Genomic DNA, 57671 nt, shown 5'->3' on the forward strand with positions numbered 1-57671 from the left:
TAATTTGATAGATAGAGTACGCATGTTTTGATATTATATTTCACATTTTTGATAATCCAAATCACTTTATAACCAATATTTTGCAACGATCTACTGCGTCTTACAATATGTGCTACCACTTCACTAGAAAATTGGATTTCAATTGCTATTGCATCATCAATAATCAAATCTGGATATTGATAACTATCAGGTATGTATGGCTCAATGCTTACTTTGTAATTTAATTTTTTCAATTTCTGAGCAATACAATATTTCAAATTATAATGTTCATGAGTTTCGCTTTTTTGACAGTATAAATGATTCCTTTTATAATGCGCGAAATGTGGCGTGATGATTTGCCCATTTTTTAATAGCACTTCACAATTACAAAATGGACAGCGGTATTGGTCTCCTTTTAGAGCAGACCCAGCCCAAACATTTTGATTTTGACTATTCCTTGCATATAACATGGCTCCTCACCTCGTTTATATACACGCAGAAGTCGACCTAATTACTACATGATTACATGATTATTAAAGTATTTATCCTATATATGGATAGTCTAAATAAAAAAGCCATAAGTTAACTGTTACCAATTAACCTATGACTTCTCTCAAAGCAATTAATTATACATTTTTGTTCATAATTGAACTTATTTTAGTTTAATGTCATTTCTCATTATTCTGCTGTATTAGAAAAATAACGACGTACTTGTGACGCAACGTTGTGACTCATAATAATTTTAGCATAATCGTTTAAATATACTTCTGATTTATCAGTAGGATATGCGAACTCAAGTAATTGACTATAACTATCGTTAATTGCATCTTGTCCAACAGTTTCATCAAAATGAACAGCATAATAATAGACATTATCAAGACTATATAATAAATCTTCAAATTCATCCGTTTTTTGGTTGTTATGATAAGCGTAATCAATTACTTCCTCTAAATCATTAAATTTAACTATTACGGTACGTATATTTTGTGGTTTACGATTGTTACGCTCTTGGTCGTGATTATTTTCTTTTTGTTCTTGACGCTGTTCAAATAAATCTTCTAAACTTTCATCTTGGTCAAATGTTTGTGATAACAAGTCATTTACTTGATGATCTAATTGATCATTATCTTCCTCAGACATATTGATAAGATCTTCATTTTTAGATTTAGAAATTGTGACTTCAACGCCTTTTTCAAAAGCATGTACTTGAATCCATAATGGACCTTCTACAACAAAATCTTCTTCTTCGTTAACCTCTTCCATCATGTTCCAAAAGAATTCTTCCCCACGCTTTCGGTTAGTCCATAAATCTTCGCGCTTGAAACCTCTAGCCTCTATATCACTATACGTTATAAATAGCTTAACTGTAGTATCGTCAACTCGCTCTATTCTCATATCATCTCACTCCTTACAGTCGATGAATAGTAATCATTATTGTATTAGAACCTAGTAAGAATTACAATTGATTTGTTTGATTAATTTTTACTATTTTCTATTTGGTCTCTTATAATAACATATACCCTTTTAGAAGCCAAAAAAACAGCACTTTATACAGCGTGCTGTTTGACTTATGTCACTAATTATTCACAATTAAATAATCGCTTTGTTTGACGCAAGTATATGGCTATCTGTTATGGTAAATACAACAAAACCACAAAGTAATATTATGTCAACATTACTTCATGGCCGTCTTCGTTCTATTTATAATTTAATCAACCATACGTTGCGCTTCTTGCAATTGGAAGGTACGTACTTTTCTAGGTAAAAAACGTCTAATTTCGTCTTCGTTGTAGCCAACTTGTAAACGCTTATCATCTAAGATAATCGGGCGTCTTAGCAAGCCTGGGTTATCTTGAATAATTGAATATAAGTCTTGAAGTGGTAAAGCATCGATATCTACATTTAATTTTTGGTACGTTTTAGAACGAGTAGATATAATTTCGTCTGTTCCATCTTCAGTCATTTTTAAAATTTGTTTGATTTCATCAATTGTTAAGTGTTCTGAAAAAATGTTACGCTCCGTATACGGAATGTCATGTTCTTGTAACCATGCTTTCGCTTTACGGCAAGATGTGCAACTTGGTGAAGTAAATAATGTTACCATACATCTCACTCTCCTATTTTTCATGAATATGAATTCATTAGATTTCAATATTTATATGATTAAGAATCTTCTAAGTGATTTTTAGCTCTCTTAACCTTACAATTAAAGTATACCCTTTCAACATTAAAATTAAATGAGAATTCTCTAATTTTTTAAAAAAATTTCAAATAGGCGTAATTCCCAATCAATTTAGTTAGAAATATTGCTATGTATATAGTTTAACATAACTTACAAATGATTGAAATACTGTTATACTAATACTAAAGTATATAAAATTAAATTATTAAAAAGGTAGGCATCAAAAAATGGAAACTTTATTTTCTGGTATCCAACCCAGCGGTATTCCAACGCTTGGTAACTATATTGGTGCGTTGAAACAATTTGGTGAAGTCCAAGACGATTACAATTGTTTCTTCTGCATCGTGGATCAACATGCAATTACGATCCCACAAGATCGCTTAAAACTACGTAAACAAACAAGACAGTTAGCAGCAATTTATCTAGCTTCAGGTATTGATCCGGAAAAATCAACGTTGTTTATACAATCTGAGGTCCCAGCGCACGTTCAAGCAAGTTGGATGTTAACAACTATCTCATCTATTGGCGAATTAGAACGTATGACACAATTTAAAGATAAAGCAGTAAAACAAACTGAAGGTATACCTGCTGGATTGCTTACATATCCACCGTTAATGGCAGCGGATATCGTTATTTATAATACAAACATCGTTCCTGTTGGAGATGACCAAAAACAACATATTGAATTAACTAGAAACTTAGTAGACCGATTTAATTCTCGTTATAACGATGTACTCATCAAGCCTGAAATACGAATGCCTAAAGTTGGCGGGCGTGTCATGAGCTTACAAGATCCAACTAAAAAAATGAGTAAAAGTGATGATAACCAAAAAAATTACATTTCATTATTAGATGAGCCTAACGTGGGCGCTAAAAAAATTAAAAGTGCAGTAACTGATTCAGATGGTATCATTAAATTTGATCGTGATAATAAACCAGGTATTTCTAATCTACTATCTATCTATTCAAGTTTAACTGATACATCAATTGAAACACTTCAAACAAAATATAAAGATTCTAATTACGGTGAATTCAAAGCTGATTTAGCAGCTATTGTTAAAGACTTTTTAACGAATTTCCAAGAAAAATATGAGTATTATTTTAACTCTGATGAACTAGATACAATTTTAGATAATGGTAGAGATAAAGCCCAAAAAGCTTCATTTAAAACATTGAAAAAAATGGAAAAAGCTATGGGATTAGGTCGTAAAAGATAAATTGTAATTAAATGAAAAGACACGCAATCACTTTTAAGATTGCGTGTCTTTATGATATCTACAGTCTATTTCTTTTTACCTGTTTCACGGTCAATTGACTTATCAATTTCCACATCTTTTAATGAAGTGTCCCCACCAATTTGATGATATACCAAACCTTTAACTTGTGGGTTAGTTAAGTGCGCTTCCCCTTTTTGGTATATTGGTGCAACTGGCGCTTCTGCTAATAGTAACTCCTCTGCTTCCTTCATAGCTGCATTACGTTCTTCCGGTTTCTTCAATAATTTGCCATTGGCATCTTTAACTAATTTATCGAATTCTTTATTACCCCATCCTGTATTATTAGATGGATTACCTGTAGTCATAATATTCAAGAATGTTAATGGATCTGGATAATCTGGCCCCCAACCAGATAATGATGCTTCAAATGTTTCAGATTGTTCTTGGTTCACTCTTTGTTTAAATGGTAATTGTTTAATTTTCATTGTAACTCCTGGCAAATTACTTTCAACTTGCGCTTTAATATACTCTGCTGCTACTTTTTTATCTGGACCATCGTCTGTATTCATAGTAAATGTTATTTCATCTTTCCCTAATTGTTCTTTTGCTTTTTCTAAATGTTGTTTAGCCACTTTTGGATTATAATTCAGTGGAGAATTTATTGACTCTGCAAAATCCTTACCGTCTGGAGTTTTAGCTGTTAGTTTAGATGTAAATGCATCTGTAATTTCAGAACCATCATTTTTAACTGAATTTACAAAACCTTCTTTATTAATAGCTTGAGAAATTGCTAATCTTAAGTCTTTGTTTTTAAATTCCGGTACATTATCTCGATTTAACTTAATATAAAATGTACTTGCTAATAAACGTTTCTTTAATCCTGGATTATCTGCATATTTATCAACTTGATCAGCAGTGATAATCGTGTCATCTACTGATTGCGTATCATACAATGAGGCCCCTGCTTGCTGGTCTTTCAACACTTTATAATTTACACGGTCTAAATTCACTGCTTTTTTATCCCAATAATCATCATTTTTAACAAGTTGTATTTTATCTTCAACTTTCCAATCTTTGACTTTAAATGGTCCATTGAATACTGTTTTATCAGCTGTAGTGCCATATTGTTGCCCGGCTTTCTTCACAGCTTTTTCATTTTGTGGCATAAACGTTGCAAAGGCCAGCATCTCGTTCATATATGGTATAGGTTTTGTTAATTCTACTTTCAATGTGTGGTCATCTACTGCTTTAACGCCTAGCTCATCTACGTCTTTTTTGCCCATATTTATTTCTTCAGCATTTTTCAAATCATACATAATATAAGCATATTCAGATGCCGTGTCTGGATTAACGACGCGTTTCCACGCAAATTCAAAATCATGCGCCGTAACTGGATCTCCATTTGACCATTTTGCATCTTTACGTAAATCAATTGTCAAAGTTTTACCGCCGTTGCTTTCTTTGGGCATAGCTTTTGCGACACCTGGTTTAGCTTTATCATTTTCGTCTAAAGTATATAGCCCTTCATATACTTGATTATATATATCAAATGAAACTGTATCAGTAGCTAATGCTGTATCTAATGAAGAAATATCTTGTGGTATCACTTTTCTAAATACCTGACCTTTATCTGAGTACACCCCTTCAGCGTTACCACAACCTGCTAACACAACTGATAGTGCTACTAAAATAATTAAGAACTTGAATTTTTTCATCATATCCCCCCCTTTCCCTGTTAAACAGAAGCTGCTTGTGATTGAGATTTTAATTCTTCAGCTTCTTCATCTGTGGTAAATACATAATGACTTGCTCTAATTTCATGTAATGATCGTTGACTATTTTTAGTGTCATCTTCTTTAAAGTGAGTTCTTTTTCTAACTCTTTCACTTTCAGGGTCAGGCTGAGGTACAGCAGAAAGTAATGATTTTGTGTATGGATGCATTGGGTGATTGTAAATTTCATCTGCACTACCTATTTCTACAATTTTACCAAAATGCATAACTGCAATTCTGTCTGAGATATATTTAACCATCGATAGATCATGGGCAATAAACAAGAATGTAATGCCACGCTCTCTTTGTAATTTCAATAATAAATTTACCACTTGAGCTTGAATTGATACATCTAATGCCGAAATAGGCTCATCGGCAATAATAAACTCCGGTTCCACTGCTAATGCTCTTGCAATTCCTATACGTTGACGTTGTCCACCTGAGAATTCATGGGGATAACGATTGGCATGCTCTTTACTTAAACCAACAGTTTCTAGCAAATCATAAACACGTCTTTTACGGTCTTTCACCCCTGTTGAAAGTTTGTGTATATCAATACCTTCTGCAACAATATCCATGACTTTTAATCTTGGGTTTAAGGAAGCATATGGATCTTGAAAAATCATTTGCATCTTTTTGTTGAATTTTAATGAATCTTTACGGTTTTTTATTTTTTGAATATCCACCCCTTCGTAAAGAATTTCTCCATCTGTTATATCATTCAACTTAATAATTGCTTTACCGGTTGTAGATTTACCACAACCCGATTCACCTACTAAGCCAAATGTTTCCCCTTTAAATATATCAAATGATATATCTTCAATTGCGCGTACTTCGTTACGTTTTTCTTCATTAAAATACTGTTTAACATTTTTTACTTGCAGGAGTATCTCTTTATTTTGCATCATCAAACGCCACCCTTTCTACCTGTTGCGGTTTATCGTAATTATTAGGCATCTTACGCAAACGTTTTTGCACCATTTCTGGTGGGTCAATATAAGGCGCGCGTTCGTCAAGTAACCATGATTTTACAAAGTGTGTATCTGACACTTTGAACCATGGTGGTGGTGTCTTAAAATCTATATCTAATGCGTATTGACTACGTTCAGCGAAAGCATCACCCTTCGGTGGATGTAATAAATCTGGCGGCGTGCCTGGAATGGCTAATAATTCTGTTTCAACACCGGTAGTCAAATCAGGCATTGATGATAATAATCCCCATGTATATGGATGTTTAGGGTCATAAAATATTTCATCTACGTCCCCTGTTTCAACCATTTGTCCACCATACATAACAGCTACTCTGTCTGCTATATTAGCAACGACACCTAAGTCGTGTGTAATGAAGATAATCGAAGTACTAATTTTGCTTTGCAATTCTCTCATCAATTCTAATATTTGTGCTTGCATTGTCACATCAAGCGCTGTTGTCGGCTCATCTGCAATTAAAACCTTTGGTTCACACGCAAGCGCAGTTGCGATAACAATTCTCTGTCTTTGTCCACCTGAGAATTGATGTGGGTACGCGTTAAAACGCTTTTCAGCATTGGGTAATCCAACTAAATTTAATATTTCTAATGCTCGTTTTTTAGCATTTGCTTTATTGTAATCTTTGTGTTTAATCAAAGGTTCCATGACTTGCTTACCTATTTTCATAGTAGGGTTGAGCGAAGTCATTGGATCTTGAAATATCATAGAAATATCTTTACCTCGTAATTTAATTAATTCTTCTTCTGATTTTTCAGCTAAATCTTCACCTAAAAAATTGATCGCGCCTTTTTTAATTCTTCCTGAATCACCTTGGAATAGTTTCGTAATAGCTTTGGTTGTCACTGATTTCCCTGAACCAGATTCACCAACGATTGCAAGCGTTTCTCCTTTATCTAGATAGAAATCCACCCCACGTACTGCCTGCACTTCCCCTGCGTCAATATCAAAGGAAACATGCAAATCGTTAACTTCTAATATTCTTTCTGACATAAATGTTGCCCCCTTTTTTATTTACGCATTTTAGGATCAAATGCATCCCGTAATCCATCACTAAATAGATAGAAAAATAAAATTAATAAACTTAAAATAACTGCCGGTATAAATAATTCATGTGGATGAATCAGTAACATTGCCCTACCTTCATTCACTAATGAACCAAGCGACGTCCCCGGCGCTGGCACCCCAATACCAATAAAACTTAAGAACGCTTCGAAGAAGATAGCATTCGGTACTGTAAACATGGATGTAACAACAATAACGCCTAAAGTATTAGGTAAGATATGTTTAAATATAAGTTTGAGCTTAGATGCTCCTAGTGTCTGTGAAGCTAATACAAATTCTTGCCCTTTTAATTTTAAGAATTCTCCACGTACTACACGACTCATGCCTATCCATCCAGTGATTGCCATCGCTAGTATGATAGTCCATATGGATGGTTCGAAGATTAACACGAATAGAATAACTACAATCAATGTTGGTATTGATGCAACGATTTCAATAATACGCTGCATGACGTTGTCAAGCCGTCCACCAAAGAATCCGGAAATCGCACCATAAATAACACCTATAAAAATATCTAGTAATGCAGCGACAACACCAATAAATAATGATACTTGTGCACCTTGCCATGTACGCGACCATAAATCTCTACCGAGTTGGTCTGTCCCAAACCAGAAATTTTCATTAACGCTCGCTTCTTTATAAGCATCTACACCCTGTGCACCTTCACCATCAAATGGTAAAAAAGGAATTTGATCTAATACAGGTATTTTAGCTGGTAGATTACGTCTATCAACATCCTGTTCCGCATAATCATGTGAACTTAATAAAGGTCCAACTAAAGCGAGTATGACAATTATAATTAAACCAATCATCCCGACCACTGCTAATTTATTTCTTTTTAATTGTGACCATGCATCCTGCCAAAAGTTTTTACTTTCTCTTTGGATTTCTGGTTCTTTTTCCATATCATTGTTGCTTCTAATAAAATCTGATGCTGGGATTGCTTCTGAGGTATGTGTCATAACTGCATTTGAATAGTCTTTGTTTACTTTTTCATTTTTATTATCAGCCATTATTTTTTACCCCCTTGTACACGTATACGTGGATCAATGACACCATATAATATATCTACAAGGAATATAGAAACGATAAATAGTGTACTGAATAAAATCGTTGTTGCCATGATAACTGGGAAGTCATTCGTGGTAATCGATCTTACGAATTGGTCCCCTAAACCTGGCACACCAAAAATATTTTCAATGGTCAAAGTCCCAGTTAATATACTTGCTAACATAGGGACAATAATTGTAATTACTGGAATCAATGCGTTTCTTAACGCATGACCAAATAATACTCTCATAGTTGAATTACCTTTCGCACGTGCTAGTAAGATATAATCTGAACTTAATACTTCTATCATTTCTGCTCTTATGTATCTTGCCACCGTTGCTAATACTGCTGCTGAAAGTGCTAAAGATGGTAATACCGCTGTAGAAATACCTTCCCACCCGGCTACAGGGAACCACTGTAATCTTACAGAAAACACATATTGTAATAACACTGCTAATACAAATGATGGTACTGACACTGCGATAACTGAAATAACTGTCGCTGTATAGTCAACCCAAGTGTTTTGCCGGACTGCGGCAATGACCCCCAAAATAAGACCTAGTATAACGCCAATTACCATCGCTGTTAATCCCATTTCTAAAGATGGTAATAGTCTTGGTTTTATTAAATCCCACACTGGTTGGTTATCGTATTGGAATGAGTTACCAAAGTCCCCCGTAACAACATTCTTCAAATAACTGGCATACTGAACAGGTACTGGATCGTTTAAACCATACTTTTCATTTAGAATTTGCTTCTGTTCTTCATTTAATTTTTCATCGTTAAATGGTGAACCTGGCATAAGCTTCATCAAGAAAAAAGTAATGGTAATAATGATGAATAACGATAGAACCATATACCCTAATCGTTTTAAGACATATTTAAGCATATCTTATCCCCCTTTAATTTCGAAATAAACATTCCCTTCACAATATTCAGAATATTTAATAACATTATACGTTTTGTTATGGTTTTAAGCAATATTCTATTGCGTTACTTTATTAAAGTTATTAAAAATGGATATTTTTTATTCATTTAATTAAATACTGTAGCTAACGAATTTATAGTTATTTTTATTCATTTTTTAGTTACTTTAAGTTACAATTAATTTAATTCTTTTTAGGAGGACACAACATGAAATATTTACAACATATCATCATATATTTACTGTTCACCCCTTTACTTTCATTTATTTTATACTTGTTCACAGCACACACTTGGATAAATTTGATTAACGTCACTTTTTATATTTCCATGATTTTAGCGATCATTTTCTTTATCATTTTAATTACACAAGAGGGCATATTAGATCCAACAAGCTTTGGCTTTAGAAGGTTGAAGTATCAACTAACTAGAAAAAAACATAGACATACCTTAGACGAAGATGAATTTTTCAAACCAACTAAAGTTAAAAAGGATGTCTATATCGTCTCACCTTGGGTTAAAATAGGATTTATCTGTAATCTTGCGTATATTGCGGTTTCAATTTTGATATCGTTTGCCATATAAAAAGACTGCATTAGATATCGTAGCGATGGCTATGATATAACTAATACAGTCTTTTAATTAGATTCAATGTTGGGATTAAAGAATAATGCATAATATAATAAGACAAAACCTATTAAAACTACACTAGCTACATAAATTGACATCATCCATGGTAATAAAAAAGCACCGAGAATAAGACCAAAGCGCGACAAAATATTCGCTCCAAAAAATGAAACCATACTAAAAGTAGCGTATGTGCTACGTTGGTCATTTGGTATCATTAAAAATCTTTGGGCATTTTGAATCGGAGAATATATTAATTCACCTAACGTAGCTATAACTGCAAAAATACATAACAATAAAAATGAGTTCGAAGCTGTAATCAAACTATAACCTACTGTATATAACAAAATCCCCAATACAAATATATATTTTTTAGAAGTGCCAGTGATTAAACGATTCACTGTAAACGTAAGTGTAACTACAACCAATGTGTTAATAATCATAATAACTGTAAACATCCTGACACCATCAATATAAAATTCTAAGAACGTGAAAGGTTCGAAATCTTTTTTTAACCTAACAATTACATAAGAATTTAGACTTAATTCTGCCATTAAGACAAACATATACCCTAAGTTAAAAATCATATAATACTTGTCTTTGATAACAGTATGGTAACTTTTCAAAAAATCTTTGAATTTAGAAGATAATTCATCTTTATGAGCATAAATTTGTTCAACGTCATAGAATTTTTCAAATAAAAACCAACTGATTAACATGGCAATAAAAAACATAATAAATAATAAATGTTTATGTTCCAAATAAAGCAAGGCACCTAGCAACATACCTAAGCCCGTGCTTATATTAAACATCCAATAATTAAATTGATACACGAACTCTCTTACTTCTTCATAAATTGCGTCCATAATTGCTGCCTCAAATATAGGTTCACTTGCAGCAAATAACATTTGAAAAATAAAGATTGTTACACAAAATACGACTAAGCCGATGCCATCCATAGTGACCGTAATACTTAAAATAATTAAGCATACAGCATAAAATGCATGTACATAATTCACTACTTTCTTTCTATTATAATTATCACCAATGTAGCCACCAACAAAGGACATAAAAAAATTCACTATAATGTTCGCAATTAAGAATGTACCTGCAAAAACTGCGCTAACTTTACTCGTTAAATATAATGCCAAAAAAGGGAGAATTGCTTGACTTGCCACAATCAAGATGAAATCTGCTATTAATCTTGTCTTTAGCGTGATTGACAATGTTAGAAATTTTTTCATCCTCATTCTCCTGACTCTTAATATGTGTTTTATTAATATAAGAATAACTTTAACATTTTAAACTTAACTGTAAACTAAGAATTTTAATATATTCAAAAAAGTTGGACGAAAACCTATTTTCTTATAAATTTTGCTGTCCACTCTGGCAGGAATGGCTAGACAAAAAGCTCAAATTTCATCAAAAATCAGTTTAGTCTTAATAATTATTATAGAGCGAACAAGCGTTTTATAAATGAATAAACTGCACCAAACGCATAGCGAATATTTTTTACAATAAAAAAACGAATGGTTTTTACTTTGTTTACGTAAAAACCATTCGTTTTATAAATATTTGAGAAGTTTATGTCCCAATTTTGTAGCAAAACTTTATATGTTTATAAATACAGAAAAAACTAATCGTTAAATTTCTTTAAAACGAGCACCGCGTTATGCCCACCAAATCCTAAACTATTACTCATCGCATAAGTAATATCTAGATCTTCAGCTTTATTAGGCACAATATCTAAGTCGCATTCTGGATCTGGTGATACGGCATGGATTGTTGGTGCAATACGTCCCTCTTTAATAGATAAAGCTGAGAATATAGCTTCTAAACCACCTGTTGCGCCTAATAAATGTCCAGTCATGGATTTGGTAGAACTGATTTTTAGTGCATTAGCTGCTTCGCCGAAAGTATTTTTAATCGCTTGAATCTCTGTTAAATCTCCGACTGGCGTACTTGTACCATGCGCATTTAAATATTGTATATCTTTAGCTTCGATACCAGCGTCGTCCATTGCAGCTTGCATTGCACGTGAACCGCCCTCACCTTCTGGTGCTGGTGCTGTAATATGGTAAGCATCGCCTGTTGAGCCATACCCTACTAATTCAGCATAAATTTCTGCGCCACGTGCTTTAGCTGACTCTAAAGATTCGAGTACAATGATACCTGCGCCTTCACCCATTACAAACCCATCACGACCTTCTTGGAATGGACGGCATGCTGTTTCTTTATCGTCATTCGTTGTTAACGCACGACTTGCGCTAAAGCCAGCTATTGCCATATGGGTGATAGGAGCTTCAGTTCCGCCTGTAATCATAGCGTCTGCATCACCACGTTGGATGATTTTAAATGCTTCTCCGATAGAATTAGTACCTGTCGCACATGCCGTTACAGTAGCACCGTTAGGTCCTTTTGCACCTAAATCAATAGAAACTTGTCCTGTTGCCATATCTGGAATTAACATTGGTACAAAGAAAGGACTTACACGTCTAGGGCCACGTTCTAACAATTGGCTATGTGACAATTCGAATGTTTCCATACCGCCAATGCCAGAACCGATCCAAACACCAATTCTATCGGCTGTGTTTGCATTAATATCTAATCTCGCATCATTTACAGCTTCTCTTGCAGCAACTACAGCATATTGAGTGAATCGGTCCATACGACGCGCTTCTTTTTTATCTATATGATCTTCTATATCGAAGTCTTTGAGTTCTCCAGCTAAATGGACTTTATATGCCGATGTATCTAAACGTGTAATTTCATCAATACCGCTTACGCCATTTAGTGCATTTTCCCATGTAGTTTTTGCATTATTACCAATTGGTGATAATGCACCCATTCCTGTTATTACAACACGTTGTTCTTTGCTCATATATTATCCTCCTATTTTCCCCATCTTATAGTTACAGCGCCCCAAGTAAGACCGCCACCAAATCCTACTAATACTAAGACATCATCGTCTTTAATTCTATCATTTTCTAACTCTTGAGCGATACTTAAGGGAATTGAAGCTGCTGAAGTATTACCAAATTTATCTACTGATACACTCATTTTCTCTTTTGGAATACCTAATCGTTCTCTTGCAGACTCCATAATTCTAATATTTGCTTGATGTGGTATGAACATATCTATATCTTCTGGTTCTAAATTCGCTTTAGCTACAGCGTTATTAGACGCTTCACCCATAATTCTAACAGCAAATTTAAATACTTCACGTCCATTCATAAATATTTTACCGTTATCTGGATTTAAATATAAGTATTCAGCGCCTGAACCATCTGAACCGAGTTCATAGCTTAAAATACCTCGTCCCTCTGACACTTCTCCAATAACGACTGCACCAGCCCCATCACCGAATAAAATAGCTGTCGAACGATCAGTAAAGTCAGTAATTTTTGATAATTTATCTGCACCTACAACTAGAACATTTTTATAATCGCCTGATTGTACAAATTGTTTCGCATTAATCATTGCATACATAAAACCACTACAAGCAGCTAATTGGTCCATAGAAGCAACTTTGCCAATACCTAGTCTGTCTTGTAATATATTGGCCACAGTTGGAAATGGAAAATCTCCTGTAGAAGTCGCAACAATAATCATATCTATATCAGTTGGTTCAATACCAGCATCTTTGATTGCTCTAACACTAGCTTGATAAGCTAAATCAGAAGTTTCTTCATCTTCATCAGCCCATCTTCTTTGTTTGATGCCTGTCATTTTTGAAATCCATTCATCTGATGTTTCTAAAAATGTTTCAAAATAGGCATTTTCTACAACTTTTTCAGGTGCATATGCACCGAAACCTTTGATACCCACGTCCATCGTTGTACACCTTCTTAATAATTTTTTAATACCAGGTATTAATTTAACATAATACACAATTCCAATACAAGAACTTCAACTGTACAATAATCAAATTACATGCTTTATTATAATTTAAAGCAAATATGAGTACAATGAAAATTCTAGCTATATGAATTACTACTATACAAATAGCGCTTTCTTATTTATAATGAAAATATATATATTAAATTGGAGGCATTACATAATGAAATACCTCGCAGTGTTAGTTTGGGCTATACTTTTATTACAAATGACAAATTTCGTACTTAACAGTCTTGCTGGTGGGGGCACACTTAACTTAATCGCCCCTATTGTAGGTGCTGTTGTATTTACAATCCTTGTAGTATTGTTTGACATGGTAATAAAATCTTCAAAACATGATACAAATGAACAGCATTAAGCATTTATAACTCAATTAATATAAAAAGCTCAGTAGCAATGAATACATTGCTACTGAGCTTTTTTCTTCTTACAATTTAAATCATTTCTGGTTCAATTTCTTCAAATGTTAATCCATCACCTGATAGATCAATTTTGATTACAGTACCTTCTGGTAAGTTTTCTCTAATCATTTTACGAGCAAGTGGTGTTTCAATTTGTCTTTGTACAAATCGTTTAAGCGGTCTTGCACCAAATTGAGGTTCGTACGCTTCTTCACCTAACCATGCTTTTGCTTTATCTGAAACATCAATAGAAATGCGTTGTTCCATCAGTCTAATATTCAACTGTGTTAAAATTTTATCAACAATCAGACTCATATCATTAATAGATAATGGTTTGAATAATACAATATCGTCCATACGGTTAATGATTTCTGGTTTGAAATATTGATTTAAACTGTTCATAACTGCTTTTTCTGTTGGTTCGGTGATTACGCCAGTATCTTTTACATTTTCTAATAAAATCTGAGAACCAATATTACTTGTCATAATGATAATGGTATTTTTAAAGTCCACTTCCCGACCTTGTGAATCAGTTAAACGCCCTTCTTCTAGTATTTGTAATAACACATTGAACACATCTGAATGTGCTTTTTCAATTTCATCTAGGAGAATAACTGAATAAGGGTTACGGCGTATTGATTCTGTCAATTGTCCGCCTTCTTCATGGCCAACATAACCTGGAGGTGCTCCAATTAAACGAGAGACAGAATGTTTTTCCATGTATTCACTCATATCTATACGAACCATATGTTTCTCTGAATCGAATAAAGTGGATGCTAATGACTTAGCTAATTCTGTTTTCCCTACTCCTGTAGGCCCCAAGAATAAGAAACTTCCAATTGGTCTATTTGGGTCTTTGATACCTGCACGAGCTCTTACCACTGCGTCTGAAACAAGGTCTACTGCTTTATCTTGACCTACTACGCGTTCGTGTAATATATCAGCTAGGTTTAAGAGTTTCTCTCTTTCCGTTTCGACTAATTTAGAAACTGGGATGCCCGTCCAAGAACTTACAATATCGCCGATTTCTTCATCAGTCACAATTTCACGAATGATACGTTCGTTATCTTCATTTTGTTCACTTTGGAAAGCATCTTCTAACTCGCGTAATTCTTTTTCTAAGGCTGGAATTTTACCATGTTGTAATTCCGCGGCTTTTTCTAAATTGTAGTTGTTTTCTGCATCTTCTAATGCTTTTCTACTTTCATCTAATTCTGAACGTTTGTCTTGTAATTTAGCTATTTTTTCTTTTTCTTCTTCCACGCGTGATTGAATAGAACTTTGTTTTTCTTTTTCATTAGCTAATTCTTCTTGAAGCTCTTGTAAACGTTGTTTACTTGCATTATCTGATTCATTTTTTAATGCAGATTCTTCGATTTCCAATTGCATCACACGACGATTGACTTGATCTAATTCTGTTGGGTTTGAACCCATTTCAGTACGTATTGTTGCACATGCTTGGTCTACTAAATCAATCGCTTTATCCGGTAAAAATCGATCAGTGATATAACGATCAGATAATTCAGCTGCCGCCACAAGTGCTCTATCTTGTATGCGAACACCATGATATACTTCATAACGTTCTTTTAAACCACGCAATATGGAAATGGTATCTTCAACATCTGGTTCAGATACATTTACTTTTTGGAAACGACGCTCTAACGCTGAATCTTTTTCAATATATTCTCTATATTCATTTAAAGTTGTCGCTCCAATACAATGTAGCTCTCCTCGAGCAAGCATTGGTTTTAACATATTTCCTGCGTCCATTGCACCTTCAGTCTTACCAGCGCCTACAAGCATATGAATTTCATCAATAAATAAAATGATTCTTCCATCTGATTCTTTCACTTCTTTAAGCACTGCTTTTAATCTTTCTTCGAATTCACCACGATATTTAGCACCTGCAACAAGGGCACTTAAATCAAGTTCAAAAATCGTTTTGTCTAATAAAGATTCTGGTACATCTTTACGCACAATACGTTGCGCTAGGCCTTCAACAATGGCGGTTTTACCGACGCCGGGCTCCCCTATTAGTACAGGGTTATTTTTTGTTTTTCTACTTAAGATTCGAATGGAGTTACGAATTTCTTCGTCACGGCCAATAACTGGATCCATGTTACCTTGACGGACTTCTTCAACTAAATCTCGACCATATTTTTCTAAAGCTTCATAGTTGGCTTCTGGATTTTGTGATGTCACACGATTGCCTCCTCTAATTTTTTTAATAATTTCTTCAACAACTTCTTGTTTGTTCCCTACAAATTGTTTAGTTGTATCGTCTATATCCATTGCAGCTAATACAATATGTTCCATAGATATATAGTCATCTTCATATTGGTTCATATAAGATTCTGCTTTGTTTAATAAGTTATTAGCGTTTTGACTAATATATTGTCCATATTGAATATTATCGCCTTGAACTGATGGATATTTTTCTAATTTTGCATTATATGTTTGGTTTAATTGTTCTGTATCAATATTTGCTCTATCAAATATACTTTTAAATAAACTATCATTTTCTGTTAATGCTGCTGATAAGACAGCTTCAATTTCAATATTTTGATTTTCATTTGTTTTTGCTAATTCAATTGCTTTTTGCAAAGCACCTTGAACAGCATAGGTCATTTGATTTATGTCCAAAATGATTCACCTCACCATTTAATGATTGATCAATAAAGTAAGTTTGACTTTGACTTTCTTTGACCTTATATACATTATATAACTTCTTATTAAATTAATCAACAATAAAGATCGCTTTTTCATATTATTTTTATGAGAATTGAAAGCTTGCTACATCGTATATTTTGCCCGTTTAACGTAAAATAAAACATGCATTTATTATAAGTAAATAAATTCAACTAGCATTTTCAAACTGCTTAACTAAGTAAATACAATGACAGTTGTTATAATTATGTTACGATTATTGTAAATAGACAATATAAGGAAGTGTGCTTACATGGAACAAGAAATTAAAAAACCAATACCACCTTTCAATAAGCAAACAGCGTTGGAAAAAGTAAAGATAGCTCAAGACGCATGGAATACAAGAAATCCAGAAAAAGTTTGTCTCGCTTATACGGAAGACTCAAAATGGAGAAACCGTACTGAATTTTTTGAAGGACGCGAAGCAATCAAGTCTTTTTTATATAGAAAATGGAATAAAGAGCTTGATTATAAATTAATGAAAGAATTATGGTGTTACACAGACAACCTTATTTCTGTCCGATTTGAATACGAATGGCGAGATGCAGAATCAAATCAATGGATGCGTACACATGGCAATGAACATTGGGAATTTAATAAAAATGGTCTCATGACTAGAAGAGATATGAGTGCAAATGATTACCCAATTAACAAAGATGATAGAAAATACTAGAATCAAATATAGATTAATGAAGCTGACTAAAATTAACTATATTTTCATAATCATAAAGGAAAACAAAAAAACATTTATACTGTTAACCAAAGGAGATAACAATATGTCCCAAAACTTAATATATAAGACTGCATTAGTGACAGGCGCGACGAGTGGTATAGGTAAAGCCATCACAAAAAAATTACATCAAATGAATATGAACGTAGTAGCTGTAGCTAGAAACCAAGATAAATTAGATAGTTTAGCTTTCGAATTAAATAACGACTCTACATTACTCACGATACAAGCAGATGTTTCTAATAAAAAAGAAATAGAATTTGTAGTTAAACAAGCCGAAACGCATTTTGAGACAGTTGATGTTCTTGTTAATAATGCTGGGAAAATGGGCTCTAGTAGAATTTTAGATGGTTCGTTATCTGATTGGGAAGATATGATTGATATAAATATTAAAGGCTTACTTTATGGTGTAAATTCGGTAATTGGAAATATGGTCAATAATCAAAAAGGTCATATCGTCAATATTTGTTCCGATTCAGGGTTTGAAGTTATTGAGCGTTTATCTGTTTATTGTGCTACAAAATTCTCTGTGCGCGCTATTTCTATTGGTTTAGAAAAAGAATTAGCTAATACAGGCGTACGGGTAACAAACATATCACCAGGTATGGTGGAAACAGAGCTCAGTTCGAAAAGCCCTTTTGAAGAAAACAGGAAAAAATTAGAACCTAAAGATATTGCCAATGCTGTATCCTATACTATTTCTCAACCAAATCATGTTAACGTTAACGAAGTCACTGTACGCCCCACTTAAAATCGTTTTTTATTTCTAAACTTTAATTTGGTTTGTAATATCATTGACATCTACATGCGATTTTTTCTACAATTTTGTTATCTTTAAATTTTAAAAGCATCATTAATGAGAACCTCACATGTTTGCCATTAGGCCTAACGCCATTAAATGGTGTACCAGTATGCTTACCTTCAAACGTTAGATATACTGCTGCGCTGTTATTGTTGCCTAAAATAATTTCTTTAACTGGCATTTTAAAATCTGGAAAAGCAGCGAAGTTTTTTCCTTCAGACACTTTTAACCCTTCTACACCATAGTATGGCGTATCAATTTGTGGATAAAATACAAAATCATCATGACAGAATGTCTTTAATTCTTCGTAATCTTCATTTTCAATAAGTTTATAAAATGCTTTTATCAATTCTTTTCTGTTTTTCATAATATGACCTCAATTAAAATTTATATTTATCTCCGTCTTCTGGGATAAGAATTTGTGAATCGAAGTTATTTGTTTTAGCAAATTGTTTTAAATCGCTTCTTGATAAATTCCAATGGTTAACAGCTCCCATATGAACAACGATTATATTTGAACCAGGCGCTTTTTCGGCAACTTTTTGAATATCAACTTCATCCTAATTAAAGAGCCGCCCATATTAAACTGGTTATCACCGCCATTAACAACGATTATTTCTGTCTTATATGACTCTAATGTTTTTTCAACTTCTCATACCACACTGTATCACCAGCAACGTATAATGTTTTTTCATTTTCGTTTTTGAATATTAATCCACATACATTACCCGCAATTTTTAGCACTTTTCCTCGCCCATGTTGGGCAGGTGTTTTAATGAGTGTTATTTCTCCGAGATAATTTGTTTTTTCCAAAATTTGAACGTTAGTAAAGCCAACATTTCTTACTTCTTCTGCATCTTCACCGTTTTTTGTATATATTTTAATATCTTTATGCAATAATCTCTGAGCAGTGGCTTAATTTCCGTATAAAATTGGTTTTTATTTAATTGTTTTGGAGTCGTTTTCCCAAAGAAATTCACATCATCTACTGAAATAGGTCTCACTAAATAATTATCATATACTTCTGTTTTAAATGACGTTTTCTTATCAGAGACCGTGTTTTTCCCCAATTTATCGAACGCTCCAACAAATACAAATAAACTAGTAATTAAATATCCTGAAATAACAAAAAAGTATCGACACCGATAAAGCCACCCGTTAGCCATTACTTATTTAAATGATAGATTATAATACTTATTACAACAATTGCTCTTAATCCATCTAAACCAGGCATATACCGAATTTGATACTTTACATGATTATTTTTTAAATTATGTCCATTTCTCCTCAAACTTTCTAAAATTTACATAAATACCCCTATATCACTTTGATTTACCTAGTTATTGTAATATAACTGCAATTATTTTAATGATTTGAACAATAAAAAATCTGAAATATTATATAGCGCGTTGTAAAAAGAGCCTCAATTACAAAAATAAAAAAACTAGCCTAAGTTAGCGATACACATAGTTATGTGTCCCAACTCAAACTAGTTTTTAATCAATATATTAACCTATACCAAGCGCAATTTTAGCATAACGTGACATCATTTCTTTACTCCATGGTGGACTCCAAACGATATTTACTTCTGTATCTGAAATCTCAGGAATTTCAGCTAACACCATTTTCACTTGGTTCATAATTTGCGGTCCAAGCGGGCATCCCATAGAAGTTAATGTCATTTCAACTGTACATAGTCCTTCATCATCAACGTCTACATTATATACTAAACCTAAGTTTACAATGTCAATGCCTAACTCAGGGTCAATTACCATCTCTAAAGCATTAAGTATGCTATCTTTTAATCCTTCGTCCATACTTCTCACCTCTCTGTATTTAATCATATTAACAATATATCAAATATCTTACAAAACGCCAATAAAATGCTATGATAATCATACATCATTTATTATATTTAAAGGAGATTTACATGAGTTCTTATTTAATTTGTTTAGACTTAGACGGAACACTATTAAACGATGACAAGGAAATTACATCTTATACGAAAAGGGTTTTAACTACATTACAAAATCAAGGTCATAAATTAATGATTGCAACAGGTAGACCTTATAGAGCAAGCCAAATTTATTACCATGAACTAAATATGAATACACCAGTTGTCAACTTCAATGGTGCTTTTGTACACCACCCTAAAAATGATCAATTCGAAATTATGCATGAAGTATTAGATTTAGGATTATCTCACGAGATTATTCAATCTCTTCAAAACTTTGGTGTTTCCAATATTATTGCTGAAGTAAGAGATTATGTCTTTTTAAATAATTTTGACCAAAAATTATTCGATGGGTTTTCAATGGGGAATCCCAAAATTGAAACTGGTGATTTACTTACCTCATTAAATGAGTCACCTACTTCACTTTTAGTTGAAGCTGAAGAATTTATGATTCCTAGAATTAAACAAATGCTCACACGTTTTTATGCTGAAAATATCGAACATCGTAGATGGGGGTCACCTTTCCCGGTGATCGAAATCGTAAGACAAGGTATTAGTAAAGCCAGAGGCATCGATTATGTAAAATCTTATTTAGATATCGATAGAAACCATATCATTGCGTTTGGTGACGAAGATAATGATTTAGAAATGATCAAATATGCTAAACACGGTATTGCTATGGAAAATGGCTTAGATGAACTTAAACATGTTGCAAACCACGTAACTTATTCAAATAACGAAGACGGCATAGGACGTTATTTAAATGATTATTTCAAATTAAATATCCCTTATGAAGAAAAAGTAGAATCACATATATAATCAATAGATTGATAGGGAGGTAATTGGTTATGGGTAAAATTTTAGTTGTTGGTGCCGTTGCAGGTGGCGCGACTGTTGCCAGCCAAATCAGAAGACTAGATAAAGATAGTGAAATTATAGTATTTGAAAAAGATAGAGACATGAGTTTTGCAAACTGTGCACTTCCTTATTATTTAGGTGAAGTAGTAGATTCAAGGGATAAAGTGCTTGAAGCAACACCAGCGTCGTTCTATAAATCCAAACAAATTGTTGTGAAACCCTATCATGAAGTAACAGCAATCAATGATCATAAACAAACAATTACCGTTTATAATAGAATAGATCATACATCGTTTGAAGAAACGTATGATACTTTAATACTAAGTCCAGGATGTAGTGCTAACACTTTAAACTTAAACAGTAATATCAGTTTCACCTTAAGAAATATGGAAGATACAGATGAAATTGAAAACTTTATCGAAAATCAAAAAGTTAAAACTGCCCTTGTTATTGGTGCAGGGTATATTGGTCTGGAAGTATTAGATAATCTTCATGTTAGAGGGATTGATACTACATTAATCCATCGTTCTATGCGTGTTAACAAATTGATGGATGAAGATATGAATCAGCCTATTTTTGAAGAAATGAAAAAAAGAAATATTAACTATCGCTTAAATGAAGAAGTAGAAAAAGTCGATGGTAATAAAGTTCATTTTAAATCTGGAAAAATAGAAACATATGACATGATTATTGAAGGCGTCGGTGTGAAACCCAATTCTGAATTCATTAAATCATCTAATGTGATGTTAGACAGTAAGGGCTACATCGCAGTAAATGAACGCTTCCAAACAAATGTTAGTAATATTTATGCTTTAGGTGATGTTATCACTTCTCATTATCGTCATGTAGATTTAAATGCACATGTGCCATTAGCTTGGGGCGCTCATAGAGGGGCAAGTGTTATAGCAGAACAACTAGCTGGAGATACATCTATACACTTTAAAGGTTATTTAGGGTCAAACATTGTAAAATGCTTCGATTATACCTTCGCTAGTGTTGGCGTGACGCCAAATGAATTATCAAATTTTGATTATCAAATAGTTGAAGCCAATCAAGGTGCACACGCAGGGTATTACCCAGGGAATACTAAATTACATTTACGTGTTTATTTTGAAAAATCAAGTAGACGTATCATACGTGCTGCAGCCGTTGGTAAAAAAGGCGTAGATAAACGCATCGACGTTTTATCTATGGCAATGATGAATAAACTAACCATTGATGAGTTGACTGAATTTGAAGTTGCTTACGCACCACCATATAGCAGACCCAAAGATATCATTAATATGATTGGCTACAAAGCTAGAAATAAATAAAAATAACCCCTTCTTGAAAAACACAAAGATATCGATGATTTCTATACGAGAACTAAGTAGAAATCATCGATTTTATTATTTATATTAGTACTTTAAGGTTTAGATTTCTATAAAACAGAATACTTTTATAAAAATTGCTTATTTTTTATAAAGGGGCTCCATATTTTCTTAACCATATGTTTTAACAACTATAATAATGATATTAAATTCTTATTTACACCTAAAAATTAATAAACATAATACAATTCAACTTTATTATATCGATTCCCTAATCAAATCATCTAAATGATTTGTTGTTAACACCGTTGGCCTATTTAATAACTTTATATCTTCGTATAAAGCATTAACTTCTGAATTTGAACCTTGAATTTGATTTATCATTTTGATATTAATAATTAATTTTAACAGCGGATAGGCAATATATTTAAATTTCTTAAAAAGTATCGACTGTAATTTTGGGATGATCTTATAGTTACTATGTTCAATTAATAAATGTAATTCATTATATGACTTAATGATGTTACTGATAAGTTGCTTTTGATTACCTTTATATTTATTTTTCAGAGATATCCCAGTATTTAGAGGCATTATCATTGCTGCATGCGACATTAACCAATCTTCGAATCTTGTTTCATAAGTTAATTTTATAGATGAATTTTTAAAAATTGTATCAAGTTTATGATGAAATGGTATTACGCCATTGAGATGGCTTACTTTTAATTCCCCTGCATTAAATCGAATAACAGTTGTTGCACTATCCCCTCTATTTCCGCCAGTCATTAAAAAACCAAAAGATATATTTTTATGTGTGATTGATTGGCGAAGTACTGTTTGACGAAGCTTATGGGGGTTAGTGTTATTACCTATAAAAATAATATTGGTACTTATATTTTGAGCTATTGAAGGTACAACTGAGTAAAAATCTGAATACTTCATTGTTACAAAGATAACATCATAGTTATCATTCTTACCTAAATGACTTATATAGTTAAAGTGATCCGTAGTTCTTTTATTTTGTAAGTAATGATTCAATACAACCCCTCTCTTATTTAAGTGTTTATAATTTTCACCTCTAGCTAATAATGTTATGTTATTATCAGTTTTGTTTAATGTATGTGCTAAATATTGCCCTTGTACTCCAGCGCCATAAATAAGAATATTCATATGCGTCCTCCTTTTTAACGAACATTTGTTCATTAACTTGAACTTATCATTATAAAAAGTTAAACTCAATAAACAAAATAAGTATATTGACGATTATTGAACAGATCTCAAAAATCGTTGATAAATGAGGAATAATTATGGATAAAAGAAAAGAAAAATCACGTCAACTTATTATCGAAAATTTTATAAAGCTAATGCAAAAAAAGGACATTGCTAAAATATCTATGAAAGATATTGCCGAAGCTTCTAATATCAATAGAGGAACGATTTATTTAAACTTTTTAGATAAATACGACATACTTAATCAATCATTAGATTTTATATTAGCTGAAGCAATTGAAAAATGCGAGCGTACGATGAACCTTCAACAAGATGGTAAAACAAATATGCGTGAAATACTCATAGCTATAGATAAACAATATGTTATCTTGAAACAATTAATACAAAAATCTGATTTAAATATATTAAGACAAGCGCTTTCTGAAAAATTTATGCAATCTATAAGGCAGAAAGATAATGAAATAACATTACAATTTTTAGGTTCAGCAATAGTAGGTGTTATTATATGGTGGGTTGAGAACGCTAGACCATGCTCTATTGATGAGTTAAGTAATGAACTATGGTATCTATTAGAACCGCATATTGATACATTTCTATAGAACATGTTAAAAATCAAAGTACGCGTTTGATACGCTATTTTAATGTTTACATATCATTGCGCCCTTCAATTTAAAATTATCTATCTACTGCCAAAATAAAAAAGATGCTACGACAATAAAGTCATAGCATCTTTTTTCACATTATAAACCAAACATTTGTGTAATTGGTCCTCGTGGTAAAATAACGCCGATAATCATAGTAATAATAAATACAACGATTGTCCCCCACAATAAACCGTGGCTTGGTTGTCCTTTTTTACGTTTAGTAACTGTAACTTCCATCAAAGCTACAACAGCTACACCGCAAATCATTTTCAATGTTAACAACATATGGCCACCTGAATTATCAGAACTAAATGCTTGAATCCAAACCCAAAATCCTGAAATTAAGACTAATACCATAAATAATCTTAATAACATATGAATAGGTTTAAAATAAGGTGTCGCGCCTTGTTTTTCAGAAAAATTAAAATATGCTGCAAAAAACAAGATAATTAGCAATACCCAACTTGCAATATGCATATGTAACATAAAAGATTACCCCCACACATTTTTACTTTATAAATATATAAAACAGAACTATACCATTCTTTTAACTATAAAATTAAAAGAATGCTTCTCTTATCATACGGAAAAAGTAACTGTATTTCAAAAAAATTCTGCACTGCTTATTTTATCCGTTATTTCATATTAAAGCAATATACTATTTTTGTTCCATTAAAAATAGGCTAACTTTTGAGCTAGCCTACTTTTAATGTTTTATTATTTTTCTGCAATAAAGTTTGTTAGTGTTCCGATATTATCAATTGTTACTTTGACTTCATCGCCTGGTTGTAAGAACTTCGGAGGATTCATACCTGCACCTACACCAGCTGGTGTGCCTGTTGCAATAATATCTCCAGGATGTAAAGCAACATATTTAGAAATCTCTTCTATCAATTCGTCAATTTTAAGAATCATTTCACCTGTATTACCATCTTGGCGTATTTCATTGTTTACTTTAGTTACAATGTTAACATCTTCAGGCGTAGGTAATTCGTCCTTGGTTACAATATATGGTCCAATTGGACAACCGCCTGTTAAACTTTTAGATAAGAATGCTTGATCTTGTGCTTTTTGAGCTTTTCGATCAGTGATGTCATTAATAATAGTATAACCATATACATAATCAAGCGCTAAACCTTTAGGAATTTTTTCACCTGATTTACCAATTACAATGCCTAATTCACCTTCGTAATCTAACTGGTCTGTGATATCTTTATGATTCGGTATTGTACTGTTATCACCAGTTAATGATGAAGCTGCTTTTGTAAAGACATACAAGCGTTGAACTTCGTGGTTCAATTCACTTGCGTGATCTTGATAATTACGTCCAAAAGCAATCACATTATTTGTTGGCGTTACTGGCGGTAAAAATTCAATATCAGTAAACGACACTTTATAGTCTTCACCTCTACCACTATCTTCTGCTGCAACTACCGCTTTGCGAACTTGTTCTTGGAAATCGACAACTTGGTTTTGTTGAAGCCCATTTAATAATGTTTTCGGGTGGAATTCGCCTTCCGCAAAATCAGCAAAAACTTTTTTTAAGTCCCATGCAGCCTCTTCACGTTTAACTTTCACACCATAAGATGTCTGTCCTTCATGTCTGAATGATAGGAATTTCATTCAATATCAGCTCCTCATCTATATCTTACTACATATTATAACTATATTTACCAACAAATCACAAATAAATACCCACTATTTTCAAAAAATTCAATACTCTCTAACATTTTATAAATGCTATTTTAAATACGTTACCTTACGCCATAACCATTCAATCGGACCGTATCTATAATATTTTAGATAGAAGTAACAGAATACAAGCTGTATGCCATAAACAACTAATACAATAATATAAGATTGATATAAAGGTAACTGATTATATAAACTTAACCCTACGTAAATAAATGTAAAAATAAAACTCTGCATTAAATAGACTGTTAGACTTAACTTACCAGGGTATTTAAAAATGGTCAAAACATTCGAAAATTGCTTCAACTGACATAAATATAAACACAATAAAATATAACCAAATCCTACCAAAGGCCCGCCAATCATAGAACTAATCATATTGAAGCCTTGATGTCCATAATCAATTACATAAGGTATTTTAATCATATAACCTATGAGTAGTAACGTAATTAAAGATATGATTGTGCGGCTATGATTATGTTTTACTTTCTCTACCAAATTAAATTTTTGTGCTGCCATACCGAATAAGATATATGGTAAAAATTCAAAATATGCAGAAAATGTTACTGTATCTACGATGCTATTTAAATATTCTTTAACATTAATACTTAAAAAATTAGAATAAGTACCACTTTGTTTTAATGCTATAATTTCAGAAACAGACAAACCACTTATACTAAAAGTGCTGTATGGATTGTCGTTCAAAGTCATTAAAAACGCTGGTAACACAAGAATAATGATTTTCACTGCAAATAAAATGATTGCTGCTTTTAAAAGTTGTCCCGCAGTTTTTTTAATAAATAATACTGCTATCATTCCTGTAAATGCATAGCTGAATAAAATATCTCCTGAAAACAATAAGAAACCATGGAGCATACCTAATACCAATAAGAAAATGAAACGCCTATATATAAAAGGATAGTAATTCATCGATTTTTTTAAACGATTGGTGTACATGATTGCTAGTCCATAACCAAATAAAAAAGTAAATATAGGATAAAATGAACTGATCACAAAAAGGGTGATGCCACGTAACAAACTTTCATCAAAACCACTTACCAAATCTGGAAGAAAAGCTTCTTCATACGGCATACTAAACACTAATATATTCATTAATAAAATGCCAAATAAACTCAATCCGCGTAAAGCATCTAACTCAAAAATCCGCCGCTGTTTCAATACCTTCAGCTCCCTTTATAAAATAATCATCTTACGATTGATCATCTATTGAAAGTTGACCAAATTTAAAGAAATATAAATAACCTTTTACGGGTACATTTAGGATTGTCTGTAATGTATTTCGGTAATATTCCATTTGAATTTTATAACGAGAACGCAATTGGTTTCCTACTTCATCATCTGACATACTCAAACGACGATTAAACGCATCTGTTTTATAGTCAACAAAATAATATTGATGATTTTTAATAAAAATCAAATCAATCATACCTTGAATAATTGATGCATCCGTTTCAGCATCTTTCAACTGATCTACTTTAGTTTGGTTAACAACAAAAGGTAACTCACGGTAGATATGTTCACTTGTTGCAATGGTTAGATATAAATCGCTTTCCACAAATCTATAAATATCTTCAAATTGAATATCCATTTTTGCATCTTCAGGAATAATAGATTGAGTGATTAATTGATTCACAAACACTTCAATTTCTTCTGGTGTAAGACGTTCTTGTTTAAATGGCAAATGCTGCATTACGGTATGCATTAAAGTCCCTATCTCATTCGCTTTTCTCTTAGTTTGGTGACTTAAAAATGCGGGTCTCTCATAAGAAGAAGTACCGATACGATATTGGCGTACTCTGTCATAATTTGTGTCAGCCTGTTCTGTTTCTAATTGTCGTTTCAATTCTGATACTGACTGTTTCGATGGTTTTACAACAGCTTGTTTGTAAGGGTACTCATAATTTAATTGCTGGCGTATTTTTGCTTTCACTGGGGTATTGCCAGTATTTGATTGTTCAATATCCGCCACTGTTCGTTGTTCATTTTCTGATACAACTTCTTCTGAAGCAATATCTTCATAAAAATCCGTATTCAATTGGACATGTGGTTTCATTGTTGCATCAATCTCTTCGATCGATTGTTCAAAGCGCATTTCTCTTGGTAAAGATAAAGATTGATATTTTGAAAGTATTGGATATATCAAATCAATCGGTCTTTGCGCTGTAATGCGGTAACTTACTGGTAAATGTGTGTCCGAAACTGAAATTTGCTCGAATTGGGCTAATTCTTTCTCTTCTTTAACGCGCCCCACTAAAAACAACTGTTCCTTAGCACGTGTCAAGGCCACGTAAATCAATCTCATTTCTTCTGAAACCATCTCTTTTTCTGCTATAGCTTTATACGTCACTGATGATAACGAAGGATAAGTTAAATTCGTTTCAACATCAAAGTATGTCATTCCCAATCCATAATTTTGGTTTAAAATGACTGGTTTATGCAATTCATCTCTTCTAAATTTCCTAGATAATCCTGAGTAAATGACATAAGGAAATTCAAGTCCTTTACTGCTATGAATTGTCATCATTCTCACAACATCATCATTAGGACCGATAATGTTTTCTTCTCCAAAATCTTTACCTCGTTCTATGAGCTCATCAATAAATCGAATGAATTGATATAAACCACGAAAACTAGAATTCTCAAATTCAACTGCCTTATTAAACAAACCGTATAAGTTCGCTCGACGGCCTTTACCACCGATAAGACCACTAAAATATTGAATAACATAGTGATCATTGTAAAACTTATCAATAAGCTGATATACAGGGTGGCTCTGACTGTATTCTTGATACATCGCAATATCATTTAAAAATGCTTGTAGTTTTTTCACTAATTTCTTATTAGCAACATCGTGTGCCATATAATGTTGTATAGATTGATAAAAGTAATCATCATTAGGGCTAAACACTCTAATGTTTGATAGTTCATCTTCAGTGAATTGATAAATAACAGAGCGCATTAAACCTACTAAATAGATATCCTGTAACGGATTATCTACAGTTCTTAAAAATGATAATATTAACTGTACTTCTGTTTGTTCAAAATAACCTTCTTTACTATTTACATGAAAAGGAATGTTATGGTCTTTAAACGCTTGTTGAATTTTTCGTGCTTGGCCATATGATCTTTCTAAAATAACAATATCTTTATATGTCGGTTTGCGATATTGTTGTGTTTTTACGTCGTAAATTTCACGTTCATCCATAATTTTTTCAACTTGTTGCACAACATACTCTGCTTCCTGTTCAGAGCCTTTTAAATCTGAAGCGCCATCTTCTATGAGCATATTCAACTGCACATCATGCGGTTCATTGTCAAACGGCGCACCATAATAAAGTTGAGCCGCGTCATCGTAGACGATTTCTCCGACTGCTTCATCCATCATGTGTTTAAATAAATAATTGGTAGTTGTCAGCACTTCGAATCTTGAACGGAAATTTTGGGATAAATCAATGCGCAGACCATACTCTGAACCATCTAAAGTAAAACGGTTATATTTTCCAATAAATAGACTAGGATCTGCTTGACGGAATTTATAGATAGATTGTTTTACATCACCTACCATAAATAAATTTCCGTCAGCCTCTTCCCCGCGCTTAATACATGATAAAATCTTTTCTTGTACTCTATTGGTATCTTGATATTCATCCACTAATATCTCTTCGAATTGTTCACGGTAAGCTTTTGCAATTGTAGATGGTGAACCATCCTCATTCGTTAATATGCGTAAAGCAAAGTGTTCATAATCAGAAAAATCCAACACATTTCGTCCACGTTTTTTTTGGTTAAATCGTTCTATCACGTCGTGCGTTATTTGCGCAAGGTACGAAACTCTTGGTGCTAAGCGTTTCATATCTGATTTTAAATCTTCAGAAGCTCTTGAAAAATAATCGTTTTTTACTTTTGATACTAACTTTTTATAATCATCATAATAAGCTTTGCCATCATCATATGCATCTATCATCATTTCATTAGCTTCTTTAATCTTTTTATCTTTTCTCGGAAACGTTTTTTCAAATTCATGTTGGGTTACGATTTCAGAGTTTATATATCCATCTTCCATCGCTTGCTTTAAAAATTGTTGTTCTCTTTCTATAACTGCAACTTGCTTATCCACTTCTTCAAGCATCATAAATAAATCGTAACTTTTATTTAAAGACTCTAGCGCAGATGTCAAAAAAATCATAGCCAATTCGTTTAGCAGCTGTAACAGTGCTTCTTGCTGTTGTTCATTTTCATATGGAACTGAAAGGTTTTGTAACCAATTGACAGGATTAGGATTAGCGACACTAAAGAAATACATTTTTTTGACAATAGCCCTAAGTTGGTCATCATTTCGATCAGAAGACAATTGTTCTGTTAAATCAACAAAATTAGGGTCTAAAATATCATAATGTTGTTCTAACACTTCATCAATCGTTTGCTCAAGTAGTAAAATATTTTCTGCTTCCCCACTTGTTTTAAAGTTTGGATCTATGTCTAATACATCGTAGTGCTGTTGGATTAACTTCAAGCAAAAACTATGCAATGTAGAAATTTGTGCTTGATGAATTTTAATGCGTTGATTTTTCAAATGGGTATTGTCAGGCGATTCAGAATAAGCTTCTTGAATACGTTGATCTACACGTTGTTTCATCTCTCTTGCACTTGCATTTGTAAATGTCACAACGAGTAAACGATCTACGTCAATCTTATCTCTAAGGATACGTTGAATAATACGTTCAACTAAGACAGCTGTTTTACCTGAACCAGCAGCAGCAGCTACGAGTATATCTTGATCTTTAGCGAAGATACTTTTCCACTGATTATCAGTCCATCTGGTATCAGCTGGTTTTACAGGAATCTCACTCATCATTCTTCTTCCTCACTTTCTAATTCCAAATCTTGAACTGCTTCTAGCGGGTTGATTGCTTCATCTACAGTTCGATATCTTTTACTGTCAATCATGCCATCTACATGACACACAGGTTTATAATTACAGAAATCGCATGGTAACGTTTGATTATATTTCATTGGTGCAACTTCTGTGTGACCATCCATAATATTAGATGCTGTTTCAATAAAATTCCGTTTATTGTGTTGGATTAATTTATATATAGTCTTTTCATCAGCAACTTTACTATTACGCTTGATGCCGCCATCTTTTTTCAAACCAAGTGGCACAATATCTGAATTATAATTCGGCTCTAACCTTGTATCGAAAGCTTCTAATACAGCATCATCACTGTTCAACAAACCACTTAATTTAAATGATTGAATAAATTCTGTATCACGTTTAGTCTCATTTAATTCATTCCAAGCCAATTTAATACGTGGTTCATGTACATGAAAATACAATAAGCCACCAGGTTTTGTCATATTTGTTAGCCCAAGTCTAGATTTATTCTGCAGTACAATATCCATATACGTCATCATTTGCATTTGCATACCATAATAAACTTTCGTCAGATCGAGCGTACCACTGTATTTAGAAGATTTATAATCAATAATGTTTACAAAACTTTCTTCTCCATGATTATACGTATCGATACGGTCAATTTGACCACGAATATTAATAGGGATGCCTTGTTTTGTTTGTAACGGTTGGGCATATAATTCCTCGTTGTCTCTAGGTTTTCTTCTGAAGCCCGCTTCAAATCGTTGAGGTATAAATTTGCTATAACTGCCTTGATATTTTAATGCAGTTAATGTCGTTTCAACAATAGAACCTATACGTTGTGATAAATATCGATAATAAGCCGTGGAATTTAATAAATTAAATTGTATCTCTGGTAGTATTTCAGATAATGCTTCACTTGTTAATTTATGAATTTGGTTTACATTTAAATTTTTGAAATCACCATTCACTTTTTCTGAAATAAATTTTAACACTTGATGGAAAATATCTCCTAAATCAAAATTTTCTAATTTATATTTTGTACGCTCATTAAGTCTTAATCCATGTGAAGCGAAATGTTTAAAAGGACATGATTGATAACCTTCAAAACGTGACACGCTTGCATTGATAGTCGTACCGTATAAATCTTTTGATAACGATTCGCTAAGTTGTACCGTTTCGTTATCATAAGTTAATGCTGATAATAGATAAGTCAATCCTTCATTGAGTTGAGCATCGTCTCTCATGACTTGATATGTATCTAGCCATGTATCAGCAACAATCTCATCATCAAGCCAAGCTTTCAGTGATTCGAATAAAGCAATCTTTGTTTGATGAGGATGCTCCATTAATGTAAGTGGGTTTGCTTGATGTTGGTGATGGATATTTTGTATGTCTAGGTTAGTGAATAGTTGTTGAATTTGATTTAAGAATGGACTAGGTTCTTTTTCATCGCCTTTAGTACCCATCAACGAATATGAAAAGGTAACATCTGAACATCCTCGAGTCATAGCAATATAACATACAAATGCTTCATCCATTTGTAATATATCAGCTGTAGGGCTGAGCTCAATAGCTGATTGTTCCTGGAAATATTTCTTTTCCTCATCTGTAATCAGTCCAGATGAACTTACAGTTTGTGGTAGTACACCATCATTCACTCCAACAAGATATATGTGTTGTTTATTATCGACTTTAGCTAAATCCATTGTACCAATACTCACTTGGTCAAGTGTCTGAGGAATCATAACAAACTCTAACTGATCCAATCCAATATCTAACAGTTCTAAAAATCTATTTTGTGTCATCGTTTGAGTACCAAATACAGTAACTAAATCATCTAGCGTTTGGATAAAACCATGCCATAGTTGATCTATTTCTTCAGCTTTACGATGTTCACCCTCCGTATCCAACGTATCACGTTCAGTCATTAATTGACTCGGTAAATCAAATGTTTCTATTGCTTCATAAAATGCCGTAGCAAATTCTACAGCAGTCGAAGCATCAGCCATTTGATTTTCAAAACGCATAATTTTATCTATAACATCCGTTTTTAATTGAATCACTCTTTCAAACGTATGACGTTCTTCATCTGTTAATGGTTGTCGTTTTAAGCCCATTTTTCTAAATTGCTCAACTTGGAAATACTGGTCATCGATCCACCGTTTCCCGTAAACCCCTCGTTCTAATACAAAGTTCTCCAAAATATCAATAAGATATTGGCTATCTTTATATTTTTTTGTTAATACATTGGTTTTAAACAAACGCATTAAGGGATCAAAGTTCCAATTTGTTTGTAGGACTTCAATTAATGATCGGAGCATCTCCATAATAGGATGATGTGTCATTGAAGCTTTAATATCAATGTTATATGGAATATCATACTGGGGTAAAATGGATTCCATTAAATAAGCATACGTTTCATCTCTATATAAAATAGCAATATCTTGAAAGCGTCTACCCAATTCTCGATTTTCTTTTAAGATACGTCTTGCAACTTCATTAATTTCTTCACGCATAACTGATGATTCTATGATAGATATATGGCCTTCTGAAGCGATAGATTCAAATTGTAGTGCATTAAAATTTTGTTCTAGATGCATTAGTTCTTTGTTAGAAAATCTTTGTAAATCATTAAACCGCTTCTTATTCAAACGAATATTTAAGTCATCAGCAATATCTTCAATATGTGTTAATGACTCTGAGGCTTTTCTAAATAAACTAAAGACGTCTTTATCCCCATCAGTCGTTAATGCGACTGTTACTTTTTTCGTATTTTGTACTAAAGCACGAATCATTTGGTATTCAATTGTAGAAAAGTTATGAAACCCATCAATATATATTTCAGCGCGTTTTAACCATTCAGATTGATGCATGAGCGAAATAAAGCGTTGTAAACTATCCTCTGTAGAAACATATTCACCAGTAATTCTATCTTCTAAGTGCTTATAAATTAACGCAATATCTTCTAATTTATGCTTCGTTCTTGTTTGTAAATCATTCGCAGCGACGTATGATTCTAAATCTTGTGGAGAAACTGCATATTTTTTAAAATCTTGTATTTGTTCATAGAGTTTTTCACTGAAACCATAGTATTTAACTTGCGATTGATATAGTTTTAATTCTGATTGGTATGCTTGAATGATGTCATAAATCATCATTTCAGTACCTGCTTTGGATAATTGTTGTTCTGTCAATCCACCAACCTCTTGGAATACTCGATGACTTAAACGTTCGAAATGGAGCACTTCAGTCCTCAAACTACCGTATAAACTTGCATCGTTTACAAAAGCTTGTTCAAGTTGAAAAGTATTTTGTGTAGGTGCAATCAATACAATGGGATCTCCTAACGGATCCTGTTTCATTTTATTTTTTATTTCTTCTATTATATTGTGGGATTTGCCAGTACCGGCTCTCCCGATATATGCATTTAATTCCATTGCATATGCCAACTCCTTTGAATCACATTTTAACATATAACAAATTGTACTTCGTCCATCTTTAATTATTTTGTATTTTTCAATGGGTTGATGACTAATAACCTTACATAGTTTAAATATTACCTTATATAAAAAAGGGCAGAACAGAAATCTATTTTCAAAATCAGATTTCTTAATTCTGCCCTAGGCACAGATAAATCGTAAAAAACTGGAAAAGAAGATATTTCCAAACCAATCTTCTGTTACCTTTATTATGTTTGAGTCCGAAATATTTCAATGTCTCAAGCTTTTTGTACTTTTTATTTATTCATAGTTTGTATCCGGATTAAATCCAAATTTCATTTCATTAAGTGGCCAATATCTAAATGATACTTTACCTACAACTTGGTCTTTATCAATTAAACCAAATGAACGGCTATCTTTACTAACTTCACGGTTGTCACCTAGCACTAGCAATTTATCTTTTGGAATTTTATTCTTACCGTCTACTTGGTTGATATCTTTCGTTTCAAGGCTACCAGTAATGTATTCACCTAATTTATGTTTTTCATTATAATCTAAATAAGGTTCATCTACTTTTTTACCATTAACGATGAGTTGATCATCTTTATATTCTATTTCATCTCCAGGTGTACCAATGACACGTTTGACGTAGTCATTTTCTTTTGTAGCATGAAATACAATAACATTACCTTTTTCTAAACTACCTAGTTTTTGACCTATTAAATTGACTACTACGCGTTCTCCATCTTTAAGTGTCGGATCCATAGAGTCACCCTTTACTGTATATGACTTTGCGACAAAGTTTGTAATCAATAGCACTAACGCTACAGCAACAACGATTGACACAATCCATTCTAATATTTCTTTTTTCACTGTTTACACCTCGTCCATTTAATTAAAGTTTGCTGTGAATCTATCAAAAGGATAATACCTTAAACTGATGTCACCAATAATTTCTTCCTGTCGAACAAAGCCAATTGTTCTAGAATCATGTTTATTATTACGATTATCATTAAGTACAAAATAAACGTCCGGTGGAATAATATCTCCTTCAGACCCTTTAACATTTCTAAGAGATAATTCATCAATACGCGTATCAGTATAACTTTCTTTCACTTGTCTGTCATCTCTATACAACTGCCCTTGTTTAAAAGCAATAGATTGACCAGGTTTTCCGATAATTCTACCAAAATTGGTATCATTACCTTTACGGTACATGATAATATCATTATTATTTAATAAATTAAATGTTGTTTTGATTTTATTAACAATTACACGATCGTCTTGTTTCAATGTCGGATTCATACTTTTATCTTGAATCACAGCACCGGTAATTACAAACGCTTGAATCAATATGACAATAATAATCGCAAATATAATAGAAATCAAATGTTTTACTATCTTACTCAACTTGTCACTCCTCTGGAGAATGCATAAAATATCGCTCAAGCTTCCTACCAATAAACCATACAACCACAATTACAATTATAATCAAAATTAATCTTAATGGGTCAGTAAATAGCGTCGTAATATCATTGCCTAACCATCCAATCAAACCAATCATTATTAATTTCGAACTGAACAATACGACAAGATAAACATGCGCTTTAATATGGGACAAACTCACTACCAAATTAACTAAGGCGCTTGGTGTAAATGGGAAACATAGCAAAATAAAAATGGGGATGACCCCTTTTCTATCTATAAAATGTATCAACCGTTGAACAGATGTACGTTGTTGTAATCGTAGCATATATCGTGTATGGGTTAACCTTCTAAAACATATAAATACAAGATAACTTCCTAGAACAGTTCCTAACCACGCTAATAATGTACCCATCCAAAATCCAAACGCATTTACATTGACAATGACAAATACAATAATAGGTAACACTGGTATAAACGCTTCAATAAAAGGCAATAAAAATCCAACAATATATCCTAAACTGCCAAATAAATCAAACCAATATTGTACTTGCTCTTGAGTCATTTCATCAATCCCCACCATTGTTATTCAACGATTATTATAAGTGTATTATAACTATTTTAAAACAATAAAGTACTCATTTCATCAAATATCAGTCTCAAGTACGAAACAAAGCATCCAATTTTACAGCAATGCAAATCAAAAATAACTACTTATACGCATACACACCATCTCTAATTAAATAAAAATGAGCAGAACAGAAATCTAATTTAAAAAATAAGATTCCTTTATCCTGCTCATACGTAGATTGGTGAAATTCTCCTTTTAATTTAACGCTATTTTCAGGACTAATCACCTACCAACCATTTAAGTAAGAAACTTGAAATACACGCCCATACAAACTTCTCACTGAATCAAATTGATACATTCAATTTTGCTAAATAAAATTATAAACGTTTTTCTAATGCTTCTTTTTTATCTTCAAATCCTGGCTTACCTAATAAAGCAAACATATTTTGTTTATATGCTTCAACGCCAGGTTGATTAAATGGGTTTACGCCTAATTGATACCCGCTCATTGCACACGCCATTTCAAAGAAGTACACGATATAGCCGAATGTTTCTTCATCCAATTGAGGAATATTAATAACAACATTTGGAACGCCGCCGTCGGTATGAGCTAATAGCGTACCTTCGAATGCTTTTGTATTAACTTCATCAATTGTTTTACCAGCCAAGTAGTTTAAACCATCTAGATTATCACTATCTTCTTCAATAGTAATGCTGTGTTTTGGCTCGTTCACTTTTACTACAGTTTCAAATAAGAAACGACGGCCTTCTTGTACATATTGGCCAAGTGAGTGTAAATCAGTTGTATAATTAGCACTGGATGGATAGATGCCTTTGTAATCTTTACCTTCTGATTCACCAAATAATTGTTTCCACCATTCATTGAAATATTGCATTGAAGGTTCGTAATTAATTAACATTTCTGTATCGTAACCTTTTGCATATAAAATATTACGGATACTAGCATATTGATATGCAATGTTATCTTCTAAGTTTTCAGAAGAAAGTTCTTCTCGTGCTTTAGCAGCACCGCTCATCATAGCTTCAATATCAATACCTGCTACTGCAATTGGTAATAAGCCAACTGCAGTTAATACTGAGTAACGGCCACCAATGTCGTCTGGCACTACAAATGTTTCATAACCTTCATTTGTCGCTAATTGTTTCAACGCACCTTTTTCTTTATCTGTTGTTGCAAAAATACGTTGTTTTGCTTCTTCTTTACCATATTTATTTTCTAAAATTTGTTTAAATAATCTAAATGAAACTGCTGGTTCCGTAGTCGTACCAGATTTTGAAATAACATTAACTGAAAAATCTTTTCCATCTAAATAGTTAATTAATTCTTGTGTATATGTTGAAGATAGATGATTACCTACAAAGACAATTTCAGGGTATTCATCACTATTTCTAAATGCAGGTGTTAGCATTTCAATTGCAGCACGTGCACCTAAATATGAACCACCAATACCAATTACAACAAATACGTCTGAATTTTCTTTAACACGTTTAGAAGCATCTAAAATGCGTGAAAATTCTTCTTTATCATAATTTACAGGCAAGTCAATCCAACCTAAGAAATCACTGCCAGCGCCTGTTCCTTCATGAATCGTTTTATGAATTGATTTAACAATATCTTTTTGTTGCTGTAATTCATGTTCGCCGAAAAATTCTAAAGTTTTACCATAATCTAATTGAATATGAGTCATCTAAATTGCCTCCAGTGTTTTTGATTTCACTAATATTTTACTAAGTTTATTTTTACTATTCAAACAACTAGCCTATAAATCAAATTTTTCTATAAATCATTTAGTTTATATTGTTTTAAAATTATAACAATTCCATCAATTGTTATATTCAATATTATATACATTATAAGAAACAAAGGCAAATATTATACCAACGCTATCACAATCATAAAACCAAATTATACATTTTTAGAAATTTCAAGTTTTTGCATATTTATGTATAAAAATGGTTTTATTTTCATTTTTAATCTGCTATACTTACTAATATCAAATTTATAACTAACAAATAAAAATTTTCAATAGAGGTGTAATTATGAAAGAGAAAATCGTATTAGCATATTCCGGCGGATTAGATACAAGTGTGGCAGTAAAATGGTTGATTGATAAAGGTTATGACATTGTCGCTTGTTGTTTAGATGTCGGTGAAGGAAAAGATTTGGATTTAGTTTATCAAAAAGCATTAGACATGGGGGCAGTTGAATGTCATATTATTGATGCTACTGAAGAATTTAGTAATGACTTTGTTTCATATGCAATTAAAGGAAATTTAATGTATGAAGGTACTTACCCACTTGTTTCTGCACTATCAAGACCTTTAATTTCAAAAAAATTAGTAGAAATTGCTAGCAAAACTAACGCTGTAGGTATTGCCCATGGTTGTACTGGTAAAGGCAATGATCAAGTGCGTTTTGAAGTAGCAATTAAAGCTTTAGACCCTGATTTAAAAGTATTTGCCCCGGTAAGAGAATGGGCTTGGAGTCGTGAAGAAGAAATTGATTATGCATTAAAGCATAATATTCCAGTTCCAATCCAACATGACTCTCCATATTCAATCGACCAAAACTTATGGGGAAGAAGTAATGAATGTGGTATTTTGGAAGATCCTTACGCAGCACCACCAAAAGACGCATTTGATTTAACACAAGAAATTGAAGATACGCCAGATGAAGCGGATGAAATTGTATTAACCTTTGAAAAAGGGATTCCAACATCATTTAATGGAGAAACTTATACATTAAGCCAATTAATATTAGAATTAAATAAGCTTGCTGGTAAACATGGTATTGGTAGAATCGATCATGTAGAAAATAGATTAGTGGGTATTAAATCAAGAGAAGTTTATGAAACACCAGCAGCAGAAGTCATTTTAAAAGCACACAAAGCACTTGAAACGATTACTTTAACTAAAGATGTAGCACATTTCAAACCAGTAATTGAAAAGCAATTTTCAGAACAAATATATAATGGTCTTTGGTTCTCACCTTTAACAGATAGCTTAAAAGCATTTGTAGATAGTACACAAGCGTTCGTTTCTGGTGAAGTACGTGTTAAATTATTCAAAGGAAATGCAATTGTAAATGGAAGAAAATCACCACATACATTATATAACGAAAAATTAGCAACTTATACAAAAGAAGATGCATTTAACCAAGCCTCAGCAGTCGGATTCATTGATATCTTTGGTCTACCAACTAAAGTCAATTCTATGTTACATGGTGGTTACTTAAATGAGTAAGAAAGCTTGGGGTGGAAGATTTAGTGAACAACCTGAAGACTGGGTTGATGCGTTTAATGCTTCAGTCCATTTTGATAAAGCACTCATTCAATATGATGTGCAAGGAAGCATTGCTCATGCCACAATGTTAGCCAAACAAAACATTATATCTGATGATGACTGCCATCAAATTATTAATGGCTTAAAAGATATTTTAAAAGATTATGAAGAAGGTAATTTATCACTAGATGTTTCTTTAGAAGATATCCATCTCAATATAGAACATGAATTAATCAAACGTATTGGTGACGCAGGTGGTAGATTGCATACTGGCCGAAGCAGAAATGATCAAGTAGCTACTGATATGCATCTGTATACCAAAGAAGAAGTTACAAAAATTATTGAGTTAATCGACAGTTTTAAACAAACCATTGTCGATATAGCGGAACAACACGTGGATACCATTATGCCTGGTTATACGCACTTACAAAGAGCACAACCTATTTCATTCGCACATCACGTCCTCACTTATTATTGGATGTTAAATAGAGACAAATCACGTTTTGAAGATAGCTTAAAACGAATCGATATTTCCCCACTTGGTGCCGCTGCACTAAGTGGAACAACCTATCCCATCGATCGTCATGAAACACAATCTTTATTAAACTTTAGTTCTATTTACGAAAATAGTATGGATGCTGTAAGTGATAGAGATTATATTGTAGAAACATTGCATAATATTTCACTGACGATGGTTCACCTATCTCGTTTTGCTGAAGAAATTATTTTTTGGTCATCTGCCGAAGCACATTTTATAACCTTATCAGACGCGTTTTCAACTGGCTCTTCCATTATGCCACAAAAGAAAAACCCTGATATGGCTGAATTAATTAGAGGCAAGGTTGGTCGTACGACAGGAAACTTGATGAGTATGCTAATGACGCTCAAAGGTTTACCTCTTGCTTATAACAAAGATATGCAAGAAGATAAAGAAGGACTGTTTGACGCAATTCATACTATCAAAGGCTCTCTTCGCATTTTCGAAGGTATGATAGACACAATGACAGTAAATGTGGAATACTTACAACAAACTGTTTATAATGATTTTTCAAATGCAACTGAGCTTGCTGATTATCTCGTTAATAAAGGTGTGCCCTTCAGAACAGCACATGAAATTGTTGGAAAAATGGTATTATGGGCTATTCAACACGATATTTATTTATTAGACGTGCCATTAAATCAATATCAAGAAGCACACGAAAGCATTGAATCAGATATTTATGATTACTTAAAACCTGAAAATTGCGTAAGCCGTCGTATCAGTTATGGATCAACTGGTCAAGCTTCTGTAAAACATCAGTTATCAGTAATTAAACAGCAGTACAATACAAATTAATATGCCTAAGATAAAGCCTGTAAGTTAATTAAGTGAATTAACTTACAGGCTTTTTTACAAAATACGTTCTTTATACATTTCATCGCATTTTACTTGAACATGATTCAATATGATTGAAAAATCAAAGTGCCCTTTGTTTTATTGTTTTATTTTATAAAGTTTTTTAAATAATTTAACAAATCGTTATAAAAGTGTTAATTTTATAAATTTTAAATTTTAATATCGTAAATTTCATTCTCATATGTCATTTTATTTTGTACGGTTGATATGTAAATACATACCAAGGAGTGACCTCATTTTGAAAAGCCTAAATAAAGTGATTACAACTAGTATTGCAATTACGTCCCTGTCCCTCATAACAACTACATCGATAATCGAAGCTAGTGGTAGTAATACCAGCAACGCTTCAACTTCAAACCAGACATCTCATAACTCGTATAACTCAAATAACGTACATAATCTGACTGGCGAACAATACACAACAATCGCGCATAGGGGTGCAAGTGGGTATGCCCCAGAACACACCTTTTTCTCGTATGATAAAAGCCACAATGCCATAGGCGCATCCTATATTGAAATCGACTTACAAATGACAAAAGACGGGCACCTAGTAGCGATGCATGATGAAACAGTAGATAGAACCACAAATGGCACTGGAAGAGTTGATGCTTATACGCTCGAAGAATTAAAACAATTAGATGCAGGTAGTAAATTTAATGCTCAAAACCCAAAATACGCTAATTCAAACTATAAAGATGCTAAAATTCCTACATTTAATGAAATATTAGAACGTTATGGCCCAGATGCTAATTATTATATTGAAACCAAATCACCTGATGTTTATCCAGGCATGGAAGAAGCAGTACTGGAAGCACTGGATGCTCACCATTTGCTCAATAAACACTCGCTTAACAATGGTCATGTATTAATACAATCATTTTCAGTTGAAAGTTTAACTAAATTACATCGTTTAAATAGCAATATACCATTAATAAGATTGTTAGATAAAGGTGAATTACCACGTCTATCACAAAAAGATTTCAATCAAATCAGACAATATGCCATTGGTGTAGGTCCTGAATTTACAGATTTAACTGAACAAAATGTAAAGAATCTTAAACGCGCCAGCTTATTAGTTCATCCATTTACAGTCAATAACAAAGAGGATATGTATCGTTTAAACCAATATGGTGTTGATGGTGTTTTCACCAATTATCCTGATTTATATAAACAAGTTATACAAGATGATGGACGACAGCACAACAAAGATTAATGCAAACAAAAAAGTAGACGAAGTTCACTTTATTAATAGAACTTCATCTACTTTTTATTTAATTTCAATCATTGATTAATTAAGCCCAACCACGGTAACGTGCAGCTTCAGCAGTACGTTTAATACCAATAATATATGCTGCTAAGCGCATATCTATTTTTCTGTTTTGAGATAATTCGTAAATGGTATCGAAAGCTGTGATTAGTTTCTCACGTAATTTCGTATTCACTTCTTCTTCTGACCAATAATAACCTTGGTTATTTTGAACCCATTCGAAGTAAGAAACTGTAACACCGCCAGCACTTGCTAACACATCAGGTACAAGCAATTTACCACGTTCTGTTAAGATACGTGTACCAGCTGGTGTTGTAGGGCCATTAGCCGCTTCAACAACGATATCTGCTTTAATATCATTTGCATTATCTTCTGTGATTTGGTTAGCAATTGCTGCTGGCACAAGAATATCACAATCAAGTTCAAACAATGCTTTGTTAGAAATTGTGTCATCGAATAAGTTTGTAACTGTACCAAAACTATCTCTTCTATCTAAAAGATAATCTATATCCAAACCATCTGGGTCATGTAGTGCACCATAAGCATCTGAGATACCAACGATTTTCGCACCCATATCGTAAAGGAATTTGGATAAGAAACTCCCCGCATTACCAAAACCTTGAATAACAATACGCGCCCCTTTAAGGTTTAAACCTCTACGTTTAGCTGCTTGTTCAATAGCAATCACAACGCCTAATGCTGTAGAACGATCGCGTCCTTGTGAACCACCTAAAACAATAGGCTTCCCAGTGATAAATCCTGGTGAATTAAATTTATCTAATGAACTATATTCGTCCATCATCCAAGCCATAATTTGTGAGTTAGTAAATACATCTGGTGCTGGGATATCTTTTGTAGGTCCAACAAATTGAGATATCGCACGAACATACCCACGAGATAGACGTTCAACTTCATGAATACTCATTTGTCTTGGATCACAAATGATTCCACCTTTACCGCCACCGTATGGTAAATCCACGATGCCACATTTTAATGTCATCCACATAGATAATGCTTTAACTTCTTCAACATCTACATCGGGATGGAAACGTACCCCACCTTTTGTTGGTCCAACAGCATCATTATGTTGAGCACGATACCCTTTGAATGTTTGGACGGTCCCATCATCCATACGTACAGGGATACGTACTTCAAGGAATCTTAATGGTTCCTTTACTAAGTCATACATACCATCATCAAATCCCAATTTATGCAATGCTTCTTTAATAATTTGTTGCGTAGAAGTAACTAAATTATTATTCTCAGTCATGATTCATTTCGCCTCTTTTTCGTTACTAATGATTTCGCTTTCACGATAATTGTAACATAAGATTTTGCTTTTTAAAGGGTTTTCAAAACTTAAGTTACAGAACATTGATTTTATTTAAAAACACTGTTTACTTTGTCTATTGCAAAGTCTAATTCTTCTTTAGAAATGATCAGCGGCGGTGCAAATCTAATCACGGTATCATGGGTTTCTTTACATAATAAACCTGCTTCTTTTAGCTTCTCGCAGTATGGTCTAGCATTTTCATTTAACTCTATACCAATAAATAATCCGCGACCGCGTACTTCTTTAATAGATGGATGTTCAATTTTTTCTAATTCTGATTTAAAATACTCGCCTAATTCTAATGAACGACCTGCTAAATCTTCATCTACTAAAACGTCTAATGCTGCAATAGATACAGCACAAGCTAAAGGATTCCCCCCAAATGTTGAACCGTGAGAGCCAGGTGTAAATACACCTAATACTTCTTCATCTGCAAGTACAACTGAAATTGGAAACACACCACCACCTAGCGCTTTGCCTAAAATATAAACATCCGGTTTAACGTTATCCCAATCAGTAGCAAATAATTTACCTGAACGTCCAAGTCCTGCTTGAATTTCATCAGCGATAAATAAAACGTTATGTTCATCACATAATGCTCTAATTTCTTTTAAATAGCCTTCAGGCGGTACATTAATACCAGCTTCTCCTTGTATAGGCTCGATTAAAATAGCTGCTGTATTTTCATTGATTGCTTTTTTAACTGCATCTATGTTACCAAATTCAACTTTACGGAAACCGTCTAATAAAGGACCATAACCGCGCTGATATTCTGGTTCAGATGATAATGATACGGGTGCCATTGTACGACCATGGAAGTTACCATTGAATGCTATAATTTCAGCTTTATCTGGTTCAATTTGTTTTACATCATAAGCCCAACGACGTGCAGCTTTCAATGCTGTTTCAACTGCTTCTGCGCCTGTATTCATTGGTAAAGCTTTCTCTTTACCAGCTAACTTACAAATTTTTTCATACCATTCGCCTAAATTATCACTATGGAATGCACGCGATACTAAAGTCACTTTATCTGCTTGATCTTTTAACGCTTGGATAATTTTAGGATGTCTATGCCCTTGGTTTACTGCAGAATAAGCAGATAACATATCCATATATTTATTTCCTTCCGGGTCTTTAACCCATACGCCTTCAGCTTCTGAAATAACAATTGGAAGTGGTACATAATTATGAGCACCATAGTGGTTTGTTAATTCAATGATTTCTTCTGATCTTGACATAATATCTCCCCTTTGTGTGAATTGAAATATAATGATTAATTGGCAATACTTATTCATAGCATAACGTATTTATTAACTTTCGAAAACTATTTTCCGAAAATGCTATAAAATCGTAAATTCAAAACTTACAACTCAAGTTTTAAATGCTATGTTTATAAAACCACTAATATAATGTAAGCCCTTACAATAATATAATGACACATTTCTAACTGTTTGCACAAGTCAATTTCAATAAATTTAACCATTTTCTTAAATTAAATTTATCGCTATCTAATCTAACCCACATTAGCTATTCATATACTATGAATAAAAGCTATATCCTAAACAAAAAAATTTAAAAATGGATTATCAAATCGATACGCGTAAACCTTGTATGGTAAAGCTTAATAAGCATACAAACAGAAATATATTTTCTAAAATCATTTGCTCATCTTACCAATATCCTATTTGACATATAGTCATCCCTTAACCTTTATTTTTACGATAATGATAAAAAATAGCCATGAAGAAACCTATCATGATAGGTTTCTTCATGGCTTATCGCTAGTGTGTTTTATATGCTTTAGAACATCATTGAACTACTTTTATTTATTGTCAGTTCTTGGTAATGGGTAAAAGCCATTATTAAATTGTTCCCACAAGTTCGGTGGTAAATGATGTTTATCTGCTCTATTAGGGTCAAATTGAGATATAATTTCATCTTCTTTGCCCTCTCTAATTTTACTTACAAAATTATAATCTAATAAAATTTCTCTTCCTAATGCAACAAGTTCTACGCCTGTTGATTCAATCGCTTCAATCGCTTGTTCAGCAGTGAAAATTGACCCGATACCTACCAGCGGCATACGTCCATTAATCCAATCTAAAATTAATTTAATACGCTCTTGTCCTTTATATTGACCTTCACGTGTTTTTGAGTGAATATCCATTAATGATACATGTAAATAATCTAATGGTTTTTCAATTAATTTTTTAATTAATTTTTCCGTTATTTCCATACTTATGCCTGGTGATTCAGCTTCTTCAGGAGAAAATCTATAACCAACGATAAAATCTTCATTGCCGTGCGTTTTAGCAGTTTCTGCTACTTCATCCACCACACGTAAAGCAAATTGATAGCGATTTTCTCCCCATTCATCATTACGACGGTTATAATAAGGAGAAACAAATTGATGAATTAAATAGTGATTGGCACCGTGTATTTCAACACCATCAAAGCCTGCTTCAATTACTCTTCGTGTAGCTTCACCAAATGCTTTGATTGTTGTTTCAATTTCATCTTCAGTAATTTCACGCGCATGGTGTTCTTCTTGTTCACCAAAACTTTTTAATGATATAGGGCTTGGTGCCGCAACGTCACCATTAGGCGTTAAATTAGGTAATGATTGCGCGCCACCATGATGAATTTGAACGACTGCTTTTGCACCGTTTTTCTTCATTGCTTTTGCCAATCGTTTTAAACCTTCAAGATTAGAATCATGTGCTACAGAAGGTTGTCCAGGGAAAGCTTTACCTAAATCCGTCACATTACTTGCTGCTGAAATAGCTAAACCAACGTCTTTTGAACGTTGTTCCATATAGACAACTTCTTCATTTGAAATTGTTCCATCATCATTGGATGAAACATGTGTTAAAGGGGCGAGCACAAATCGATTATCTAATGTTACATTATTTGGTAATTTTAATTTTTCAAATAATGGTTGAAATTTTTTATTCATTAAATTAAATCCTCCTAAAATTCAAAAATACTAAAGTGTCGTAATATCATCACTTTAAGTACTTTAATTCTAACTGCCTTAAATTCAAATATAAAACTATATGCTCACGCATATAATTTTATGATTTTTCATATTACGCGTGCAACTCATATAGAACAATTTACTGTTATATAAAAAATACTAACATCTTCAATGAAGATGTTAGTATTTTTTAAAAGATGATCGCTCATCTTTAATCGCGTCTTTGGACTGTTTAATCCAAACCGGTAAGCGTTCTTTAATTGTTTGAAACCCATATTTCTCGGTTTCTTTAATTTCATCTAATACTGATTGTTTTTCTTTTTTACGTTCATAGTTTTTAAAATAGTCATTATCTTTTAAAGAAAGATTTAACTTACCTTCTTCATCAATTGATATTACTTTCGCTTTTACAATTTGTCCTTCCGATAAAAACTTTTTTAAATTGTGGACGTAGTCATCCATAATTTCAGAAATATGGATTAATCCTTCAGTATTGTCAGGGGTTTCTACAAAAGCGCCATACGGTTGAATACCAGTCACACGAACTTTAATATGTTGACCTACTTTATAGTGATTATTCAACGTGATAACCCCTTAATTCGTTTTACTTAACAAGTTCATGATAGCATAAATCCTCTTAAGGTACTAACATTACCTAGAAAAATTTCACGATTTATTTAGAAATAAAGTAAAATAGCCAACGTTAAATGAGAATCGAATGCATTTATGAAAGCTCTTACAGCACATGGGGATGTATTTATTAATTCTTTTATTTTTGACAATAAAATTAAAAAAGTCTGAATGCAGTAAAAACAACAAAAAGTTTCTCTGCATCCAGACTTAATTTTCATACTTTATATTTTTTATACATTCAAAGTCGGGTTCATATTTTTCAAGCAGATGTTATAATTTTATAACCTTCAAAAGCATAACTATAAATTGATTGAAACTGTTTTAACGTTTTGCAACGGTTATAAAACACCCATGATTATATCAACACTATGCCATCTATTATTTGATTTGTATATGATACAACATTGAAACCAACCCATAACTGATATTATTCTATGTTCAAATCATTGCACTTATTGTAATATTTGTTTTTATTTCTCAACCACGTCTATAGAATCGATTGTGATGTCATGCAATGGTTTATCTTGAGGTCCGACTTTAGTAGCTGCGATATCTTCTAATGTTGCTTCTCCATCTATCAATTGACCAAATACTGTATGTTTTTGATCTAACCAAGGCGTACCACCTTTTTCTCCATAAGCTTTGACAATTGGTTCTGGCCATCCACCATCTGCAAGTTGACTTAGCATAGACTCAGGCACTTCTTTCATTTGAACGATAAAGAACTGCGAACCGTTTGTATTCGGGCCTGAGTTAGCCATAGATAAAGCACCATATAAATTGAAGGCTTCTAATGAAAATTCATCTTCAAAAGGACCACCATAAATACTTTCACCGCCCATACCACTAGCAGTTGGATCTCCACCTTGAACCATAAAATCATTGATAACACGGTGGAAAGAAATACCATTATAATAACCATTTTTAGCGTGTGTTACAAAGTTTTCTACTGTTTTGGGTGCAACGTCAGGTAATAGTTTAAAAGTCATATCACCTTTATTTGTATGCATTACTAATTTTATTTCATTTTCATTTACTTCTGAATTTAACTGAGGATAGTTCGTCATTTTTATTCTCCATTTCATGTTAAGATGATATATGTATTCTAACATAAAATGAAGGGAGTATTGAATTATGTTATATCGTTTTGCACACAAAACTGGAAGTTATGGCGTTTCAATCAAAGAAGAAGACGAGAACCAAGTATTAGTTCAAGTTGAACAAGTTATTAAACATCCAAAACAAGGTGATTTACATCATCCAAACGAAACTGAAAATGTATTTTTCCATGAGCGCAAAGCTTTAAGCCAATTTGAAAAACGCTATACATCTAAGTCAAAACTAAGACCATTTAATGTAGAGGAAATGCCTTATATAGCATCCTTGCAACTCGCAATTTCAAATTTGGAAAGTAAATTAAAAGCAGAAAACACAGCCTTTGCTAAAATGTCACTTGAGAATTTAAGCCGTTTAAAGGAAGATTATTCAATCCAATATAAAAAATTTTTTGAATAAAAATACCTTGTTTCTTCTTATTTAAAATAAACTTTAAATATAAGCTCTGCAAGGGTTGGCGTTGTTTTTCAGATTAGTGTTATTCATGTATAATGGCTTTACACTATTTTTTAAAAGGAGGATAAAATAATGAGTTTGATACATATAGCGGTCTTATTACCGTTAATATTTGCACTCATTATTCCATTTGTATATCGCATATATAAGCGAATACATTTAGGATGGTTTGTGTTACCTATCCCCGTCGTCTTATTTATTTATTTTCTTTCAGACATTTCGACTACAATGTCAGGAAATAACGTAGTACATAAAGCAAATTGGATGCCTCACTTTGGCATGAATTTCGATTTATACGTTGATGGGTTAGGCTTACTATTCAGTTTATTAATAACTGGTATTGGAAGCTTAATTGTATTATATTCTATTAGTTATTTAAGTCGACAAGAGCAATTAGGTCATTTTTATTGTTACCTATTGCTTTTTATGGGTGCCATGTTAGGCGTTGTATTATCAGATAACATTATTATTTTGTATCTGTTTTGGGAGTTAACTTCTTTTTCTAGTTTTCTACTAATTTCATTTTGGAGAACGAAACAAGCATCTATTTATGGGGCACAAAAATCAATGCTCATCACAGTACTAGGCGGCCTTTCACTGCTTGGTGGACTCATCTTATTATCACTTGCAGGCGGATCTACAAGTATTCAAACGTTAATTGGCAATGCGTCAGAAATACAAACAAGTCCTTTCTTTATACTATCTATGATATTTGTAATTATTGGCGCGATGACAAAATCAGCCCAATTTCCATTCTACGTTTGGTTACCAGATGCTATGGAAGCTCCTACGCCCGTCAGTGCTTACTTACACTCAGCGACAATGGTTAAAGCAGGTCTTTACTTAGTTGCCCGTATGACGCCAATCTTTGCACTTTCTCAAGGCTGGATTTGGACGATTACCGCAGTAGGCTTAATCACGTTATTCTGGGCCTCATTAAACGCAACAAAACAGCAAGATTTAAAAGGCATTCTTGCTTTTTCAACAGTGTCTCAATTAGGTATGATTATGGCAATGTTGGGCATTGGTGCAGTAAGTTACCATTTTGAAGGTGCGGATAGCCAAATTTATGTAGCTGCATTTACGGCTGCTGTGTTTCATCTTATCAACCATGCTACTTTTAAAGGTGCCTTGTTTATGGTAACAGGTGCTATAGATCATAGTACTGGGACGCGTGATGTAAATAAACTTGGTGGTTTAATCACTATTATGCCAATTTCATTCACAATCACGATTATTACATCACTAAGTATGGCAGGCATTCCACCATTTAATGGATTCTTATCAAAAGAAAAATTCCTTGAAAGTATGATTGAAGTTACACATGCTAATATATTCAGTTTAAATAGTATTGGCATACTTATTCCAATTGTAGCTATCCTAGGCAGCGTATTTACTTTTGTCTATTCTGTTAGATTTATCGGACAGATATTCTTAGGTAGTTACAAACCTGATTCATTACCTAAGCCAGCTCATGAAGTTTCAAAATTAATGTTAATATCACCGAGTATTTTAGCAATACTAGTGATTGTTTTTGGTTTCTTCCCTTCAATATTGACAGGATCGATTATTGAACCTGCAGTTAACGCAATAAGTCACACTACAGGAACAACAGCTGAGTTTCATATGTTCCACGGATTTACGCCGGCCTTTTTCTCAACATTAGGCATATATATAGTTGGCATATTATTAATCTTTAGTTTCGGTTATTGGATTAGCTTATTAAAAGCGCAACCTACAAAACTAACAATCAACTATTGGTATAATAAATTAGGCGCGGTTACGCCAAGCTTTTCGAGCCAATTTACAAACACATATGTTACAGGATTTACACGTAATAACTTATTAATGATTTTTGCATCATTAATCATTATCACGCTTGTGACATTACTAGTAACGCCGTTCAGTATCAATTTTAAAGATGTTAGCGAAATAAGACCATTTGAATTAATCATCGTAGTCATTATCATTACGGCTGCTTCTATGATTATATTCGCTCGTTCTCGCTTATTTAGTATTATTATGGCGAGTGCTGTAGGTTATGCAGTAGCTATTTTCTTTATTTTCTTTGGTGCACCAGACTTAGCACTCACACAATTTGTTGTAGAGTCGATTTCTACAGCATTGTTCTTATTATGTTTCTATCATTTACCAAACTTAAACCGACACAATGAAACACCTTCATATAAATGGTTAAACGCAATTATCGCCATAGGTGCTGGCCTTGTGGTTACTGTATTAGGTTTGATCGCCTATGGTAATAGACATTTTGGTTCAATTGGCGAATTCTATAAAGATCATGTATATGATTTGGCACATGGAACAAACATGGTTAACGTTATTCTCGTTGACTTCCGTGGTACCGATACATTATTTGAATCTTCAGTGCTTGGTATTGCCGGATTAGGTGTTTATACAATGATTAAACTTCGTTATAAAAATAAATCAAATGATGAAGGAGGAACTCACATTGAAAAGACAGAAGAATAATTTAATTTTCCAATATTCAGCAATTGTGATTTTCTTCTTAATCGTTATGTTTGGTTTACATCTGTTCTTAACAGGACACTATACACCCGGCGGCGGTTTCGTTGGCGGCTTATTATTGTCCAGTTCACTTGTAATCATTTCTGTCGCATTCGATATTAAGACAATGCGCAAAATATATCCATGGGATTTCAAAAAACTCATTGGTATAGGCTTATTCTTTTGTTTAGCCACACCAATGGCAAGTTGGTTATACAATAAAAACTTCTTTACACATACACCCTTTGAAATTCCATTAGTAATTTTAAAACCAATAGAAATGCATACTGCGACCTTTTTTGATTTAGGTGTTTTGTGTGCTGTCGTTGGTACAATAATGACTATAATATTAGCGATTGGAGAGAATGAGTAATGGAAATAGTGATGATTTTTGTTTGTGGTATTCTCACTGCAATGAGCGTCTACCTCATTCTTTCTAAAAGTTTGATTCGTATCATTATTGGGACTACTTTACAAACACATACAGCCAATTTATTTTTAATAACTATGGGTGGTCTTAAAAAAGGTGAAGTGCCTATTTATGAAAAAGGGATCACTTCATATGTGGACCCCATCCCTCAAGCACTTATATTAACAGCAATAGTCATTTCTTTTTCTGTCACAGCGTTTTTCTTAGTATTAGCTTTTAGAAGTTATAAAGAATTGGGCACAGACAACGTAGAAAGCATGAAAGGAGTGCTAGATGATGATAGAAAGTAACCTTATTATTTCACTACTCGTCATACCAATGTTAACCATTATCGCACTCATATTCATTGGTAAACGCCCGAAAATAAAGCGTTACGTTGCTTTATCAGGTACAGCAATCACATTGATTTTTGCATTTATTAATTTAAAAAATGTATTAAAACACGGACCAATCAAACTTGAACTCGGTTCTTGGGAGGCTCCTTACAGTATTGTATTTGTACTTGATATATTTAGTGCCCTACTTGTAATCACTAGTTTAATTGTAACAATGTTGATTATTTTATATTCATACCAATCCGTAGGTATTGAACGTGAAACATATTACTACTATTTCGCAATTATGTTTATGCTTACAGGTGTTATAGGGTCATTTATCACAGGCGATATTTTCAACCTTTTCGTATTCTTCGAAGTATTTTTAATGGCATCTTACATATTGCTAGTCATCGGTGGTACGAAGGTACAATTAAGTGAAACAATTAAATATGTACTTGTAAATGTGACATCCTCTGCTTTCTTTGTTATTGCAGTTGCCATGCTTTATTCAGTCGTTGGTACATTGAATTTGGCAGATATTAGTGAAAAATTAAGCCAATTGTCAGCGCAAGATAAAGGGATTATTAGTATCATCTTTATTATGTTCATCTTTGTCTTTGCTACTAAAGCAGGTGTTTTCCCAATGTACATTTGGCTACCGGGCGCGTATTACGCTCCACCAATAGCGATTATTGCATTCTTTGGTGCATTGTTAACAAAGGTTGGTGTATATGCGATTGCAAGAACGGCGAGCCTATTCTTTGGTGAGTCATCAAACTTTTCTCTATACACAATTTTATTTCTAGCGTTACTCACAATTATTTTTGGTTGTGTAGGAGCAGTAAGTTATTTCGACACTAAAAAAATCATCATTTACAATATTATGGTTGCCGTAGGTGTCATCTTAGTGGGAATTGCGATGATGAATCAAGCCGGCATGATGGGCGCAATCTATTACACTTTACATGATATGCTCATTAAAGCAGCCCTTTTCTTCTTAATCGGTGTCATGTATAAAATTACAAAAACGCATGATTTACGTCAATATGGTGGCTTAATCAAACATTATCCTGTATTAGGGTGGACATTCTTTATCGCTGCATTAAGCTTAGCAGGTATTCCGCCGTTAAGTGGTTTTTACGGAAAATATTATATTGTTCAAGCCACTTTTGAAAAAGGCTTCTACATTAGTGGTATAATCGTATTATTATCTAGTCTTGTAGTACTTTATTCTGTCATTCGCATTTTCTTAAAAGGTTTCTTTGGAGAACCTGAAGGTTATGAAGTGAATCCTAAACTTCAATATAAAGGGGTGCTTGCAGTAGCGGTCGTTTCAGTTGCTATTTCTGTATTATTCGGATTATCTGCTGATTTCTTACACCCAATTATTAAAGATGCTGCTGAAACTTTCTACAATCCTAGTGTTTATATTGATAGCGTATTGGGGGGAGAATAGTATGGCAATTCAAATATTAGTCAATTTAATGTTATCTGTTTTTTGGTTATTTGTTACTGGCAGTTATACATTTAATAATTTTCTATTAGGTTATCTATTTGCTCTATTGCTAGTATTCCTAATGCGCGGTGTTTTACCCGGCAGATTTTATATTATTACGGTTTATAAAATAATTAAATTGTTTTTCGTATTCTTAATAGAACTAATAAAAGCTAATATCGATGTCATTCGCATCGTTACTAAACCTAAACTTAACAACGAACCTGCCTTCTTTATATATCCCACAGATTTGAAAAAGGATTGGCAGATTGCTTTATTATCAAATTTAATTACACTTACACCCGGAACTATTGTTTTAGGCGTCAGTGATGATCGTACAAAAATATATGTACACAGTATTGATTTCAGTACAAAAGAAGAAGAGATTGAAGGTATTAAATCATCCCTTGAAAAAGTGGTAAGAGAGGTAGGCGAATATGAATGAACTACAATATTATATTAATCGTTGCATTAGTTATCGTTGCATTATCCATGTTAGGTATGCTAGTTCGTGTTATTATCGGACCTTCTCTTGCTGATAGGGTTGTAGCACTCGATGCTATGGGAATACAATTAATGGCGATTGTAGCGCTATTTAGTATTTTCTTAGGTACTAAATATATGATGGTTGCCATCCTATTAATTGGTATTCTAGCATTCTTAGGCACTGCCGTTTTCGCCAAATATATGGATAAAGGTAAGGTGATTGAGCATGATAACAACGATCATCATTAGTATTGCACTTATATTGGTTATACTCGGCTCACTTATTAGCGCACTCGCTGCTATTGGTCTCTTACGTTTAGATGACGTATATTCTAGAGCACATGCTGCTGGTAAAGCTGCTACATTAGGTGCAATGTTATTAATTAGTGGCGTTTTCTTATACTTTATCGGACGCGAAGGATACGTAAATATGCAGTTGCTGATTGGTATACTATTTATTTTAATTACTGGTCCGTTAGCAAGTCATCTTATAATCAAAGCTGCTTATAATTTAAGCACACCTGCTGCTAAAAGAACAAAGCGGGATGATATTCAAGAAGACTTAAAAGACACTAAATTATAACACCGTTAAATAATGCATATATAACAATGAACAATGGAGTTATAACACCTTCATTCGATATACTCCCTCTAAAGAAACACTTAAACAGTGAAAACGTTAGAGGGGGTTATTTTTATGATTTAAAATTAACAGTAATGTTTATACTACCTTACTAACACTTACATAAAAGTGATTCACCTTCACAAAGCGTTACACGAGCTTAAACCCTTGCTAAAGTGCTACTCATCTTCATAAATGAAAAAGTATCGCTTTAACAGTCAGATGCTCCCAATACGATATTCAAAGCTGAAATGTTTTATATACCAAAGCCTCGCCTCACTCCCTAACCACCCTCCATATTAAAACTTCAAGTTTAACTCCAGATGCTTTGTTACAAGCAAATTGGAGCAATAAGCTACTTTTTTCGAAAAACAACACTATCTCATACTGATCTTTTTATTTTCCAGACCGCTCATTTCACATTAGAGCTTTATAAAATATTGATTATTGCTCAATTCAATGATATATTAAATCGTAATAATTTCGTTTTAAAGGAGTTGGAATAATGTCTACTTGGACAATCATCGGCGGCGGTATTCAGGCAGTAACAATTGCTATCAAACTAAAGACTTTAGGCATTAAGACACATGAGTTGAATATTATTGATCCACATCATAGTCTTTGCGAACAGTTTAATCATTATACAAAAAGGATTGAAATGCCCTATTTGCGATCTCCATGTGTACATCATATTCACCCTAACCCTTTTCATTTAAATCAATTCGCTAAATATCATCAATATGTTAATGCTAGCTATGGTTCATACAAACGCCCCAACAGAAATTTATTTATGGACCATATTCATAGTCTTTTACACGAATTTGAACTGAATCAGAGTCACACGGTTGCTTTTGCTAATCAAATTATACTCAAAGAAAAACAATGGTGCGTTAGGCTTTCAAATCAACAATTTCTAAAGTCGGATTATGTTGTTATCGCTAATGGTTGTAATCATGAGCCATACATACCGTCCACATTTAAAAATGCACCTGACGTCTCCCATATATTTGATTCAGAGATAGATATCGATAAAATCGTTTCTCATGTAGTTGGCAGTGGTATTTCAGCGGCACATTTAACTTTAAAATTATTAAAAAAACAGGCACATTCAATCATTCATCTTTGGACAAATAAACCTCTTGATGTGCATGATTTTGATGCAGATGCTGGTTGGCTAGGCCCTAAAAAAATGACGCCCTTCAATAATATTGTTGATCCTAAAACCAAATTAGCAATTATAAAAGAGGAAAGACATCAAGGTTCTATGCCTAAGGAGTTGTATCTAAGGCTTAAAAAATATGTTAAACAAGGCCGGTTAATGATTCATATAAATGAATTAAAAGAAATTCATCGCCATCATATTTATACAGACCATCATTCCATATATTACGACCACATCTTTTTAGCTACCGGGTTTAAAGATACAATCATGCAACAACCAATAATTAAGCAGTTAGTTCAACTATATAACGCACCAGTCTCAAATGCAGGCTTACCTTCCATCACTACCAATTTAGAATGGTTGCCCAATTTATTTGTGGCAGGTGGTTTAGCTGACTTACAACTTGGTCCTTTTGCAAGGAATATCATGGGTGGGCGTGAAGCTGCCAACCGCATTGGCGCCTTATTATTATTAAAAGAAAAAATAAGATAATCAATTAAAAAAACAGGCACATGAAACGCAAATAGTTAATTTGGTTTCATATGCCTGTCTATTATAGTTATTTTTTCAAATACATGTTAGCGTAATTCTATAAATCGTCAATTAATTTATACTTCGTTATTTATTGCGTTTACGTGGCTTAATCGCAATCGTGCCTCTCATGACACAAATCAATCTATCTGTATCATCTTTAATATCTATATTCCATACTTGCGTTGTACTGCCCTCATGTATAATTGTAGCTGTCGCAAATATTGTGCCTTTAGTAGTGGAACCTATGTGATTCGCATTCATTTCTAAACCTAACGGGATATAGTGGTCCGTATCAATGATATCGGCTGCTCCCATCGAACATGCGGTCTCACCAAGCGCTAAACTTGCGCCGCCATGCAGGAAGCCGAATGGTTGCTTCACTTCATCTGTTACTGGCATAGACATAACCATAAGCCCGTGTTCTTGTCGTTCTACTTTTATTTTCATTACATCAAGCATGTTTGTCACTCAAGACACCTCATTTTCATATTATTAAGTTTATAATATCATAGCTGCAATCGTGCCAAAAATAATTAATGGAATGTTATAAAACACAAAGTTGGGGATACAAGTATCACGAATGTGATCATGTTGTCCATCAACATCTAAACCTGCTGTTGGCCCTAATGTAGAGTCACTTGCTGGAGAACCTGAGTCCCCTAAAGCACTTGCCGTACCTATTAAAGCGATTAATGCCATGGTACTTAAACCTAAAGATTCACCTAACGGTACAAATAACGTAGCAATAATTGGAATTGTAGCAAATGAAGAACCTATACCTAGGGTTACAACTAATCCAATAATATACATTACAATAATGCTAATTAATTTATTATCTCCAATCACCCCGCTTATACTATCAACCAGCTTGCCTATATCCCCTGTTTCATTCATCACACCTGCGAAACCATTTGCAGATAAAATGACTACACCAATAAATGACATAATTTTAATGCCATCTACAAATTTTTCATCTAATTCAGTCCATTTGTAAGCGCGTGAAGCAAAGAAAACAAGTACGCCAGCTAATGCACCAAAAATCATTGAATCCGTAAACATTTGTACTAAAAATGTAGCAATGATAGAAATGATAGTTACGCCTAATATATAGGGTTTAATTTCAATTTGGCTCATATCTTTAATATCTTTATGTTCTGCATATTGTCTTGGTTTTCTATAATAATAAATACCAGCTATCAAGCCAACAATATAGCCTAACGATGGAATTAACATAGCTTTCCAAATCATCCCCATCTCA

General features: G+C 33.1%; 52 protein-coding genes and 1 pseudogene (2 of these 53 cut by a window edge). 20 read left to right on the forward strand and 33 right to left on the reverse strand.

All coding sequences use genetic code 11. The annotated features are described in order from the left end of the window. The 3 genes from IEU88_RS09520 to spxA all read right to left on the reverse strand — a co-directional run. Positions 1-449, reverse strand: partial view of a competence protein CoiA gene (locus IEU88_RS09520; protein ID WP_096823896.1) — the 5' end (the start) only. It extends 553 nt beyond the left edge of the window; the window shows 449 of its 1002 coding nt (coding positions 1-449); it begins with the start codon at positions 447-449; its stop codon lies off the left edge, out of view. Positions 450-657: 208 nt separating this feature from the next. Continuing rightward, positions 658-1374, reverse strand: coding sequence for an adaptor protein MecA (mecA, locus tag IEU88_RS09525; RefSeq protein ID WP_096810479.1), 717 nt, complete (start codon positions 1372-1374; stop codon positions 658-660). A 313-nt stretch (positions 1375-1687) separates the two neighbouring features. Continuing rightward, a complete protein-coding gene (gene spxA, locus IEU88_RS09530; protein WP_040030144.1) occupies positions 1688-2083 on the reverse strand; it encodes a transcriptional regulator SpxA in 396 nt (131 codons plus the stop codon). A 305-nt stretch (positions 2084-2388) separates the two neighbouring features. Between spxA and trpS the strand changes: the two genes are divergently transcribed. After that, a complete protein-coding gene (gene trpS, locus IEU88_RS09535) occupies positions 2389-3378 on the forward strand; it encodes a tryptophan--tRNA ligase (RefSeq protein ID WP_096810480.1) in 990 nt (329 codons plus the stop codon). Positions 3379-3443: 65 nt separating this feature from the next. Here trpS and IEU88_RS09540 read toward each other — a convergent pair whose 3' ends face one another. Genes IEU88_RS09540 through opp3b form a run of 5 tightly spaced genes read right to left on the reverse strand, consistent with a single transcriptional unit; the run spans position 3444 to position 9141 of the window. Then, positions 3444-5093 carry a peptide ABC transporter substrate-binding protein gene (locus IEU88_RS09540; protein WP_103373328.1) on the reverse strand — a complete coding sequence of 550 codons (1650 nt, stop codon included), beginning with the start codon at positions 5091-5093 and terminating at the stop codon, positions 3444-3446. Between the two features lie 20 nt (positions 5094-5113). Next, entirely contained in the window at positions 5114-6055 is a 942-nt protein-coding gene (locus IEU88_RS09545; RefSeq protein ID WP_170006905.1) for an ABC transporter ATP-binding protein, read from the reverse strand. Beyond that, positions 6045-7130 carry an ABC transporter ATP-binding protein gene (locus IEU88_RS09550; RefSeq protein ID WP_096810483.1) on the reverse strand — a complete coding sequence of 362 codons (1086 nt, stop codon included), beginning with the start codon at positions 7128-7130 and terminating at the stop codon, positions 6045-6047. The genes IEU88_RS09545 and IEU88_RS09550 overlap by 11 nt, the downstream gene beginning before the upstream one ends. Positions 7131-7147: 17 nt before the next feature. After that, positions 7148-8215, reverse strand: coding sequence for an oligopeptide ABC transporter permease (gene opp3C / locus IEU88_RS09555; protein ID WP_096810484.1), 1068 nt, complete (start codon positions 8213-8215; stop codon positions 7148-7150). Continuing rightward, positions 8215-9141, reverse strand: coding sequence for an oligopeptide ABC transporter permease (gene opp3b, locus IEU88_RS09560; protein ID WP_096810485.1), 927 nt, complete (start codon positions 9139-9141; stop codon positions 8215-8217). The genes opp3C and opp3b overlap by 1 nt, the downstream gene beginning before the upstream one ends. A gap of 245 nt (positions 9142-9386) precedes the next feature. Between opp3b and IEU88_RS09565 the strand changes: the two genes are divergently transcribed. Beyond that, positions 9387-9761 carry a DUF3899 domain-containing protein gene (locus tag IEU88_RS09565; protein ID WP_103373326.1) on the forward strand — a complete coding sequence of 125 codons (375 nt, stop codon included), beginning with the start codon at positions 9387-9389 and terminating at the stop codon, positions 9759-9761. A gap of 53 nt (positions 9762-9814) precedes the next feature. On the opposite strand, the gene IEU88_RS09570 is transcribed toward IEU88_RS09565, so the two are convergent. The 3 genes from IEU88_RS09570 to IEU88_RS09580 all read right to left on the reverse strand — a co-directional run bounded on the left by IEU88_RS09570 (position 9815) and on the right by IEU88_RS09580 (position 13637). Next, a complete protein-coding gene (locus IEU88_RS09570) occupies positions 9815-11047 on the reverse strand; it encodes an MFS transporter (protein ID WP_096810487.1) in 1233 nt (410 codons plus the stop codon). A gap of 392 nt (positions 11048-11439) precedes the next feature. Then, positions 11440-12684 carry a beta-ketoacyl-ACP synthase II gene (gene fabF / locus IEU88_RS09575; protein WP_096810488.1) on the reverse strand — a complete coding sequence of 415 codons (1245 nt, stop codon included), beginning with the start codon at positions 12682-12684 and terminating at the stop codon, positions 11440-11442. Between the two features lie 11 nt (positions 12685-12695). After that, on the reverse strand, positions 12696-13637 hold the full coding sequence (locus IEU88_RS09580) for a beta-ketoacyl-ACP synthase III (protein ID WP_103373325.1): 942 nt from the start codon (positions 13635-13637) through the stop codon (positions 12696-12698). Between the two features lie 226 nt (positions 13638-13863). On the opposite strand from IEU88_RS09580, the gene IEU88_RS09585 reads away from it, so the two are divergent. Next, the gene (locus IEU88_RS09585; protein WP_096810490.1) at positions 13864-14058 is read left to right on the forward strand and encodes a DUF2929 family protein; all 195 of its coding nucleotides are present in this window, start codon (positions 13864-13866) and stop codon (positions 14056-14058) included. Between the two features lie 76 nt (positions 14059-14134). On the opposite strand, the gene clpB is transcribed toward IEU88_RS09585, so the two are convergent. Further along, on the reverse strand, positions 14135-16744 hold the full coding sequence (gene clpB / locus IEU88_RS09590) for an ATP-dependent chaperone ClpB (RefSeq protein ID WP_096810491.1): 2610 nt from the start codon (positions 16742-16744) through the stop codon (positions 14135-14137). A 316-nt stretch (positions 16745-17060) separates the two neighbouring features. Here clpB and IEU88_RS09595 point away from each other — a divergent pair, with 316 nt between their 5' ends. Together IEU88_RS09595 and IEU88_RS09600 are read left to right on the forward strand one after the other, a co-directional pair. Continuing rightward, entirely contained in the window at positions 17061-17480 is a 420-nt protein-coding gene (locus IEU88_RS09595) for a nuclear transport factor 2 family protein (RefSeq protein WP_096810492.1), read from the forward strand. Between the two features lie 103 nt (positions 17481-17583). Further along, positions 17584-18288, forward strand: coding sequence for an SDR family oxidoreductase (locus tag IEU88_RS09600; RefSeq protein ID WP_103373324.1), 705 nt, complete (start codon positions 17584-17586; stop codon positions 18286-18288). A gap of 40 nt (positions 18289-18328) precedes the next feature. On the opposite strand, the gene IEU88_RS09605 is transcribed toward IEU88_RS09600, so the two are convergent. From IEU88_RS09605 to IEU88_RS09615, 4 genes and pseudogenes are all read right to left on the reverse strand, one after another. After that, positions 18329-18706, reverse strand: a complete 378-nt coding sequence (locus tag IEU88_RS09605) for an ester cyclase (protein WP_229719060.1) — start codon at positions 18704-18706, stop codon at positions 18329-18331. A gap of 266 nt (positions 18707-18972) precedes the next feature. Continuing rightward, complete coding sequence (locus tag IEU88_RS09610; RefSeq protein ID WP_176579747.1) at positions 18973-19236, reverse strand: MBL fold metallo-hydrolase; 264 nt, start codon at positions 19234-19236, stop codon at positions 18973-18975. 194 nt (positions 19237-19430) lie between these two features. Then, positions 19431-19573, reverse strand: a pseudogene (locus IEU88_RS13700) (hypothetical protein); the annotation flags it as partial. A 274-nt stretch (positions 19574-19847) separates the two neighbouring features. Continuing rightward, positions 19848-20156 carry a metal-sulfur cluster assembly factor gene (locus IEU88_RS09615; protein WP_019469047.1) on the reverse strand — a complete coding sequence of 103 codons (309 nt, stop codon included), beginning with the start codon at positions 20154-20156 and terminating at the stop codon, positions 19848-19850. 113 nt (positions 20157-20269) lie between these two features. On the opposite strand from IEU88_RS09615, the gene IEU88_RS09620 reads away from it, so the two are divergent. Further along, entirely contained in the window at positions 20270-21112 is an 843-nt protein-coding gene (locus IEU88_RS09620) for a Cof-type HAD-IIB family hydrolase (RefSeq protein ID WP_096810494.1), read from the forward strand. 29 nt (positions 21113-21141) lie between these two features. Further along, the gene (locus tag IEU88_RS09625; RefSeq protein ID WP_103373523.1) at positions 21142-22464 is read left to right on the forward strand and encodes a CoA-disulfide reductase; all 1323 of its coding nucleotides are present in this window, start codon (positions 21142-21144) and stop codon (positions 22462-22464) included. A 255-nt stretch (positions 22465-22719) separates the two neighbouring features. Here IEU88_RS09625 and IEU88_RS09630 read toward each other — a convergent pair whose 3' ends face one another. After that, complete coding sequence (locus tag IEU88_RS09630; RefSeq protein WP_103372903.1) at positions 22720-23628, reverse strand: ketopantoate reductase family protein; 909 nt, start codon at positions 23626-23628, stop codon at positions 22720-22722. Between the two features lie 137 nt (positions 23629-23765). Between IEU88_RS09630 and IEU88_RS09635 the strand changes: the two genes are divergently transcribed. After that, positions 23766-24287, forward strand: coding sequence for a TetR/AcrR family transcriptional regulator (locus IEU88_RS09635; RefSeq protein ID WP_103372902.1), 522 nt, complete (start codon positions 23766-23768; stop codon positions 24285-24287). A 141-nt stretch (positions 24288-24428) separates the two neighbouring features. Here IEU88_RS09635 and IEU88_RS09640 read toward each other — a convergent pair whose 3' ends face one another. The 9 genes from IEU88_RS09640 to IEU88_RS09680 all read right to left on the reverse strand — a co-directional run bounded on the left by IEU88_RS09640 (position 24429) and on the right by IEU88_RS09680 (position 38069). Continuing rightward, on the reverse strand, positions 24429-24818 hold the full coding sequence (locus tag IEU88_RS09640; protein ID WP_096810498.1) for a YisL family protein: 390 nt from the start codon (positions 24816-24818) through the stop codon (positions 24429-24431). 231 nt (positions 24819-25049) lie between these two features. Beyond that, entirely contained in the window at positions 25050-25955 is a 906-nt protein-coding gene (locus tag IEU88_RS09645; protein ID WP_096810499.1) for a fumarylacetoacetate hydrolase family protein, read from the reverse strand. A 117-nt stretch (positions 25956-26072) separates the two neighbouring features. Next, positions 26073-27203 (reverse strand): DUF418 domain-containing protein, encoded by a 1131-nt coding sequence (locus IEU88_RS09650; protein ID WP_229719061.1) that lies wholly within the window; start codon positions 27201-27203, stop codon positions 26073-26075. A 31-nt stretch (positions 27204-27234) separates the two neighbouring features. Further along, complete coding sequence (gene addA / locus IEU88_RS09655) at positions 27235-30900, reverse strand: helicase-exonuclease AddAB subunit AddA (protein WP_174221770.1); 3666 nt, start codon at positions 30898-30900, stop codon at positions 27235-27237. Continuing rightward, on the reverse strand, positions 30897-34361 hold the full coding sequence (gene addB, locus IEU88_RS09660; RefSeq protein WP_103372900.1) for a helicase-exonuclease AddAB subunit AddB: 3465 nt from the start codon (positions 34359-34361) through the stop codon (positions 30897-30899). Before addB ends, addA begins: the two co-directional genes overlap by 4 nt. A gap of 303 nt (positions 34362-34664) precedes the next feature. Further along, complete coding sequence (lepB, locus tag IEU88_RS09665; protein ID WP_103372899.1) at positions 34665-35237, reverse strand: signal peptidase I; 573 nt, start codon at positions 35235-35237, stop codon at positions 34665-34667. Between the two features lie 18 nt (positions 35238-35255). Next, positions 35256-35774: a signal peptidase I gene (gene lepB, locus IEU88_RS09670; RefSeq protein WP_096810503.1), complete on the reverse strand. Its 519-nt coding sequence runs from the start codon at positions 35772-35774 to the stop codon at positions 35256-35258. 4 nt (positions 35775-35778) lie between these two features. Continuing rightward, on the reverse strand, positions 35779-36354 hold the full coding sequence (locus IEU88_RS09675) for a TVP38/TMEM64 family protein (RefSeq protein WP_096810504.1): 576 nt from the start codon (positions 36352-36354) through the stop codon (positions 35779-35781). Between the two features lie 383 nt (positions 36355-36737). Next, the gene (locus tag IEU88_RS09680; protein WP_103372898.1) at positions 36738-38069 is read right to left on the reverse strand and encodes a glucose-6-phosphate isomerase; all 1332 of its coding nucleotides are present in this window, start codon (positions 38067-38069) and stop codon (positions 36738-36740) included. A gap of 352 nt (positions 38070-38421) precedes the next feature. Here IEU88_RS09680 and IEU88_RS09685 point away from each other — a divergent pair, with 352 nt between their 5' ends. The 3 genes from IEU88_RS09685 (at position 38422) to IEU88_RS09695 (ending at position 42272) form a co-directional block, all read left to right on the forward strand. Beyond that, positions 38422-39624, forward strand: a complete 1203-nt coding sequence (locus tag IEU88_RS09685) for an argininosuccinate synthase (protein ID WP_096810506.1) — start codon at positions 38422-38424, stop codon at positions 39622-39624. Beyond that, complete coding sequence (gene argH, locus IEU88_RS09690) at positions 39617-40999, forward strand: argininosuccinate lyase (protein ID WP_103373033.1); 1383 nt, start codon at positions 39617-39619, stop codon at positions 40997-40999. The genes IEU88_RS09685 and argH overlap by 8 nt, the downstream gene beginning before the upstream one ends. 298 nt (positions 41000-41297) lie before the next feature. Beyond that, positions 41298-42272 carry a glycerophosphodiester phosphodiesterase gene (locus IEU88_RS09695; RefSeq protein ID WP_103373032.1) on the forward strand — a complete coding sequence of 325 codons (975 nt, stop codon included), beginning with the start codon at positions 41298-41300 and terminating at the stop codon, positions 42270-42272. A 79-nt stretch (positions 42273-42351) separates the two neighbouring features. On the opposite strand, the gene IEU88_RS09700 is transcribed toward IEU88_RS09695, so the two are convergent. The 5 genes from IEU88_RS09700 to IEU88_RS09720 all read right to left on the reverse strand — a co-directional run bounded on the left by IEU88_RS09700 (position 42352) and on the right by IEU88_RS09720 (position 48336). Next, positions 42352-43596 carry a Glu/Leu/Phe/Val family dehydrogenase gene (locus IEU88_RS09700; protein ID WP_096810509.1) on the reverse strand — a complete coding sequence of 415 codons (1245 nt, stop codon included), beginning with the start codon at positions 43594-43596 and terminating at the stop codon, positions 42352-42354. 110 nt (positions 43597-43706) lie between these two features. After that, positions 43707-44897 (reverse strand): ornithine--oxo-acid transaminase, encoded by a 1191-nt coding sequence (locus IEU88_RS09705; protein WP_096810510.1) that lies wholly within the window; start codon positions 44895-44897, stop codon positions 43707-43709. A 584-nt stretch (positions 44898-45481) separates the two neighbouring features. Then, positions 45482-46615, reverse strand: a complete 1134-nt coding sequence (locus IEU88_RS09710; protein WP_103373618.1) for an NADH-dependent flavin oxidoreductase — start codon at positions 46613-46615, stop codon at positions 45482-45484. A gap of 201 nt (positions 46616-46816) precedes the next feature. Beyond that, positions 46817-47218, reverse strand: coding sequence for a S1 domain-containing post-transcriptional regulator Ygs (gene ygs, locus IEU88_RS09715; protein WP_096810512.1), 402 nt, complete (start codon positions 47216-47218; stop codon positions 46817-46819). A gap of 521 nt (positions 47219-47739) precedes the next feature. Further along, positions 47740-48336 (reverse strand): peptidylprolyl isomerase, encoded by a 597-nt coding sequence (locus IEU88_RS09720; protein WP_096810513.1) that lies wholly within the window; start codon positions 48334-48336, stop codon positions 47740-47742. Positions 48337-48403: 67 nt separating this feature from the next. Here IEU88_RS09720 and kapB point away from each other — a divergent pair, with 67 nt between their 5' ends. The 9 genes from kapB to IEU88_RS09765 all read left to right on the forward strand — a co-directional run bounded on the left by kapB (position 48404) and on the right by IEU88_RS09765 (position 56371). After that, entirely contained in the window at positions 48404-48784 is a 381-nt protein-coding gene (kapB, locus tag IEU88_RS09725) for a sporulation phosphorelay system protein KapB (protein WP_096810514.1), read from the forward strand. Positions 48785-48913: 129 nt separating this feature from the next. Next, complete coding sequence (locus IEU88_RS09730; protein ID WP_096810515.1) at positions 48914-51331, forward strand: Na+/H+ antiporter subunit A; 2418 nt, start codon at positions 48914-48916, stop codon at positions 51329-51331. Further along, positions 51312-51740, forward strand: coding sequence for a Na(+)/H(+) antiporter subunit B (locus IEU88_RS09735; RefSeq protein WP_096810516.1), 429 nt, complete (start codon positions 51312-51314; stop codon positions 51738-51740). The genes IEU88_RS09730 and IEU88_RS09735 overlap by 20 nt, the downstream gene beginning before the upstream one ends. Next, positions 51740-52087: a Na+/H+ antiporter Mnh1 subunit C gene (gene mnhC1 / locus IEU88_RS09740; RefSeq protein WP_096810517.1), complete on the forward strand. Its 348-nt coding sequence runs from the start codon at positions 51740-51742 to the stop codon at positions 52085-52087. Before IEU88_RS09735 ends, mnhC1 begins: the two co-directional genes overlap by 1 nt. Further along, complete coding sequence (locus IEU88_RS09745; protein WP_096810518.1) at positions 52074-53570, forward strand: Na+/H+ antiporter subunit D; 1497 nt, start codon at positions 52074-52076, stop codon at positions 53568-53570. The genes mnhC1 and IEU88_RS09745 overlap by 14 nt, the downstream gene beginning before the upstream one ends. A 1-nt stretch (position 53571) precedes the next feature. Beyond that, positions 53572-54054 carry a Na+/H+ antiporter subunit E gene (locus tag IEU88_RS09750; RefSeq protein ID WP_096810519.1) on the forward strand — a complete coding sequence of 161 codons (483 nt, stop codon included), beginning with the start codon at positions 53572-53574 and terminating at the stop codon, positions 54052-54054. Then, entirely contained in the window at positions 54051-54344 is a 294-nt protein-coding gene (locus tag IEU88_RS09755; RefSeq protein WP_096810520.1) for a Na(+)/H(+) antiporter subunit F1, read from the forward strand. The genes IEU88_RS09750 and IEU88_RS09755 overlap by 4 nt, the downstream gene beginning before the upstream one ends. Continuing rightward, complete coding sequence (locus IEU88_RS09760) at positions 54322-54678, forward strand: Na+/H+ antiporter subunit G1 (protein WP_096810521.1); 357 nt, start codon at positions 54322-54324, stop codon at positions 54676-54678. Before IEU88_RS09755 ends, IEU88_RS09760 begins: the two co-directional genes overlap by 23 nt. A gap of 544 nt (positions 54679-55222) precedes the next feature. Continuing rightward, entirely contained in the window at positions 55223-56371 is a 1149-nt protein-coding gene (locus tag IEU88_RS09765) for an FAD/NAD(P)-binding protein (protein WP_096810522.1), read from the forward strand. Positions 56372-56497: 126 nt separating this feature from the next. On the opposite strand, the gene IEU88_RS09770 is transcribed toward IEU88_RS09765, so the two are convergent. Continuing rightward, positions 56498-56881 carry a PaaI family thioesterase gene (locus IEU88_RS09770; protein WP_103372646.1) on the reverse strand — a complete coding sequence of 128 codons (384 nt, stop codon included), beginning with the start codon at positions 56879-56881 and terminating at the stop codon, positions 56498-56500. A 30-nt stretch (positions 56882-56911) separates the two neighbouring features. Next, positions 56912-57671, reverse strand: the 3' portion of a protein-coding gene (locus IEU88_RS09775; protein WP_096810524.1) for a Na+/H+ antiporter family protein. The gene runs 557 nt beyond the window's last position; only the last 760 of its 1317 coding nucleotides appear in the window; the start codon falls outside the window, past its right edge; its stop codon occupies positions 56912-56914.

Source organism: Staphylococcus nepalensis (assembly GCF_014635045.1).
GTDB classification, from domain to species: Bacteria; Bacillota; Bacilli; order Staphylococcales; family Staphylococcaceae; genus Staphylococcus; species Staphylococcus nepalensis.

Coding starts and splice junctions, on each gene's coding strand:
- mecA (WP_096810479.1), bottom strand. CDS start 1,374: ATGAGAATAGAGCGAGTTGACGATACTACAGTTAAGCTATTTATAACG.
- spxA (WP_040030144.1), bottom strand. CDS start 2,083: ATGGTAACATTATTTACTTCACCAAGTTGCACATCTTGCCGTAAAGCG.
- trpS (WP_096810480.1), top strand. CDS start 2,389: ATGGAAACTTTATTTTCTGGTATCCAACCCAGCGGTATTCCAACGCTT.
- IEU88_RS09540 (WP_103373328.1), bottom strand. CDS start 5,093: ATGAAAAAATTCAAGTTCTTAATTATTTTAGTAGCACTATCAGTTGTG.
- IEU88_RS09545 (WP_170006905.1), bottom strand. CDS start 6,055: ATGCAAAATAAAGAGATACTCCTGCAAGTAAAAAATGTTAAACAGTAT.
- IEU88_RS09550 (WP_096810483.1), bottom strand. CDS start 7,130: ATGTCAGAAAGAATATTAGAAGTTAACGATTTGCATGTTTCCTTTGAT.
- opp3C (WP_096810484.1), bottom strand. CDS start 8,215: ATGGCTGATAATAAAAATGAAAAAGTAAACAAAGACTATTCAAATGCA.
- opp3b (WP_096810485.1), bottom strand. CDS start 9,141: ATGCTTAAATATGTCTTAAAACGATTAGGGTATATGGTTCTATCGTTA.
- IEU88_RS09565 (WP_103373326.1), top strand. CDS start 9,387: ATGAAATATTTACAACATATCATCATATATTTACTGTTCACCCCTTTA.
- IEU88_RS09570 (WP_096810487.1), bottom strand. CDS start 11,047: ATGAAAAAATTTCTAACATTGTCAATCACGCTAAAGACAAGATTAATA.
- fabF (WP_096810488.1), bottom strand. CDS start 12,684: ATGAGCAAAGAACAACGTGTTGTAATAACAGGAATGGGTGCATTATCA.
- IEU88_RS09580 (WP_103373325.1), bottom strand. CDS start 13,637: ATGGACGTGGGTATCAAAGGTTTCGGTGCATATGCACCTGAAAAAGTT.
- IEU88_RS09585 (WP_096810490.1), top strand. CDS start 13,864: ATGAAATACCTCGCAGTGTTAGTTTGGGCTATACTTTTATTACAAATG.
- IEU88_RS09595 (WP_096810492.1), top strand. CDS start 17,061: ATGGAACAAGAAATTAAAAAACCAATACCACCTTTCAATAAGCAAACA.
- IEU88_RS09600 (WP_103373324.1), top strand. CDS start 17,584: ATGTCCCAAAACTTAATATATAAGACTGCATTAGTGACAGGCGCGACG.
- IEU88_RS09605 (WP_229719060.1), bottom strand. CDS start 18,706: ATGAAAAACAGAAAAGAATTGATAAAAGCATTTTATAAACTTATTGAA.
- IEU88_RS09615 (WP_019469047.1), bottom strand. CDS start 20,156: ATGGACGAAGGATTAAAAGATAGCATACTTAATGCTTTAGAGATGGTA.
- IEU88_RS09620 (WP_096810494.1), top strand. CDS start 20,270: ATGAGTTCTTATTTAATTTGTTTAGACTTAGACGGAACACTATTAAAC.
- IEU88_RS09625 (WP_103373523.1), top strand. CDS start 21,142: ATGGGTAAAATTTTAGTTGTTGGTGCCGTTGCAGGTGGCGCGACTGTT.
- IEU88_RS09630 (WP_103372903.1), bottom strand. CDS start 23,628: ATGAATATTCTTATTTATGGCGCTGGAGTACAAGGGCAATATTTAGCA.
- IEU88_RS09635 (WP_103372902.1), top strand. CDS start 23,766: ATGGATAAAAGAAAAGAAAAATCACGTCAACTTATTATCGAAAATTTT.
- IEU88_RS09640 (WP_096810498.1), bottom strand. CDS start 24,818: ATGTTACATATGCATATTGCAAGTTGGGTATTGCTAATTATCTTGTTT.
- IEU88_RS09645 (WP_096810499.1), bottom strand. CDS start 25,955: ATGAAATTCCTATCATTCAGACATGAAGGACAGACATCTTATGGTGTG.
- addA (WP_174221770.1), bottom strand. CDS start 30,900: ATGATGAGTGAGATTCCTGTAAAACCAGCTGATACCAGATGGACTGAT.
- addB (WP_103372900.1), bottom strand. CDS start 34,361: ATGGAATTAAATGCATATATCGGGAGAGCCGGTACTGGCAAATCCCAC.
- IEU88_RS09675 (WP_096810504.1), bottom strand. CDS start 36,354: ATGACTCAAGAGCAAGTACAATATTGGTTTGATTTATTTGGCAGTTTA.
- IEU88_RS09680 (WP_103372898.1), bottom strand. CDS start 38,069: ATGACTCATATTCAATTAGATTATGGTAAAACTTTAGAATTTTTCGGC.
- IEU88_RS09685 (WP_096810506.1), top strand. CDS start 38,422: ATGAAAGAGAAAATCGTATTAGCATATTCCGGCGGATTAGATACAAGT.
- argH (WP_103373033.1), top strand. CDS start 39,617: ATGAGTAAGAAAGCTTGGGGTGGAAGATTTAGTGAACAACCTGAAGAC.
- IEU88_RS09700 (WP_096810509.1), bottom strand. CDS start 43,596: ATGACTGAGAATAATAATTTAGTTACTTCTACGCAACAAATTATTAAA.
- IEU88_RS09705 (WP_096810510.1), bottom strand. CDS start 44,897: ATGTCAAGATCAGAAGAAATCATTGAATTAACAAACCACTATGGTGCT.
- IEU88_RS09710 (WP_103373618.1), bottom strand. CDS start 46,615: ATGAATAAAAAATTTCAACCATTATTTGAAAAATTAAAATTACCAAAT.
- IEU88_RS09720 (WP_096810513.1), bottom strand. CDS start 48,336: ATGACGAACTATCCTCAGTTAAATTCAGAAGTAAATGAAAATGAAATA.
- kapB (WP_096810514.1), top strand. CDS start 48,404: ATGTTATATCGTTTTGCACACAAAACTGGAAGTTATGGCGTTTCAATC.
- IEU88_RS09730 (WP_096810515.1), top strand. CDS start 48,914: ATGAGTTTGATACATATAGCGGTCTTATTACCGTTAATATTTGCACTC.
- mnhC1 (WP_096810517.1), top strand. CDS start 51,740: ATGGAAATAGTGATGATTTTTGTTTGTGGTATTCTCACTGCAATGAGC.
- IEU88_RS09745 (WP_096810518.1), top strand. CDS start 52,074: ATGATAGAAAGTAACCTTATTATTTCACTACTCGTCATACCAATGTTA.
- IEU88_RS09750 (WP_096810519.1), top strand. CDS start 53,572: ATGGCAATTCAAATATTAGTCAATTTAATGTTATCTGTTTTTTGGTTA.
- IEU88_RS09755 (WP_096810520.1), top strand. CDS start 54,051: ATGAACTACAATATTATATTAATCGTTGCATTAGTTATCGTTGCATTA.
- IEU88_RS09760 (WP_096810521.1), top strand. CDS start 54,322: ATGATAACAACGATCATCATTAGTATTGCACTTATATTGGTTATACTC.
- IEU88_RS09765 (WP_096810522.1), top strand. CDS start 55,223: ATGTCTACTTGGACAATCATCGGCGGCGGTATTCAGGCAGTAACAATT.